This is a genomic window from Pseudomonas sp. FW300-N2A2 (genome assembly GCF_017351735.1).
GTDB classification, from domain to species: Bacteria; Pseudomonadota; Gammaproteobacteria; order Pseudomonadales; family Pseudomonadaceae; genus Aquipseudomonas; species Aquipseudomonas migulae.
This window is the reverse complement of record NZ_JACNDU010000034.1, coordinates 1-49,862: the sequence shown is the minus strand read 5'-3', so window position 1 is coordinate 49,862 and position 49,862 is coordinate 1. Positions and strand designations below refer to the sequence as shown.

Below are 49,862 nucleotides of genomic sequence, written 5' to 3'. Positions count from 1 at the left end.
TGCCGGGTTGCCCACTGCGCAGAACCTGCGCTCGGCCTCTCGAGGGGGCGCTCAGATCAAAAGCGGAAGGCGAGCTAACGCTCGGCCTGATGAGTGGTGAGAAGCGAAAGCGTACGCGATTCCCTGTAGGAGCCGGCTTGCCGGCGAAAAGCGTCTGGGCGACGCGTTCATTCAGACAGCCCGCGTTATCGTTGACGTCCATCGCCAGCAAGCTGGCTCCTACAATTTTGAGTCGTGTGAACCCAATCCCTTGTAGGAGCCGGCTTGCTGGCGATAGCGGTGGGTCAGTCGCGCATTTATCGCCTGAAAGGACGCCATCGCCAGCAAGCCGGCTCCTACAGGGGGAATGTGCAAACATCCAAAATTAGCGGGGCCAGCACAGTGTAGGAGTGCACGCAGGATTGAAGAGCCAGGTCGGCTTTCAGGCCGCCTCGGCGGCTGTGGCGGTAGTCGCCCCCTCGAGAGGCCGAGTGGAGGTTCTGCGTAGTGGGCAACCCGGCAAGGATGCCGGGTTAGCCGCCCCCGGCCATGGATGGCCGATGGCGGCGGGCCCACGGAGCAGGACCGGAGCGAGGGTATGCCGAGCCACAGCGAGGCACCGAACGAAAGGGGCAAAAGCGCTTTGGTTACTTTCGCGCTTTTCGAAAGTGACTCGCTGTAAAAGCGAAACCAATAGCAGCATCACCGCAGCAACGGATATACCCCCCCATCCAATCCAAAAAAAAATCACAATTGAACAGCATGACTACGATCAGATGCCGGGCTTTTTCTGGTCTGTCACCCATGCAAAAAAAAGAGCCTCAAGGCTCTTTGATGGGGAAAAAGTAGAGCCCTTGAGGCTCAAGATGCACGTGAAACAGGCGGTGAGCTTGGTAGGGGTTCAGATCACTCACCACCTACGCAACCGCTCGAGTTGAGCAAACAAACGGCTGCGTAGAATCATCGTAGGAAGATGGAGTTTGGCACTCAAGTACCGCTAGTCGCGTCCCGGCCAGCCCGCACGACGCAAGGCGTTGAGCAGTGTTTCGGCGTCCAGCCCCGGCACCGCATGGCCATTGCCCTCGGCGGTGTCGCAGGCCAGCAGGGCGTTGATGATTGCTTCTTCCACGGCTTCGGTAGCGGCAAGGAACAACTCGCTGATGTGATCGTTGTTGACCATGCTCAGGTTGTCGGTTGTCGGCGCCTTCTTGCTCTCATAAGCAGCCGGTGGCACATCGTTGCCGGTCGCAAAGGCAATGAAGATATCGCCGCTGTGGTCTTCGTTACCGCCACCGGTCCGCGCCAGACCGAGACTGGCGCGCTGGGCGAGGCGGGTGCATTGATGTGGCAGCAACGGTGCATCGGTGGCCAGGCACACCACAATCGAACCCATGCCCGGATGCGGCAACGATGCCTTGAGGAATGGTGAGTCAGCCTTTTCCATATAGCGCCCGACCGGGTAACCGTCGACGCGTAATTCGTTACGGATGCCGTGGTTGGCCTGGACGATGGCCCCCACCGTCCAGCCACCCTGGCCGGCATTCAAACGTCGCGAAGCGGTGCCGATGCCACCTTTGAATTCGTGACAGATCATGCCGCTGCCGCCACCCACCGCACCTTCTTTCACCGGCCCGCTTGTCGCCGTGCGCAGGGCTTGGGCCACGTGCTCGGGTTTGACGTGGAAACCGTTGATGTCGTTGAGCAAGCCGTCGAAGGTTTCCAGCACCACCGGCATGTTCCAGTAAAGTCGCCCGTCGTCCGGTTGCTGTTCGCGGTCCAGCACAATCAACGCATCGCGCACCACGCCCAGGCTGTGGGTGTTGGTGAAGGCGATCGGGCTGGTGAGCAGACCCGCTTCGCGGATCCATTCCAGACCTGTAGCATCGCCGTTGCCGTTGAGCACATGGACGCCGGCAAAACACGGTTGCTGGCTGGTGGAACCGGCACGCGGCTCGATCACGGTGACGCCGGTCAGGATGTCGCGACCGTTGGCGGTGCGGCCTCGCACATCGCTGTGGCCGACCCGCACGCCGGGCACATCGGTGATGGCATTGAGCGGGCCGGGTTGCAGTTGGCCGAACTGGAGGTTCAGGTCGCGGGCACGTGGTTTCATTGTTTCTCTCATCTTCAATTCGTGGCAGAAAAAATCGTTGGGCCAAACGCAATCCCTGTGGGAGTGAGACCGGCTTGCTGGCGATGGCGGTGTGTCAGTCGACATCTTCATTGCCTGACACACCGCCATCGCGAGCAGGCTCGCTCCCACAGGTTTTTTGCGGTGGATTACTGACCGTTTTTGACCTTGCTCCAGATCCGCGTACGCACGCGTTCGGTAGCCGGCGGCAGCGGCTGGAGGGTGAATAACGTGGCCAAGGCTTGCGCGGACGGGTACACCGCCGGGTTATTGCGAGTCGCTTCGGCCACCAGCGGCGTGGCGCTGCGGTTGCCGTTGGGGTAGTTGAGGTGATCACTGACCGGGGCAATCACTTCAGGGCGCATCAGATAGTCGATGAAGGCCAGACCCTGCTGCGGGTGCGGCGCGTCCTTGAGCAACACGAGGGTGTCGAACCACACCGGCGCGCCTTCCTTCGGCAGGCTGTAGGCGATCTTCATGCCGTTGTTGGCCTGCTCGGCGTTGGTCTTGGCTTCCAGCATCGCGCCGGACCAACCCACCGCGACGCAGATGTTGCCGTTGGCCAGGTCGCTGATGAATTTCGACGAGTTGAAATAGGCGATGTGCGGACGCAGTTTGAGCAGCAGCGCTTCGGCCTTCTTGTAGTCCTCGGGATTGGTGCTGTTGGGCGGCAGGCCGAGGTAGTGCAGGGCCACCGGTAGCATCTCCGACGGCGAGTCGAGCATGGCCACGCCGCACTGGCCGAGCTTGGCCAGGTTGGCTTCGTTGAACACCAGCTCCCAGGAATCCACCGGTGCCTTGTCGCCCAGCGCGGCGCGGACTTTATCGACGTTGTAGCCAATGCCGTTGGTGCCCCACAGGTACGGCACGGCGTACTGATTGCCCGGATCGTTGTTGGCCAGTTTCGCCAGCAGGTCAGCATCCATGTTCTTGAAGTCAGGCATCTGTGCGTGGGGCAATGGTGCCAGGGCGCCGGCCTTGATCAGGGTCGGCAGGCTGAAGTTGCTGGCCACCACCACGTCGTAGCCGCTGCGGCTGGTGAGCAGTTTGCCTTCCAGCACTTCGGCGCTGTCGAAGGTGTCGTAAACCGGTTCGATCCCGGTGTCGCGCTTGAAGTCGTGCAGGGTGTTGGGACCGATGTAGTCGTACCAGTTGTAAACGTGAACCGTCGGGCTTTCGGCAGCCAACGCCGACAGCGAAACGCACAAACAGGCGCTCAACCCGAGATTGATCTGTGGAAGGCGACGACTCATGATGCGGCACTCCTGGCCTGCTGCAGGCCGGTGATGAACAGGTGCTTGCAGCGTATCGGCAGGCCGGGGACTCACCCATTCCCATCATGGGTTACTCGAAAGGGGTAGAGCGTGGACGCGTTGCTGAAAGAGTTGCCGGTGCACCAGGGCCTGGCGCGGGTGTTTGGCGCGTTGGGCCGGGACGGTTTCTGGCGCGCACTGGTCGACACGCTGCGGTTGCTGGTGCCGCTGGACAACGCATTGGTTGCGGTGATGAGGCCGGGGCGAGTGCCACGCCTGCTGATCGATTTCGACGCCAAGGGCAGCGCCGACGAGCATGAAGAACTGGCCGGTTACAGCGCCGGCATGTACCTGCTCGATCCGTTTTATCAGGCCGCGTGTGCAGGCATTGCCGATGGCTTGCACAGCCTAGAGTCGCTGGCGCCAGACCAGTTTCAGCAGAGCGAGTACTACCTGAGTTACTTCCGCTCGGTGGTGGGCGACGACGAGTTGCAGTTCATGATCAACGTCGAAGATTCCGTGCTCGGTTTGTCACTCGGCCGTTCGACGCGTTTTACCCTGGAAGAGCAGGGTCGTCTGCTTTGTGTGCGTGACTGGGTGCTGGCGGCGATGCGCCGTCACCTGCAATTGATGCCGCCAGAAGGCCCGGTTGCCGAAGCCGTGGCCGGGGATCTGGCGACGTTGCTGGATCGCTTTGATGCGCGTTTGACAGTGCGCGAAATCGAAACGGCGCGCCTGATTCTTCAGGGCTTTTCAAGCAAGGCGATTGCCCAGCAATTGGGGATCTCGCCGGAAACGGTGAAAGTGCATCGGCGCAACGTCTATCACAAGCTCAACGTGAACGGGCATGGGGAGTTGTTTGCGTTGGTGTTGCAGCCGCGTTGACTGGCCAATCAAAGAGATTTGTTGCCTGTCAGGCCCCCATCGCGAGCAGGCTCACTCCCACATTCGATCGCATTCCAATGTGGGAGTGAGCCTGCTCGCGATGGGCGCGGCGCGGTGTTACTGCCGAAACACCAACGCCTTCAACCCGCACTCGACATCCGCATCCGGAAACTCCGGCGGATTCTCCAGCCGTTGCTCGAACCGCAGGCTCGGCGCCTCGCGCATGACGCCATCAATCAGGAAATCCGCGCCAAACGCCGGGTCGTTCATGCAGGCCAGCACCGTGCCCTGTGGCGTGAGCAATTCCGGCAACCGACGCAGCACGCGCTGGTAATCCTTGGTCAAAAGAAAACTGCCTTTCTGGAAGGACGGCGGATCGATGATCACCAGGTCATAAGGGCCTTTACCGATCACCTTGCCCCAGGACTTGAACAGGTCGTGGCCGAGGAAACTCACCTTGCTCATGTCGTGGCCGTTGAGCCGGTGATTGTCGCGGCCACGGTTCAGGGCCGGGCTGGACATGTCCAGGTTGACCACGTGTTCGGCACCGCCCTCGATGGCCGCCACGGAAAAACCGCAGGTGTAGGCAAACAGGTTCAACACGCGCTTGCCCTCGGCATTGGCGCGCACCCAATCGCGGCCGTAACGCATGTCGAGGAACAGCCCGGTGTTCTGCTTGCGGCCCAGGTCTACGCGATAACGCAGGCCGCCCTCGGTGATGGTCATGTCATCGATGACTTCCCCGACCAGCCATTCGGTGGTGCTTTGCAGCAGGTAGCGATGTTGCAGCGCCAACGTATGCGCGCCGGATGTCGCCCACGCCGGCGATTGAGTGAGCGCCATCAACCCCTGTTTCAGCGCTTCCTGCTGTGCCGCTTCCGGTTCCTTGAACAGCGACACGAGCACCACGCCTTGCAGCCAGTCGACGGTCAATTGCTCCAGCCCCGGCCAGCACCGTCCGCGACCGTGGAACAGTCGGCGGGTTTCTGCGGGTGCCGCGGCCAGGGCGGTCAGCAGATGGTCGTGGAGGGTGGTGAGCGCGTCTGAGTTCATCGGGCGGTGTCGGTCATTTGAGGGGGCGGCATTTTAACCACAAATGCACACCTTAGGCTGACAACACAAAACACTGTGGGAGCGGGGGGTAGTTATCACGGTTAATTTAACTTTACGTGAGGATTTGGCGATCTGTCGGCTCCCATACTCGGCTCCAACGAATAACAACAACCGCCGGGAGCCGATCATGTCGCCGAAACCTGCTTCATCCCATCCGCGCTGGCTGCGCCTGACCCATTGGCTGAACGCCCTGGCGGTGCTGGTCATGGTCACCAGCGGTTGGCGCATCTACAACGCATCGCCGCTCTACGACTTCAGTTTTCCCAAGGGCATCACGCTGGGCGGCTGGCTCGGCGGGGCGTTGCAATGGCATTTCGCGGCGATGTGGTTTCTCGCCATCAACGGCCTTGCCTACCTGATCATCAACCTCGCCAGCGGTCGTCTCTCTCGACGCTTCTTCCCGGTGTCGCCCAAAGGTGTTCTGCAGGACCTGTGGGCCGCATTGCGCGGGCGGCTGGGGCATGCCGACCTGAGTCATTACAACCAGGTGCAACGGCTGGCTTACCTGTTCGTGATGCTCGATATCACGCTGTTGGTGGTCTCCGGGCTGGTGTTGTGGAAGTCCGTCCAGTTTCCGCTGTTGCGTGAATTACTCGGCGGTTACGAAGCAGCGCGGCATGTGCATTTCATCGCGATGGCGCTGTTGGTGGCGTTTGTCGCGGTGCATCTGGTGATGGTCGCACTCGTTCCCAAAACGCTGCTGGCCATGATTAACGGTCGCAAGGAGCCCGTATGAAAAAGCCCATCGCAGGCCTGGATGAGTCATCCATCCTCAAAGACGCCCGGAAAATCATTGCGCCACAGATCGAAGACCGCTCCCGCCGTTCGTTCCTGATGCGTGGGCTGACCCTCGGCGGCGTAGCCATGTTGTCGGGCTGCAACCTGACCGACAACGAAAGCGTCGAGACCGCGTTGTCATCCATGTCGCGGTTCAACGATCGGGTGCAGGGCTGGCTGTTCAATCCCGATGCACTGGCACCGACCTATCCGGCGTCGATGATCACCCGGCCGTTCCCCTTCAACGCGTTTTACGGCATCGACGAGGCACCCATCGTTGAGGAAGAAAGCTATCGACTGGAAGTCACCGGCCTGGTCGCCGACAAGCGCAGCTGGCGCCTCGAAGAGCTGCGCGCGATGGCGCAGAACGAGCAGATCACCCGGCATATCTGCGTCGAAGGTTGGAGTGCGATCGGGCGGTGGGGCGGCGTGCGGTTCAGCGATTTCCTCAAACGGGTCGGAGCCGACACCGATGCCAAATATGTCGGTTTCAAATGCGCCGACGATTACTACACCAGCATCGACATGGCCACCGCGCTGCACTCGCAGACGTTGCTGGCCCTGACCTATGACGGCGCGGTGTTGCCGCGCGAATACGGCTTTCCGATGAAGCTGCGCATGCCCACCAAGCTCGGCTACAAGAACCCCAAACATATTCAGGCGATTTTCGTCAGCAACACCTACAGCGGCGGCTACTGGGAAGACCAGGGCTACAACTGGTTCGGTGGCAGCTGACGGCACCCGCCAACTTCACAGCGCGGCTCACGCTGCGTTCAATCGCAACCTGTGCTTCAAGGAGTTTCATCATGAAAAAGTTGACCACCGTCGTATTGTCCATGTGCCTCGCCGTAGGTGCCGCCAGCGTGTTTGCCGCCGAGACGACAACCAGTGATGGCATGAGCAAGGACAGCATGAGCAAAGATTCGATGTCCAAGGACGCCATGAAAAAAGACTCGATGAAAAAAGATGCCATGAGCAAGGACACGATGAAAAAAGACGCCATGTCCAAGGATTCGATGAGCAAGGACGGAATGAAAAAAGACGCGATGTCCAAGGACGCCATGAAAAAGGACGCCATGTCGCAGTAATTCATTACAACGCGATCCCTGTAGGAGCAGAGCTTGCTCGCGAAGACGGAGTGTCAGCCGACATCATCGTTGCCTGATACACCGCTTTCGCGAGCAAGCTCTGCTCCTACAGTGTTGTGCATTGCAGGGTATGACTTTAAGTCATGCCCCCATGACTTTTAATGGTTACAGCCCCGCCAACCCCCAGTGTTAAAAAATCGCAAACACAGCTCATCAACAACAAAAAAGAGCGTTTGCACCCATGACTGATTCCCTCCGCCACGTCCTGCGCTCTTCAACCCCCGACCAAAACCACGCGACTTCCTCTGTCTGCGTGCACTTCTGATCATCCAGAAAATCACTGAAGAGTAACGACCCATGAAAGAACTCGACCTGTACATCGGTGAAGGTTTCGAAGGCCCAGGCGTGAACGCCGCGCACATCAACATCCTGATCGGCCCGCGCAACGGCCCGGCAGGGCAGGCGTTTGCCAACAGCCTGGCATCGCCAAGCCAGGGCCATTGCCCGTTCATGGTGATCGCTCAGCCGAACATCCCGGTCAAGCCGATGACCCTTTACGTGAACAAAGCCGCGATCAGCAGTGACCTGCACGGCAACGCCACTTGGGGCGCGTCGCAGGCCGGCATCGCCAAGGCGGTGCTCGAAGCGCTGCTCGACGGCACCTTGCCGCCGGAAGCCGAAGACGAGTGGGCCATCGTCACCGCCAACTGGGTCAACCCGGCCTGCGATGACCTCGATGCGGTGTACCTGAACAACTACAACGCCTGCCGCACGGCGATCCGTGCCGCGCTGACCGGCAAACCGGAAACCGCGCAACTGGCCGATGTGGTCAATCACATCAGCAACCCTTTCTACACGCCAAAAGCCTGAGGTCCGAATCATGCAATACATTCGTTTGGGCAACTCCGGCCTTGAAGTCTCCCGCCTGTGCCTGGGCACCATGAACATGGGCACCCCGGACTGGAAACCGTGGATCTTCGATGAGAAGAAAAGCGAGCCGATCGTCGCGCACGCGCTGGACAACGGGGTGAACTTCATCGACCTCGCGGACTTCTATTCCGCCGGTGTCGGCGAGGAAGTGGTGGGGCGCATCGTCAAGCGCCTGGCCCGTCGCGAAGACCTGGTGATCACCACCAAAGTCGGCTACGGCACCCGCTCCGGCATCAACGCCAGCGGCCATTCGCGCAAGCACATCATGGACAGCATCGATGCGTCGCTTAAGCGTCTGAACATGGATTATGTCGACGTGTTCATGCTGCATTACTTCGACGTGAACACCCCGGTGGAAGAAACCATGAGCGCGATGAACGACATCGTGCGTTCCGGCAAGGCGCGTTACATCGGCGTGTCGACCATGCTCACCGGGCAGTTGGCGAAAATCCTCATGGCCTGTGAGCGCAACGGTTGGGTCAAACCGATCAACATGCAGCTGCAACTGAACTGCGCCTACCGCGAAGAAGAACGCGAGATGATTCCGTTCTGCCGCGACCAGGGTTTGGGCGTCTCGGTATTCAGCCCGCTGGCCCGTGGCTTGCTGACCGGCGACGCTCAGTCGACCCGCAACCAGACCGACTTCTTCACTCAGCAGATGTACAGCGACGAAGCCTCGTTCGAAATCGCCCATTCGGTACAACGCGTGGCCCGTGCCCGTGGTGTGTCCAACGCACAGATAGCTCAGGCCTGGGTCGCCAACCATCCCGGTGTGGATTGCATGCTGGTCGGCGCTGACACCACCGAGCAGTTCGACAGCGCCCTGGCCGCGCTGGAAACCAGACTCGATGCCGAAGAGCTGCACGAACTGGAACGCAATTACACCCCGTGCGACGTGATCAACGATTACACCGCCGGTAAACGTATCTTGCGTTCGGCCCGTCCGGGTCTTGAACGCTTCAATCTGACCGAGGCTGTGGCATGAGCTCGTTGATCCGTCACGGCAATTTCATCGACGGCCAATGGTCCAGCGGTGGTGCCACTTACCCGGTGCTGAACCCGGCCAATGGCGAGTTGATCACCGACGTACAAAAGGCCGGCGCTGAAGAAACCAACCGCGCCATCGACGCCGCCAACCGTGCGTTGCCGGCCTGGCGCAAGTTGACCGCCAAGGAACGCAGCCAGAAGCTCAAGCGCTGGAGCGAGCTGATGCTGAGCAACCAGAAGGATTTGGCGACGCTGCTCAGCCGCGAACAGGGCAAGCCCCTGGCCGAAGCCATGGGCGAAGTGGTCTACGCCGCAAGCTTTCTGGAGTGGTTTGCCGAAGAAGCCAAGCGCGCTTACGGCGACGTGATCCCGAGCCACAAGGCTGACGCGCGGATCATCGTGGTCAAGGAAGCCATCGGCGTGGTCGCTGCGATCACCCCGTGGAACTTCCCGCTGGCAATGGTCACTCGCAAGGTCGGCCCGGCGCTGGCGGCCGGTTGCACGATGATTCTCAAACCCTCGGAAGAGACGCCGTTGTCGGCCTTCGCCTTGGCGGTGCTGGCCGAGCAGGCGGGCATTCCGGCCGGTGTGTTCAACATCGTTTCCGGTGATGCCGTGGCGATTGGCGGGGCGCTGCAAGCCTCGGGCATCGTGCGCAAACTGTCATTCACCGGCTCCACCCGTACCGGCAAGTTGCTGATGCGTCAGGCGGCGGACACCCTGAAAAAAGTCTCGCTGGAACTGGGCGGCAATGCGCCGTTCATTGTCTTCGACGACGCCGATCTGGACGCCGCCGTCAAAGGCGCGATGGCCTCGAAATTCCGCAACACCGGGCAAACCTGTGTCTGCGTGAATCGCTTCTTTATTCAGGACGGCGTCTACGAAGCCTTCACCGGCAAACTCGCTGAAGCGGTGGCGGCGATGCGCGTCGGCAGTGCGCTGGACGGCGAAACCGAGCAAGGTCCGCTGATCAACGCAGCGGCGCTGGCCAAGGTTGAACTGCACGTCGGCGATGCGCTGGAGAAGGGCGCCAAACTGTTGTGCGGCGGCCGTCGCCACGCACTCGGCGGGACGTTTTACCAGCCGACCATCCTCGCCGAAGCCAACAGCGAAATGCTGATTGCCCAGGACGAAACCTTTGGCCCGGTGGCCGCGTGCTTCCGCTTCAAGGACGAAGCCGAAGTGCTGCAAAAAGCCAACGACACGCCGTACGGTTTGTCGGCCTACTTCTACAGCCGCGACATTGGCCGCGTGTGGCGCATGGCCGAAGGCCTGGAAGCCGGCATGGTCGGGATCAACGAAGGGATCATTTCCACGGAAGTGGCGCCATTCGGCGGCATCAAGGAATCGGGCCTTGGTCGCGAGGGATCGAAGTACGGTCTGGAAGACTACCTGGAACTCAAATACCTGTTGATGGGCGGGTTGTAACAGCACGACCCACCCTGTGGGAGCGAGCCTGATCGCACCCACAGGATTTTGTGTCGTCTCGGATGTCAGGTTTGCAGCTGAGTTTGTGCAATGCCAGTGGATGGCACTGAACGAAAATTTCCGTTGGCAGAATTCACCTGCATCGTGTCGTGAGAGTGGCGTACTGTGTACGCCGCCACATCTCACTTCGCAGCCACTGTCAATGGAGCCATGTTTTGGACGAGACCATCGCTCGAATCAAAACCTCGCGGGAAGCAAAAATTTTTGCCAGCAATGCCAAGCGTCTTGGTGATCTTGACGCCGAGGCCAAGGCACTTGATCGGGCGCTGGATCTTCAAGCGAAAGAAGAGGGGTACGAGACCCCTGCAGAGATTGCCATTGCCAGGGCACTTTACATTTATGAGGATCTGCAAGGAACAGTTGCCGGCAAAGCGTATCGAGCTAACCGGACCCGAAAGATGATACGAGAACATGGTGCCCTGCTTGCCGCCGAACGAATGGTCATTGCCCAGCGACCCTCTCGTGGATATACCGAACTCGCTCAAGCAGGTCTGGGGGCACACAGTTTCGAGGCGATTATCAATCAATACCCGGAGGAGTTCTCCAATCAGGCGGTCATGGCGGCGCAAGCCCGTCTCACTGGTGTCAAACACGAAAGCGTTGTTTCAAACAAGGATGTCAGTTTTCGCGAGTTCTATTCTCCGATCCCCATTCCTGACGCTGAGGCATTACTGCTTATTGAGCGGTTCAAAAAACCGGAAAACAGATTCCAAAGTATTTGGAAGCCTCACTACACTGAGACGATAAACAAGATCCGTCTGGGACTGGAAAGTGGTCGAGTTGCCGATGTTATGGATCTGGTTTGGAGTGAGCGGGATAACGGTGTGAGCAATGCGGCACAGGGTGTGCTGGGAATGGCGAAGATCGACTCCTTGCGAGCTCAATTCGAGGCACTGACGGCGGAAATTTCCGTGGATGGCAGCCCTGAAACCTTTCAGACCATCGTGCGTCGACTAGCGGAGTGGCGTGATGAGGGTTTAATAACAAAGCTGCCTATGCTGTTGATCGCCCGCGCGTTTGCGGCGATTCATCCAGAGCGATATCACACGTTGGTTGTGGAGGAAAAACACGAGCAGGTACTTCCGTGGTTCTGTGCTCATACCGGGTTTTCCGTGCCGAGTGGAAACTGGGCGCAGAAGGCTCAGGCATTGATGGCGCATATGGATTCCATTGATGCCTTTGAAGGCGAGAATGTTTTTCGCAGTATGTTTCCATGGTTCGTGTTTGAGCATTTACGTACGGCCGATCAGCGTATTCCTTTTATTCCAGGACATACGGAGCGCTCCCCAGATACGGTTGTTGATTTGCCCGCGACATCCCGTCAAGTGTTGCTGCGTCATAACAGGCTTCAAACTCACTTGTATGGTTTGTTGTGCGATCAATATGGTAAACAACACGTTAAAACGGAGCACGCGACTGGTTCGGGAGGGTATGCGGACGCTCTGGTTCGACTAGCGGATAACCGTTGTTTTCTATATGAGATCAAGGTGACATTGACGGCGGCGAGCGCCGTTAGAGAAGCTTTAGGGCAGCTGCTTGAATATGCATATCGTCCTGGCGGATTTGAGCCCGAAAGACTGTTTATCGTTGCTGAGCCCGTCCTTGACGAGATTACTGAGCAATTTTTGGCGAGGCTGAATGAAGAGTTTCGATTCAGGCTTGAGTATTTTCAGATCAAGCTGCCAAATGATGACTAAGTTTGACCGGATCCGCAGATTTTCAGATCGATCTTGTTGTGACGGAGTAGTAGTGACATCAGGGATTGCTGACCACCCCTAACCACTCCGTAAACAACCGCACTTTCGACAAACCCTGCTTGTCATTCGCCACATCCAGCCAATAGCCATACGGCCCGATCACTTCCACCGGGGTGATCGGCAACAAACTGCCATTCGCCAATTCCTTTTCGATCATCTGCCGGTCAATCACGGCTAATCCACCACCCGCCAGAGCAGTGTGGATCACCTGATCCAGCGTGCTGAATTCCAGCCCTTGCCCCGCATCGACATCGTCCCGGCCCATTGCCGCCAGCCAGTTCTCCCAGACCTTCAACCGTTTGCCGTCATGCAGGATGTGCAGCAACGGAAACTGCCGCAAGTCCGGCGGTTGGCCGTTGACGAACAACTCCGGACTGGCCACCGCCATGTGCCGTTCCATCACCAGTAACTGGCTGCTGCAGTGGCTGGCCGCTTCGAGGCCGAAGCGGATGTGGCAGTCGATTTCCGCAAGGTTGTCGTGGCCGCTTTGGTTGGTCACGCTCAGGCTGATGTCCGGGTAGCGTTGGCAAAAGGCGCGCAGGTGCGCCGACAACCAGCGCGTGGCCCAGGTCGGCGGTGCGACGATGCGCAGGCGTTGGCGCAGGTTGGGCACGCGCACGGCTTGCAGGGCACGTTCGACGTGGTCGAAGGCGTCGCTCAGTTGCGGGGAGAGGGCGAGGCCGGTTTCGGTCAGGGACAGGCCTTGTGGGGTGCGGATGAACAGCGCCACGCCGAGGTAGTCTTCGAGCTGCTTGATCTGACGACTCACCGCGCCCTGGGTGACGTTCAACCCCAAGGCTGCCTGGCTGAAACTACGATGCCGCGCGACCTCTTCGAAGACGCGCAGCATGTTGAGCGAGGGGAGTTGACGCATGGAAGGAGGGCTCCGCACTGGCCTCGGGTGATGCGTCGGGCCGGTTTGTTGTTTTTGGATGGTTTTGTGGTGCCTATCTGACTATTAGCAAGGGGCTGATGCAAGTGGTGTTTGGGCTGACGCTTTCGCGGGCAAGCCTCGCTCCTACAGGTTTTGTGCGTTCGCAAATCGACACAAATCCTGTAGGAGCGAGGCTTGCCCGCGAAGGCGTCCTCATGGACGCCGAAAATCCCGGATCAGAAGTAATACCCGATGTTCATGTACAGCTGATTCTCCCAATGATCCGTCCCGCCAGCACCCAGGCTCTGGGTGTAGCTGCTGCCACCGATGTACGGGTCATTCTTGCCATACAGCCACTCGGTCGCGATCCACAGTTTGCTGAAGGAAAACGAGGTGCCGAGAATCATCCGCTGCGAGGTCTTGAACTCATCGGCGGATTTATCGAAGGCACTGTAGTTGGCGTACAGCTTCACGCCGCTGACCAGGTCGAACAGGTATTTGCCGCTGACGTCGTAGCTCAGGTCCGCCACGTACAAATTGCCGCGACTGGCGACGTTGTAAGTGCCGTCGTAACCGCCCAGCGTCACCAGTTCATCGGTACCGGCGTTGCGCGGCGACATCTGTTGCCGCGCCGCTTGCAGTTGCACGCCCCACGGACCGTTCTTGCCCAGGTAGTGCACGGCCACGGCGTTGCGTCGGCCGTCGTTGTCGGTGTCCTTGTTTTTCAGGGTCGAGGTCAGGCCAGAGATCCCGACTTCGGATTTCCACGGCCCCAGGTCCAGCGCCTTGGCCACCCGAAGTACGATGGTGTTGCGTTCCTGGTTGTCGCTGCCATCGCTGACGTAGCTGTCCGCCCCGGACACCACGCTGGAATACGTCACGCCTTTGCTGGTGCCTTTGCCTTGCCACGCCGGGCGCAGGTAGTAGCCGGCCTGGACGTTCCAGTCGCCGCTTTGCTGGATGTACTTGGCGCCGATCTGTTGCACGTCTTCCAGGCCGATGACGTTGCCGAGGGTTTCGTAGAAGGTGCTGCCGAAGTACGGCTGCAAACCGAACGGCACGGTGTTCAAACCTACCTGCACTTGCTGGTCCGGGTTGAACTTGTAGCCGGCCCACGCGTACTTGGCGAACTGGATGTCGCCGTAGTCCTTGGTGTACTGGTAAGGGTAGGAGCGTCCGTAGAAACGGTACTGCGCCTCACCAATCCAGGTGTCGGAGTTGTACTTGGCGCTGAGGAACACGGTGTCCAGGCCGAATTTCTGAATGTCGCGGTCCGGGTCATAGTCCCAACGGGCGCGCACGGCGCCGCCGAGGTCGAGGTTGTCGGTCACTTGAACCGCCATGGCCGGGGCTGCGAGGGCGCCGAGCACTGGAATCAAAGCAATGGAACGGATAGCACGAGGGGTGATTGCGCGCACTGTGATACTCCCGATTTTCTGATTATTGTTGGCAACAGCAACCCATGCCGCAGCGAACGCTGCGACCTGGGGAAAGGGTTATGGGCTTAGTTGGCTTGAGGCCGGATCAGCCTCAACGCGGGCTCCGCGACAGGCACCACCGGTATCGCCGAAGCGCCGGGGGCCGCCGCCAGCAAGGTCTGGGTGTAGGTGTTTTGCGGGCGCAGCAACACCTGTTCCGCCGTGCCGTATTCCACCACTTCGCCCTGGCGCATCACCGCGATGTAGTCACTGATCTGCGCCGCCACGCGCAGGTCGTGGGTGATGAACAAAATGCTCAGGTTCAGTCGCTGTTGCAGCTCGGCGAGCAACTCCAGCACCTGTTTCTGTACCGAGACATCGAGCGCCGAGACGCTTTCATCGGCGATCAACACTTCCGGGCGCATCGCCAGTGCCCTGGCAATGCCGATGCGTTGACGCTGACCTCCGGAAAACTGCCGGGGCTTGCGCTTGAGCGCATCACGTTTGAGCCCGACCTGCTCCAGCAAGTCGCCAGCCTCGGTCCAAGCATCCTTGGCCGACAACCCGCGCAGTTGCGCGGCGCGGGCAATGATGTCGCCGACCCGATGGCGCGGATTGAGTGAGCCGTACGGGTCCTGGAAAATCATCTGGATGCGCCGCCGGTTGGCCGCCAGTGCCGAGCCGCGCAAGGCGAGGAAATCCGTGTCGCCGACCCACACGTGGCCGCTGTCGCTGTCCACCAGGCGAATCGCCGCTTTGACCAACGTGCTCTTGCCCGAACCGGACTCGCCGACGATGGCCAGGGTCTTGCCCCGTGGCAGTTGCAGGGAGACATCCCTGAGCGCCGCCACCGAGCGGCCGCCGACGTTGTAGGTTTTGTTCAGGTGCTCGATGCGCAGCGCCAGTTCACCGTCGGCGCTGGGCACGTGCAGTTCCGGGTGAAGGGCCGGCACGGCGGCGATCAGTTTGCGGGTGTAAGGATGCGCCGGAGCGTTGAGCACCTGATCGCGCTCACCGATTTCCACCAGGCGGCCACCTTCCATCACTGCGATGCGGTCGGCGATTTCCGCGACCACGCCGAAATCGTGGGTGATGAACAGGATGCCGTGCTGGCCCCGCCCGCGCAGTTCACGCACCAGTTTCAGGACTTGCGCCTGGGTGGTGACATCGAGGGCTGTGGTCGGTTCGTCGGCGATCAACAGGTCGGGGTTCATGGCCAGGGCCATGGCAATCACCACCCGCTGGCATTGGCCACCGGAGAGTTGATGGGGAAAGCTGTTGGCGATCCGTGGCGGGTCCGGCAGATGGGTGGAGTCGAGCAGCGCGAGCATACGTTCGCGGCGCTCGGCGGCGGGCATCTGCGGGGCGTGGATGTCGAAGATTTCCTCGACTTGCTGGCCGATACGGATCGCCGGATTCAACGCGGCCATGGGCTCCTGGAAGATCATCGCGATGCGATTACCACGCAACTGACGCAGGGCGTTTTCTTCCATGCGGCAGATGTCATCGCCGAGAAAATCGATCACGCCTTCGCTGTGGCGCAGGCCTTTGGCGTAGTCGCCCATGATCGCCGCAGAAAGCACCGATTTACCGGAGCCGGACTCGCCGATCACACAGAGGATTTCGCCCTTGCGCACATCCAGGCTGATGCCTTGCACGGCGTGGCTGCGGTCGGCGCCGGCCGGCAATTCAATGGAGAGATTCTCCACCTTCAAGACTTGTTGTTGATTCATGCTCAGCTCCTTGCGCCTTTCTGGGCGTGTTCGTCCAGACCGTCCGCCAACAGGCTCAGGCCCAGCATCAGGGTGGAGATGGCAATGCACGGGAAAATCACCAGGTGCGGGAACGCGATGGCCATGCTGCGGCCTTCGTTGATCATGCCGCCCCAGTCCGGGGTCGGTGGTGGCAGGCCGAGGCCGAGGAAACCGAGGGCGCCGATCATGATCGCGGTGTAGCCGATACGCAGGCAGAAATCGACGATCAGCGGGCCGCCGCAGTTGGGCAGGATTTCCACCAGCATGATGCGCAACGAACCTTCACCCTGGGTGATCGCGCTGAGCACGTAATCCCGGGAGCGGATGTCGATGGTCAGGGCGCGCATGATGCGGAAGATCGCCGGGGCGCTGGTGAAGGTCACCGCAATCAGAATGTTCAGCGCCGAAGCGCCGAGGGCGATGATGATCACGATGTACAGCACCAGCACCGGGAACGACAACACGGTGTCGGCGACGTACGACAGAAAGGCATCGACCTTGCCGTTGAAGTAACCGGCGCACAGGCCCATGGCAATGCCCACGGCAAACGCGGTCAGCGTCGCCAGGATCGACCAGAACAACACGGTGCGCGTGCCCCAGACCAGCCGCGAAAGAATGTCCCGGCCAATCATGTCGGTGCCCAGCAGAAAGCTCTGGCCATTGCCGTCGGCGCTCATCGGCGTGAGCAACGGGCTGAAACTTTCCAGCGGATCATGGGGCGCCAGCCAGGGTGCAAACGTGGCGGTCAGCACCCAGCCGCCCACCAGCAGCAAACCGAGCAAGGCCAAGGGATGTTTGAACGATTGCAGGAAGCTCATTGGCCACCTCCGCCAAGACTGCGCAAGGTGATGCGCGGGTTGAGCCAGGTGTAGGCCAGGTCGGAAAAAATTTTCGTCGCGCCGACTACTGCGCCGCTGATCATCGCGCAGGCTTCGATCAGGTAAACGTCGTGGTTCAGCGAAGCGGTGTACAGCAACGAGCCGAAGCCTTTGTAGGCGAAGAACACTTCGACCACGATCACGTTCGACAGCAACCACGGGATGTACAGCATGATCACCGTGATCGGGGCGATGAGGACGTTGCGCAAGGCATGGCGCAGCACAATGCGCGAGGTCGATGCGCCTTTGAGGCGAGCGGTGCGGATGTACGGCGCCTGCATGACTTCAACCATCGATGCGCGGGTGATGCGGGCCAGGTAGCCGATGCCGAACAGGCACAGCACCATCAGCGGCAAGGCCAGCTCGGCGGCGTTGAAGCCATCACTCATGCTGCTCACGCCTGGCAGCCAGTTGAGCCAGAACACAAAGATTGCCGAGACGAACACGGCACTGGCGAAGTCCGGAATCGAGGTGGTGACGATCGACAGGAACGACACCAGGCGGTCTATCGCCGAACCCTGGCGAATGCCAGCCAGAATGCCCAGGGTCAGGGCCACCGGCACCATCACCAACAGGGCCAGCCCGGCGAGGATCAATGTTTGCCCGAGGTTGGGCAGCAGCAGGTTGATCACCGGTTCGCGAAAGTGCACCGAGGTGCCCCAGTCGCCACTGACGAAATCTTTCAGCCACACCAGGTAACGCCACAGGAACGGTTGGTTGTAGCCATGTTCCACCAGCCACGCGGCGCGCTGGTCGGCGGCGGAGTAGGGGCCGAGGACGTTGATGGCGACGTCTTCGATGTTCAGTTCAAGGGCGACAAACACGATCAGCGACACCGACAACAGGGTCGCGACCAGCGCCATCAATTTGCGTAACAGAAATTCAGCCATGCTTGCAGGCTCCGGCTAATCAAGGGATGCCGGCCCGCCGCACCGGTCGGTGGGCGGGCACGTTTGGGGCTGCGCGTCAGGCGCTCAGCCAGACTTCATCCATTGGGTAGAAGTCCGAAGGGTGAACCTGGAAACCCTGGACCTTCTTGCTGGTGGCGGTGAACTTGTCACCCCAGAACGGCTGCACCATCACCGCGGCGTCCTGCAGGATGCGCTCGACATCCTGCATCGCCAGGGCCCGTTGTTTCGGATCGATGATGCCCATGGCCTTGTCCAGTGCGGCGTCGAAGGCCGGGTCGCTGTAGTGGCTTTCGTTCCAGGCCGCACCGCTGCGGTAGGCCAGTTCCAGCGACATCACGCCCAGCGGGCGATGCGCCCAATAGGTCAGGCTGAACGCCGCCTTGTCCCAGATCGGCCAGTATTGGGTGGCCGGAATGACTTTCAGGTTGATGCGGATGCCGGCCTCCAGGCAGTTCTGCTGCAGGATCTGCGCGCAGTCCTGTTCGTAGCGGCCCTGGGTGTTGCCGACAATCAGGTCGATGTCGATGCCATTCGGGTAGCCGGCGTCGGCCAGCAGTTTTTTCGCCCCGGCGATATCCCGCTCACGCTTGGGCAGCGGCGCATATTCCGGATGGGAAGGCGCGACGTGGTGGTCTTCGCCCAGCGTGCCCATGCCGCGATAGGCGATTTTCAGCATCTGCGCATTGTCGGCGCAGAGCACCACGGCTTTGCGGATACGCACATCGGTGAACGGCTTCTGGTCGCAGGCCATGCGCATGACCACGGTCTGCGCGGACTTGCAACTGAGCAACTGCGCGCCCGGCAAGCGCTTGGCCAGGTCCAGTTCGGCCACGGTCACGCGGTAAAGCACGTCCACTTGCCCGGCTTGCAGCGCCGCGAGATGGGTGGAAATGTCGGTGCCCATGTCGACGTAGCGCAATTCGTCGAGATTGGCCGGTTTGCGCCAGTAATCTGCGCGTTTGGCGAAGGTGGCTTGCTTGTTCACCGCAAACGACACCAGCTTGAACGGCCCGGTGCCAATCGGGTTTTTCGCCCAGTCATCACCGTTTTTGAAGCTGCGGTGAACCAGGGTGCAGGTGAAGGCGCTGAGCATTTCCGGGATGGCCAGAATCGGCCGCTTGAGCAACAGACGGAACTGGTACGGGCTGACTTTTTCGAAAGCAGCGATGTCCTGGAACGCGGTGCGGTTGACCGACTTGGAGTCGGCGGCGATCCAGCGATGGATGTTGTGTTCGACATCGTCGCTGGTGAACTCGTCGCCGTTGCTCCACTTGACGCCCTGGCGCAGGTTGAAGGTCCAGGTCTTGAGGTCTTCGGACGGGCTCCAGCTCTCGGCCAGGTAGGGGTGGGTGATGTTGTCGGCGTCCACCCAGGTCAAGAATTCCAGGGAGTTGCGCAGCAGGTTCGAGGCTTCGATCCAGGTGATCAGCATCGGGTCCTGGATTTCCTGGATGGCGCAGGCAAAACGCAACGTACCGCCCTGGCGTGGCGGGATGGCCTCGGCGGCGTGGGCGGAATTACCGAGCAGGGCGGAACCGAGGAAGGTGCTGGCGCTGGCGACGGTGATGCCGAGGAGGGCGGCGGTGCGCAAGAATTGCCGGCGGTTGATCTCGCCACTTTTGACTTGGGTGCACAGGTCGTTGACTGCTGGATGCGGCAGGGCGCCGTCCAGAGTTGTTAGCTCGTCGAGATGGGGCATGGGGCAGCTCTCATGTTGTTTTTATTTGAGATGGCCGCAGTTTTGTCATCGGCGCAAAGATCGACAAACGATAAATTCAACGCGCAAACGTTCGATAAATGCATGTTACTGGCGCAGGGCTATGTCAGAGCTTGAAATAGACAGGCTGGACTCAACCCCTGTAGGAGTGAGCCTGCTCGCGATTGCGGTGTGCCAGTCGACATTTATGTGTCAGATAGTCCGCTATCGCGAGCAGGCTCACTCCTACAGAAAAGCGGTTCGCGGAGCTGCTGGATTGTCCTACACAACACAAAAATGCATGTTACTGGGGAAATTTCCTACGAGGCGTGGGATGCTTGGTACCTCGTCAGCCTTCCACGAGTGCCTTTCATGAAACGCAAAATGCCTGGTCTGAATGCCCTCAAAGCCTTCGAAGTGGCCGGCAGCACCGGCAGCTTCACCCGGGCCGCCGAGTTGCTCAATGTCACCCAGAGCGCCGTCAGCCGGCAGGTGCGCCAACTCGAAGAGCAATTGGGCGAAAACCTGCTGGAGCGGCGCCATCATCACCTCGACCTGACCAGCGCCGGGCGAGTGCTGTTACGGGCGCTGCATCAATCCTTCGACAAGATCGAGCTGACGGTGCGCAGCATTCAGCAGAAAACCCATTCCAATCGCCTGCACATCAACGCGCCGCCGACCTTCACCAACCGCTGGCTGATGCCGCGTCTGGGGCGGCTGCGCGAGAAGCATCCGGAACTGGAGTTGAGCATCACCACACGCTTGCAGGACAGCCTCGCGGAAACCAGTACGCTGGATTGCGCGATTCGTTTCGGCGACGGTGAATGGGATGGGCTGGACAGTTCGCTGCTGATCCAGGAGCGGCATATCGCGGTGTGCGCGCCGACCTTGTATGCGCGGGAGTGGAGCGAGCAGGGCATTGACCTTAATCGCCTGACCTTGCTGCACGTGCTGGCCCGGGAAGACCAGCGTTACCTGACCTGGAAACACTGGCTGGACGCCGCGCGCATCACCGGCGTCGATACCCAGGGCGGCTACGAATTCGACCTGCTGGACCTGGCCATCCGCGCGGCCGTCGACGGTTTGGGTATCACCATCGCCGACTGGCACATGGTCGCTTCGGAACTGGCCAGTGGGCAGTTGACCCAAGTGCTGAACGTGCACGTGGAAGGGCATCAATCCTACTGGCTGGTGACCCGGCCGGAACAGACGCAGATGCCGCAATTGCAGCTGTTCAGCGAGTGGTTGCAGGAAGAAATCTGGCTGGCGCAACGCAAGCTCGAGCCCTCTACCGCTGCCACCTGAACACCACAACCCCCTGTAGGAGCGAGGCTTGCCCGCGAAGGCGGAGTGTCAGGCAACATCAATGTTGACTGACACTCCGCCTTCGCGGGCAAGCCTCGCTCCTACAGGGGCGCGTACCGTTCACAGGGGTAACCTGCATTTTTCGAATGTTGCACCGCTCAATAAATCGTTTGTTCAACCCGCTCCGGATGCCAAGACTGCAAGCACTGGATAAAAACAACGATGGGCGATGCACATGCGACTCGAGCGAAATTTTGTAAACGGTCACTTCATTGAACCTGCCAGCGAAGCGCTGATCGCGGTGTACAACCCCGCGACTGAAGTGCTTTTAGGTCATGTTTCAGCGGCCACCGCCGATGAAGCGACCCACGCGGTCGACGCTGCCGCCACGGCCCAGAAAGTCTGGGGCAAGCTCACCAGCATCGAACGCGCCGAACACCTGCGCTCGTTTGCCGATGCACTCGATGCCTGCGCCGAGAGCATTGGTAAGGCGCTGGCCGCCGAATCCGGCAAAAGTGTCGCCGACGCCAGCAACGAAGCTCGCTACGCAGCGCAAATCACCCGTTATCACGCCGAATGGGCGCGCCGCATCGAAGGCGAGATCATTCCCAGCGACACCCCGAACGAAAACCTGTTCCTGCACCGCGAGCCGATTGGCGTGGTCGCGTGCCTGATCCCGTTCAACTACCCGGTCTACACCTTGCTGCGCAAAATCGCACCGGCGCTGATTGCCGGCAACACCGTGGTAGTGCGCCCGAGCAATAACACGCCGATCTCGGCGTTCGAAATCGCCAAGGCTGTGCAGCAATCCGCAATGCCGGCGGGGGTTATCAACATCCTGACCATGGATCACGCCACCGCTGCTGCCGTTTGCACGCACAAGGCCGTGGGGTTGATCACCCTGACCGGCAGCGTCAACGCCGGGCGTATCGTGCTCGACTACTGCAAGGCCAACATCGCCAAACCGTCGCTGGAGCTGGGCGGCAAGACCCCGGCGATCATCGAGGCCGACGCCGATCTGGAAAAAGCGGCCAGCGACATCGTCGCGTCGAAGACCACGCACTGCGGCCAGTTGTGCACGGCGGTCGAGCGGGTCTATGTGCAGGAAAGCGTCTACGAGAAATTCCTTGGCCTGCTGAAAGAAAAAATCAGCGCCGTGGAGTTCGGCGATCGTGCCCTGGATCCCGCCTTTATGGGGCCACTGGTCAACGCCAGTTCGCAGCAGAACATCCATGCCATGGTCGAGCGCGCTGTCGCTGACGGTGCTGTACTGGAAACAGGCGGTTTTATCCCGCAAGGCAAAGGTCATTTCTACCCGCCGACCCTGCTCAGCGGTTGCCGTCAGGACATGGAAATCATCCAGGAAGAAATCTTCGGCCCGGTGCTGCCGGTGCTCAAGTACCGCGACATCGACGAAGCGCTGGCCATGGCCAACGATCATCAGTTCGGGCTGTCGTCGGTGCTGTACACCGAGAACTACCGCACCACGATGAAAGTCGCCAACGCCATCGAGGCCGGCGAGTTGTACGTCAATCGCACCCCGGCGGACCCGTACCAGGGCTTCCACGCCGGCTGGAAACGCTCGGGCCTGGGCGGCGATGACGGCAAGCACGGCATGCTCGAATTTACCCAGACCCGTCTGGTGGTCATGAAGTATTGATCCACCCGCAACACGCCTCACGCGACACCCATAAAAACAATTATTTGGGGCGCCCGGACCACCGGGCTGCCCGAGGTCTCACAGATGTCCAAGCCTGCAACCACTGTTGCCGCTGTTCAGGGTTCGAACGCGGGTTCAAAAAGCCACAGTGACAAGGGAAGTCGTTACATCCAGCTGATGTTGTTGGTGCTGGCCGCCGGGGCGATCTACCCGATCCTCTATCTGCGCCAGGTCTACCAGACCACCATGCTCGAAGTGTTCCAGATCAACCACAGCGAACTGGGTTATCTGTACTCGATGCTCGGCACGATTTTCCTCCTGAGTTACTTGCCCAGCGGCTGGCTGGCCGACCGCATTGCCCCGCGTTTCCTGATCTTCTTCTCGCTGGTCGCCACCGGTGCCCTGGGCCTGTGGTATTCCACCGCGCCATCGTTGACCGGCTTGATGATCATCTTCGGTTGCTGGGGGCTGACCACCGGCTTGACGTTCTGGGCCTCGGTGCTCAAGCGCGTGAAGATGATTGCCCATCACACTGAGCAAGGCCGGTTCTTTGGCATCCTCGATGGCGGTCGCGGCCTGGTTGAAGCGTTGCTGGCGACCGTTGCGCTGGGGCTGTTTGCCTTCGCCACCGAAACCCGTGGCGAGTCCGCCGCTGAAGGCTTCAAACACGTGGTCTACCTCTACGCCTTCACCTGTATCGCCATCGGCTGTGTGCTGGTGTTGATCAAGGACCCGAAGTCGATGGAAGACACTGCGGCGGTGGAGAAGGGCAAGTACAACCTGCTCAGCGACCTGGCCACGCTGGTGAAAATCCCCGAGTTGTGGCTGGTGACGGCCATCGTGTTCTGCGGTTATCACATCTTCTGGGCCACCTACAGCTTCTCGGATTACCTGCAGGGCGGCGGCATGACGGCGGTCATGGCCGGCACCATCACCACCATCAAGCTGTGGATGCGCCCGATTGGTGGCATCGGCGGTGGCTGGCTGGGTGACAAGTTCTCGAACATTTCGGTGCTGATCGTGGCGTTGTTCTTCGCGACGTTGGCGATGGTCGGCCTGATCGTGTTCCCGGCGCTCAACAGCATGGGCCTGCTGATCGGTACGGTGATCTTCATCGGCCTGATGACCTACGCCATTCGCGGTTTGTACTGGGCGATCCTCGACACCTGCAACATTCCGCTGCGCATCACCGGCCTGGCGATTGGGATTGTCTCGGTGGTCGGTTACTTGCCCGACGCCTTCATTCCCTTGATCAACGGCTACCTCACCGAACATTTCCCCGGTGCCTTTGGTTACAAGCTGTATTTCGGCTACATCGCGTTCGTCGGCCTGCTCGGGACCCTGGCGGCCCTGACCCTGCGTGCCCGAATCAATCGTCAATCTTTGAACAAGACTTCTTTGAACAAGACAGGTGCCTGAGATGAAAATCGTCGCCCTTGAAACCCACATTGTTGCCGTACCGCCACCGCACATCGGCGGCATGTACTGGCTGTTCGTCAAGCTCAAGACCGATTGCGGCATCGAAGGCGTGGGCGAGATCTACGCCGCAACCTTCGGCCCGAAAGCCATGCTGCCGATCATCGAAGACGTGTTCGAACGCTACCTGCTCAACCACGACCCGCACCACATCGAACGCTTCTTCCGCCAGGCCTATTCGAGCGGTTTCACCCAGCGTCCGGACCTGACCATGATGGGTGTGGTCAGCGGCCTGGAGATGGCCTGCTGGGACATCATCGGCAAAGCGGCGAACAAGCCGGTCTACGAATTGCTCGGCGGCAAGGTCCACGAACGCCTGCGCTCGTACACCTATTTGTACCCGGTCAACAGCAAGGGCGAGTACGACTACGACGACCCGGATCTGGCGGCCGAATGCGCCATCGAGAACATGAACAAAGGCTTCACCGCCGTTAAGTTCGACCCGGCCGGGCCGTACACCGCGTACTCCGGGCACCAGATTTCCCTGGAAGTGCTGGAACGCTGCGAAACCTTCTGCCGCAAGATCCGCGAAGCGGTGGGCGACAAGTGCGATTTGCTGTTTGGCACTCACGGGCAGATGGTGCCGTCCTCGGCGATTCGCCTGGCTAAACGCCTGGAGAAATACGACCCGCTGTGGTTCGAAGAGCCAGTACCGCCGGGCCAGGAAGAGGCCATGGCACAAGTTGCGGCCAAGACCAGCATCCCGATTGCCACCGGTGAACGGTTGACCACCAAGTACGAGTTTTTCAAGTTGCTGCAGGCTGGCGGTGCATCGATTCTGCAGATGAACGTCGCCCGTTGCGGCGGTCTGCTGGAGGCGAAAAAGATCGCCAGCATGGCCGAGGCCTACTACGCGCAGATCGCACCGCACCTCTACAACGGGCCGATTGGCGCGGCGGCGAGTTTCCAGCTGGCCACCTGTACGCCGAACTTCCTGATCCAGGAAAGCATCATGACCTGGGGCGGTTTCCATGCCGAAGTCCTGACCAAACCGCTGCAATGGGAGGACGGCTACATCATTCCATCCACCGAGCCGGGCCTGGGTGTCGAGCTGAACATGGACGTGGTGCGTAAACATTCGCCGTACACCGGTGAGCGTCTGCACCTGCAAATGGCGCCGACCCCGGCGGACGTCAAAGACACATCGCCAGCCAGGGGCTGACAGGAGAGGGCGCAGTTCTCCTGTAGGAGCGAAGCTTGCTCGCGAAAGCGGCGGGCCAGCCAATATCAATGTTGACTGACTCGACGCCTTCGCGAGCAAGCTTCGCTCCTACAAGGGGTGCGCGCGGTTTTTTTGTACAACGACTTACGCGGTAACCGTGCATGACTTATGACTACATCATCGCTGGCGCTGGCGCCGCGGGCTGCATCCTCGCCAATCGGCTCTCGGCCTCGGGGAAATACTCGGTGCTGCTGCTGGAAGCGGGCGGCAAGGACAGTTCCCTGTGGTTCAAGATTCCGGTCGGCTTCGCGAAAATGTATTACAACCCGACCTTCAACTGGATGTACTACAGCCAGCCGCAAAAGCAGCTGAACAACCGCGAAATCTATGCCCCGCGCGGCAAGGTCCAGGGCGGTTCGGGTTCGATCAACGCGATGATCTACGTTCGCGGCCAGGCCCATGACTTTGACGATTGGGCGGCCAACGGTAACGAAGGCTGGGGCTTCAAGGACGTGCTGCCGTACTTCCGCAAACTGGAAAACCATCCGCTGGGCGACAGCGAATACCACGGCGGCAGCGGCCCGATCAGTATCACGCCGATGAAGGGCCAGACCCATCCGATCTGCGATGTGTTCCTCAAGGGCTGCGACGAACTCGGTTACCCACACAGCGACGACTTCAACGGGCCGAAGTTCGAAGGCTCGGGCATCTACGACGTCAACACTCGCAACGGCCAGCGTTGTTCCAGCAGCTTCGCGCATTTGCACCCGGCATTGACCCGGCCGAACCTGACGGTCGAGCATTTCGCCCTGGTGGATCGTGTGGTGTTCGATAACGGCCGGGCGACTGGCATTTCCGTGACCCAGCACGGCGTTGTGCGCACTTTCACTGCCAACAAGGAAGTGATCCTGTGCGCCGGTGCCGTGGACACGCCGAAGATCCTGCAACTGTCCGGTGTCGCCGATCAGGCGCTGCTGGCCAGGCACAATATCCCGTTGGTCAAACACCTGCCGGCGGTGGGGCAGAACCTGCAAGACCACTTGTGCGCCAGTTACTACTACAAGGCCAACATCGAGACGCTCAACGATCAACTGAGCTCGCTGTTCGGTCAGTTCAAACTGGGACTCAAGTACCTGTTCACCCGCAAGGGCGCACTGGCCATGAGCGTCAATCAGGCCGGCGGATTTTTCCGGGGCAACGAGCAGCAGGCCAACCCGAACCTGCAGTTGTACTTCAACCCGCTGTCGTACCAGATCCCGAAAAACAACAAGGCCAGCCTCAAGCCTGAACCGTATTCGGGTTTCCTGCTGTGCTTCAATCCATGCCGGCCGACCAGTCGCGGGCACATTGAAATCGCTTCGAAAAATCCCCGTGACGCGGCGTTGATCGACCCGAATTACCTGAGCACGCAAAAGGACATCGACGAGGTTATTCAGGGCAGCCGCCTGATGCGCAAGATCATGCAGGCGCCGGCACTCAAAAACATCACCGTGGAAGAAGTGCTGCCGGGGCCGGTCGTCGAAACCGACGAACAGATGCTGCAGTACTTCCGCGAAAACAGCGGTTCGATTTATCACCTGTGCGGTTCCTGCGCGATGGGCGCAGACGACCAGCGGTCGGTGGTGGACAAGCGGTTGAAGGTGCATGGTCTTGAGGGATTGCGCATTGTCGATGCGTCGATTTTCCCTAACGTGACGTCGGGCAATACCCATGCCGCCGTGTTGATGGTGGCGGAGAAGGGCGCCGATCTGATTTTGCAGGACGCCTGATTTCGTCGACTCCCTGTATCAAAAATGAATTTCCGCCGAGTCCGCTGCTCATACCTGTAGGCAGCGGATTTGAGCCCGCGAATTCATTCGGCAATCAGGGAGTGGCAAAGTCATGTGTCCAGTATCGACGGCGGGCGAGAACCTTCCAGGCGGGTTGATTCTTGTGGTTGAAGATGACCCGCTGATCCTGGAGTTTCTCTGCGAAGTTCTTCAGGAGGAGGGTTTCACCGTCGAACCGAAGATCAGCGCGGATGCTGCGGCGGGTTACCTGGAGCAGCACGCAGACAAGGTGGTGTTGCTGCTGACGGACATCACCATGCCAGGCAAACTCAACGGTGCCGATCTGGCCAATCAGTTCGGCGACCGCTGGCCGGGCAAGCCGATCATGATCATGTCCGGCTTCGAAACGCCGCAGACTTCCGGCGTGCGGCATGAGGTGTCGTTCATCAAGAAACCCTGGGCGCTTGGGCAATTGCTCGATTGCGTGGAAGGTGCGTTGAAGTCGAAGACGGTTGGCTGAAACAACACGCGGCGGACAAGCCAATGCTACATTGCTCGGCAAAACTCGCCCGGCTCTTGCAAAAGGACGCTCATCCTTGTCAGCTCAACCATCGGTTTTAAACAAGCCTTATCGCGCTTTTCTGTTCGATATGGACGGCACCGTCCTCAATTCCATCGCCGCCGCCGAGCGCATCTGGACCGTCTGGGCCTTGCGCCATGGCGTGGATGTGGAGTCTTTTCTGCCGACCATTCACGGCGTCCGGGCCATTGACACCATCAACCGTCAGGCATTGCCGGGTGTCGATGCCGAGGCTGAAGCAGCGTGGATTACCCAAGCGGAAATCGATGATGTCGAGGGAATTGTCGAGGTGCGCAGGGCGGCGGATTTCCTGACGTCGCTGCCGGCCAGCCAGTGGGCCATCGTGACATCTGCGCCCAAAGCGCTCGCGCTTCGCCGGATGGCGGCGGCGGGGATTCCCGAACCTGCAGTGATGGTCACGGCGGAAGACGTCAGCGCCGGCAAACCCGATCCGGCGGGTTATCGATTGGCGGCCAGGCGGTTAGGTGTCGAAGTGACCGATTGCCTGATCTTCGAAGATGCCACCGTCGGCATTCTCGCCGCGCAAGCCGCTGGGGCAGATTTGCTGATTATTACCTCGACTCACGATCATCCGATCGAAACGCCGCATGCGACGATGGTCGATTATGACTCGGTCACCGTCCAGGTTGACCCCGACGGCCATCTCCGCCTGCTCACCCCCTGACAACACCGCCCCCCTGTAGGAGCCAGCTTGCTGGCGATGGTGTATCAGTCGACATCAATGTGGCTGACACACCATCGCCAGCAAGCTGGCTCCTACAAGGACCGTGGTGTTAATAGAGACCAGGAATCAACCGCCAGCTACGGCTGCAATACGCCTCATATTCACTGCCAAACTGCGCCCGCAGCAGCGCCTCTTCCGCGTGGATGCGGGCAATCAGCGGGATCACCGTCAACGCTGCCAGCAACAGGCCAACGCCCGAACGAAACGCCAGCGCCCAACCCACCGCAATCACCAACATCCCCAAATAGCTGGGGTTACGCAAACGGCGATAAATCCCCTCTGTCACAAGGCTATGCCCCGGCTGAATCGCCACCAGTCCGCTGAAGCGCTTGCCCAACACAAACACCGGCCACATGCGCAACGCACCGCCGATGATGAACACCAACGCCCCGAGCCAACGCACGCCTTCGCCGCCGAAGGTCCAGAAGTCGATCCGGTCGGTGTAGGCGGGTAGAAAACCGCTCGCTATCCCGATCACCCCGAAGGCCGGCAGCACCCAGCGATTGGCCCGGTCTTCACGTTCGCCGGAGCTGAGGTTGACCTCGGTGAACAGCGCTGCGACCGTCATCAGCAGCGTCGCCAACACAACCACCACCAGCGCCCCGTGAGAGAAAAAAGCGGCCCACCCGCCGAGCCCCCAGACAGCGAGCCCGAGGTAGGCGAGGGTGCTGACAATGGCGAAAAACGCCAATCTGGCCGAGATTTTCATAGTCACCCCGCACATTCAACGAATACACCATTCATTGTAGGAGCCGGCTTGCTGGCGATGGCGTTCCCAAAATCACCGCCGGCCTCAAGGGCCAATCGCCAGCAAGCTGGCTCCTACAAAATTTGTGTGTGACCGAGGATCGTGAGAGTTGCCCCGAATCCTGTAGGACCCGGCTTGCCGGCGATGGCGTTCTCAAAATCACCGCCTGCCTCAGGGGCCAATCGCCAGCAAGCCGGCTCCTACAAATGGTGCATATGACGGAGGACACGGGGATTGTCCCGAACCCTGTAGGAGCCGGCTTGCTGGCGATGGCATTTTCAAAATCACCACCTGCCTCAAGAGCCAATCGCCAGCAAGCTGGCTCCTACAGAACCTCGGCTCGGGCGTTGCGGCGAATTACTTGCGGCGGTTGGCCGAAGGCTCTGAGGAAGGCTTCACGCATGCGCCGGCGGTCGCTAAAACCGGTTTCGGTGGCGATCTGATCGAGGGTCAACCGCCCGCGTTCCAGCATCTGCCGAGCCGCTTCCAGGCGCAGGTTTTCGATGGCTTTGGCCGGCGACTGCCCGGTTTCGGCGCGAAACGCCCGGCTGAACTGGCGCGGGCTGAGGCTCGCCACGTCCGCCAGGTGTTCCACCGACAACGTTTCGGCGAGGTGTTCGCGGGCATAACCGAGCACGGTCTGGATGCGGTCGGATTTCGGCTCCAGTTCCAGCAGCGCCGAGTGCTGGGACTGGCCGCCCGCGCGTCGGTGGTACATCACCAGTTTCTGCGCCACGGCGCGGGCGAGTTCGGCACCGTGATCCTTTTCAACCATGGCCAGCGCCAGGTCGATACCGGCGGTCATCCCGGCGGACGTCCAGATCGAACCGTCGACCACGTAGATGCGATCCTCTTCCACTTTGATCGACGGAAACCGCGCCTGCAGTTCCCGTGCGTACGCCCAATGCGTGGTCGCCCGCCGTCCTTCAAGCAAACCCGCCTGGGCCAACACAAAGGCGCCGGAACAGATCGACGCCGTACGCCGTGCGGTCTTGATGCTGCCGCGCAGGTAATTCAATACCCCCTCGGGCGCCTGCTCGAGAATGGCATCGCCGCCGACCACAATCACCGTGTCGAACACCCGTCCACCAAACGCCTCGGTGCCAACGCTCAAACCACCGGAGGCGCGCAGGGTGCGGCCGTCTTCGGACACCACACTCACCGTATAAAGCGTCTCGCCAGCGCTGAAGTTGGCGTATTCGAACACCGGCATCGCCGCCAGCGCCATGGACTGGAAGCCTTCAAACACCACAAACGCTACGGAAGTCATTGCCGGCCCCTCAAAGAGAAATGTCCTGAAAACGTACTTTAAACGTCATTTGAGACAAGCGTCAGTCAATTTATAACTGTTCACACCCGGCGAACACTTCGCCTCACTGTGAAGGAAACTGAACATGGCTCTCTCGTCCAAAGGCACCGCCCTGATCACAGGCGCTTCTTCCGGAATCGGCGCGGTCTACGCCGACCGTCTCGCCCGTCAGGGGTATGACTTGATTCTGGTCGCCCGCAGCCAGGCCAAACTGAACGCCCTGGCCAATCACCTGAGCAACGAAACCGGGCGCGCCGTGGAAGTGGTCGCCGCCGACCTGAAAAACCGGGCCGATCTGCGCCGGGTTGAAGGCATTCTGCGTAACGACGCCAGCATTACATTGCTGGTCAACAACGCCGGGGTCGGCGCCGTGATGCCGCTGCTGGGCAGCCCGGTGGATGACATGGAAGACATGATCACCCTCAACGTCACCGCGCTGATGCGCCTGGCCTACGCGGTTGTGCCAGGCTTCGTCGCCCGTGGCACCGGAACCGTGATCAACATCTCCTCGATCGTCGCAATTGCGCCGGAAATTCTCAACGGCGTGTACGGCGGGACCAAGGCATTTGTGTTGGGCCTGAGCCAATCGCTGCACCACGAATTGGCGGATAAAGGCATCCGTATCCAGGCCGTGCTGCCCGGCGCCACTGCGACTGACTTCTGGAGCGAGGCCGGTAACCCGGTGGAAAACCTGCCACAGGAGATCGTGATGTCCGCTGAGGACATGGTCGACGCCGCGCTGGTGGGGCTTGCGAGCGGGGAAGTGGTGACCATTCCGGGCCTGCACGATGGCGAGCAGTGGGATCGTTACGAAGCCCAGCGCAAAACCTTGTCGGGCTTGTTCGGCAACTCCACGGCGGCACCGCGTTATCGTTGAAACAGCAAGCTCGGGCCAGGGTGATCTAAGCTTGGATAAGGACCGTGCAACACCGGCTGGTTGAAGAACTCGATCCGTCGGTGCGCGCCCGAGGAACCCAACATGCTTCACATCAGAACCCCCCTGATCCTGCACCCGGGTTTGTCGACCCCCACTCGGCGGATCTGGCTCAAGCTGGAAAACCTGCAACCCAGCGGCTCGTTCAAACTGCGCGGCATGGGGCTGTTGTGCAGCCAGGCAAAGGCCGAGGGCAAGCGCAAGGTGGTCTGTCCTTCCGGTGGCAACGCCGGTTTCGCCACCGCTGTCGCGGCGGCCAGCCTGGGGTTGCAAGCCTGCATCGTGGTGCCACACACCACCCCGGAAAGCACGCGCGCGAGGATTCGTAAAACCGGTGCCGAAGTGATCGTTCACGGCAAGGTCTGGGACGACGCCAATCAGCGGGCGAAGGAGCTTTCAAAAGGGGCAGACACCGAATATGTGCCGGCCTTCGATCATCCGGTATTGTGGGAAGGGCACAGCACGATGATCGATGAGGTTCTCGAGGACTGCCCTCAAGTCGACACGCTGGTGACGTCGGTGGGGGGCGGTGGTTTGCTGGCAGGCATTCTCACTGGATTGATTCGGCATGGCCGTATGGATTGCCGCATCATCGCCTGCGAAACCATGGGTGCGGCGTCTTTTTCGGCCGCGATCAAGGCCGGGCATCCGGTCAGGCTTTCGCGCATCGACACCGTTGCCACCTCGCTCGGCGCGGCTCAAGTGGCCGCCTGGCCGGTGCAACACATCCTCGATTTTCCTCACCAATGCGTGGTGCTCGGCGATGACGAAGCGATCATGGGCGTGGTGCGGTATGCCAACGATTTGCGCCAGCTGGTTGAACCGGCGTGCGGTGTTTCGTTGGCAATCGGCTATCTGGACCACCCGGCAATTGCCGATGCCCATGACGTAGTGATCGTGGTGTGCGGTGGCGTCAGCATCAACGCACAACTCGTTGCCGGATGGGCGCGTTCATCCGCTGAAAGCGCAAAGTAGCCGGCAAGCGAAGCAGGGCCGTAAACGCCTGGTCAGGTGTCACAAGCCCCACCGCGAATGTTTAGCCTTCATTGCCCGGCAGCGGCACCGTCCTGGATCAGAATCGCTCTGGCGAGGTCTTCATCGCTGGCGTTCAGTCCGGGATTGTCCTGGCGGATCTGCTGCATGACCGACTCCAGATACACCCCACGAATCGCACCGCCACTGGCCACGAAGCTGGAGGCATCATCCCGGGCGGGGATCATGAGTTTGTCGTCCTTGAACGTCGAGTACAGCGAAGCGGAAACCCCGGCCGAGGTGGCCACATCGCCCGCATCCACATCCGCGAAAGCCGAGCCGAAGGGTACGCACAACACAAGGGAAGAAATGATGATCAGACGGCGCATGACGGTGTCCTCTGAAAGCGTAATGGAAGTACCACATAATTTAGGATGCGCGGCGGCCGTCAGGAGTTCCTTGCCGCACACACAATCACTTCAATGCGCAGGTTTGGATCCGCTCGGCTGTTGGCATCGGCATGGATTGACCTGTTATTTCTGTCAGTAGTCGCCGTTCGCGTCGCATGGTATTCAACCTTTATGAATAACCTTGGCGTGGACACCCACACTCCCGATCTCGCGGTCATTGACCCGCGACGTCTGGCGGTGCGCGCGGTGGCTTATTGCCGTTCTGCGGTAGGGCAACCGGCGCAGCCGCAGATCACCCGGCAGGTGTTTGATCCGTTGGGGCGGGAAGTGGCGCGTGTGGATCCGCGATTGGGGACTGCGGGGCGTGGACCGAATCGAAGTTCCCTCCGTGGCTTGTCCGGCAGCGAGTTACTGAACGTCAGCGTCGATTCAGGTTGGACTCTGTCGTTGTTGGGCCCGGCGGGTCAGATCCTGCAACGCTGGGACAGCCGTTGCACAGAGCAACGCGCCTATGACCAACAGTTACGTCCCATCGCGGTGACCGAACAACTTGAGGACGAAACACCACGGGTGGTCGAGCGCTTTCAATACGGTGACCCCGGCGGCAACGCTCGTAATCAATGCGGACAGTTGATCCGCCACGACGACCCGAGCACCACCCGGCACATGCCCGACTTCGATCTGCGCGGCCTGCCGCTGCTGGAAACCAGTCATTTTCTGTCATCACTGGATCCAGTGCATTGGCCGCTGGAAATCGACGCCCGCAATGCCTTGCTCGAACCCACACCCGGCTTCGACAGTCGCTGGACCTATGACGCCTTGGGCGAGGTCGCGACGCAAACCGATGCCAAGCTTAACTGCCGACGGTTCAGCCGAACCTGCGCCGGGCAATTACGCGCGGTTTCCTTGCGGCGCCAGGGCGAGGCCGAGGTGACGCTGGTCAGCGAGATCCGCTACAACGCTGGTGGGCTGGTCGAGCAGGAAACGGCGGGCAACGGCGTGATCACCCGTGCCGAGTTCAGCCCGGAAGACGCGCGCCTGCTGCACTTAAGTACCGGTCTGCCCAGTCAACCGCTGCTGCAAAACCTGCATTACACCTACGACCCGGTCGGCAATCCGGTGCGGATCGATGACCAGGCCAAAGCCACCACCCATTTCAAGAACCAGCGAGTCGACCCTGTCAGCACCTGCACCTACGACAGCCTGTACCGGTTGATTTTCGCGACCGGCCGAGAGGTCTACCGCGCCGCCAACGACCCGAACGCGCTGGTCAACTATCGCGAAGAATACGACTACGACGCCGGCGGTAACCCGCTGGAATTGCGGCATCTTGGCGCGCAGCCGTTCACTCGGCGTTGGGCCGTGGATGTGAGTAGCAACCGTCGCGTGAACCAGCACGACGGCGATCCACCGCCGGATTTCACCCGAGAGTTCGACGGCAACGGCAATCAGCTTCACCTGCTGCGCGGGCAAACGCTGCGCTGGGATGCGCGCAACCAGTTAAGTCAGGTGTCCCCGGTCACCCGCGAAGATGGTCCGGACGACCGTGAACTCTATCGCTACGGCGGCGGTGGCAAACGCCTGCGCAAAGTACGCTGCGAACTGACCTCACGCCGCACCTTGATCGCCGAGGTACGCTACCTGCCGGGTGTGGAAATTCACCGCACCGCCGACGGAGCCGAGCGGCATGTGCTGGAGATCGAAGCCGGACGCAACACGGTGCGGCTGCGGCATTGGGTCGGCTCACCGCCCACCGGGGTGGACAACGATTATTTGAGTTACAGCGTCAGCGATCACCTGGGCTCCAGCCAACTGGAGCTGGACGAAAAGGGCGCGGTGATCAGTGACGAAGGCTATCTGCCGTTTGGTGGCCGGGCGTGGTGGGTGGCACATCACGCCGCCAAGGCGTCGTATAAAACCAAGGGTTACTCGGGCAAGGAGCGTGACGCCACCGGGTTGTATTACTACGGTTATCGGTACTACGCGCCTTGGCAACACGGCTGGCTCAACCCGGACCCGGCGGGGGAGGTGGACGGGTTGAATCGGTATGGGTTTGTCGGGAATTCGCCGATGCGCTATTTCGACAGAGATGGGCGAGTAAAAGACGATGACCAATCGTTTGGTCAGACCGCGCAGCTTGAGTTTATTAAGGCCTTGGAAGGCTACCCCGATACCCTTGAAGTCTTTGCTGCGCTGGTTGGCGAGGATATGGCGTCAGATCCGGATGATTTGCCAGCCGACGAAATTCATGAACCTCCCCCATCACCACAGCCCGTCATGCCTATGCCACCTGCATCTACGCCTGTGACGGATTTGGCTCCGGTGTCGCCGATACGCGGTACCAGTCAACCAGCGCCAGTCCTGAGTCAGGCAGAACCCCAGCCCTCGACCTCTGCTGCGGGTGATGGGAGGGAGCAGGCGCACGGCAGGAATATGCGGTTTAGCTGTCCGCGTTGCGCCAAAAGATTTGCGGGTAAAAGTAATTTAGATAACCACCTGCGAACCCACACCGGTGAAAAACCGTACAGCTGCGAGTTATGCAACAAATGCTTTGCGCAAAAGGGTAGTTTGAAGGAGCACATGCGCAGACATACCGGAGTAAAGCCTTATAAGTGCCTAATTTGTGAAACAGGTTTTGCGCAATCGTCTCATTTGAAGGCGCACATGCGCACTCATACCGAAGAAAAGCCTTATAAGTGCTCGACTTGTGACGCAAGTTTTGCCCGGAAAAGTGTTTTGGATATTCACATGCGCACCCATACCGGAGAAAAGCCCTACGTTTGCCCGACTTGCGGCACACGTTTTTCACATCGCAACTGTATGCTTCGCCATCAGCGGAGCATACATAGTGCTGTGATCTAGCCATATCCGAACGAAGGAAGTTTGCTCCAGACTTCCCTCATCACCGCGAAAACCGCCTCCGATACTCCCTCGGCGAACCCCCAAATTGCGCTGAAACGTAAACCGCATCCGCTCCTCATCCCCAACCCGCCCCCCTGGGCAATCTGCTCAATATTGCACTCGGACTCTTCCAGCAACCGCCGGGCCGCTTCCAGCCTCAGCACTTCAATCGTAAGGTTTTCGTGGCTGAGATTCTGGGCGATCCACTCGTGATAATCCGGAACAATTGAATTGCCGAACAAACCTGATTCCCTGGAGTATCCCGACGGCGCACGGTGGTAACGTTAGGTTTTCGAACCGTCGGGAGCATCGTCATGGAATTGGGCATATCGGGTCGCTGGGCGATTGTCTGCGCCGCCAGCAAAGGCTTGGGGCTGGCCTGTGCGCGAGCCTTGGCGAAGGAGGGCGTGAACCTGGTGATCAACGCCCGTGGCGACGAAACGTTGCAAGCCGCCGCCACAGAATTACGTGGCCTGGCGCCGAGCATCGAAGTGCGCACGGTGGCCGGCGACATCAGCGAGCCGGCCGTCCGCGAGCAAGTATTGGCGGCCTGCCCGCAGGTGGACATCCTGATCAATAACGCCGGAGGCCCGCCGCCGGGTGACTTCCGCGACTGGCAACGCGAAGACTGGTTGAAGGCGCTGGATGCCAACATGCTGACGCCCATCGAGCTGATCAAGGCCTGTGTCGATGGCATGGCCGAGCGCGGTTTTGGGCGCGTCGTCAATATCACCTCCGGTGCAGTGAAGGCGCCGATCGATGTGCTGGGCCTGTCCAACGGCGCCCGCAGCGGCTTGACCGGTTTTATCGCCGGGCTCGCGCGGCAGTCGCGGCTGGCCGGGCACAACGTCACGATCAATAATCTGTTGCCCGGCCCGTTCGAGACCGAGCGCCTGCACAAAACCCTGAGCGCCGCCGCCGAGGCCAATGGTGCCAGCGTCGAGAGCATCAGCGCACAGCGGCGCAAAAACGTTCCGGCCCAGCGCTTTGGCCAGCCCGATGAGTTCGGCGCCTATTGCGCATTCATCTGTAGCGCCCACGCTGGTTTCCTGACAGGGCAAAATCTGTTGCTGGACGGCGGCAGTTATCCCGGCACGTTTTGATCGTTTAAAAGGAGCGCAGGGCAGGTGAGTGTCGATATCGAATGCGTGGTGGTCGGGGCCGGCGTGGTCGGGCTGGCGGTGGCCAGAGCGTTGGCCCGCAGCGGGCGCGAAGTGATTCTGGTCGAAGCCGGCGAGGGCATTGGCGTGGGCATCAGTTCGCGCAATTCGGAAGTGATCCACGCCGGCATCTATTACCCGAGCGGCAGCCTCAAGGCGCAATTATGCGTGGAGGGCAAACAGCGCCTTTACGCCTTTTGTGATGAGCGTGGCGTCGGTTATCAGCGACTGGGCAAGCTCATCGTCGCCACTGATGATGACCAGCGCGGGGCGTTGCAGAAGTTGTTGGAGCAGGGCGCCCGCAATGGTGTCGATGACTTGCAATGGCTGGACGCCAACCAGGCCCGTGACCTTGAGCCGGCGCTGTCTTGCGTCGCTGCGCTCTGGTCTCCATCCACCGGGATTGTCGATTCCCATGCCCTGATGCTGGCGCTTCAGGCGGACGCCGAGGCCGCCGGAGCGTCGATGGCGTTTCATACGCCACTGATATCGGCCCGATGCAGTGAACACGGTTTCGAACTGCAGATGGGCGGCGTCCAGCCGATGACCTTGAGCTGCCGCGAATTGATCAATTGCGCCGGGTTGTCCGCCCCGCAGGTGGCGAGCCGCATTGAGGGTCTGTCGTCGCAGCACGTGCCAACGGCTCGTTTGTGCAAGGGCAGCTATTTCAGTTTCAGCGGCCGCGCGCCGTTCCGGCACCTGGTTTATCCAGCACCGGAGAGTGCCGGGCTGGGGGTGCACATGACCCTTGACCTGGGTGGTCAGGCGCGTTTTGGACCGGATGTCGAGTGGGTTGATGACGTCGATTACCGCGTCGATCCGCGCCGTGCCGATGGTTTCTACGAGGCCATCCGGCGTTACTGGCCCGCCTTGCCCGATGACAGCCTGCAACCGGCCTACAGCGGCATCCGCCCGAAAATCACCGGCCCGACAGAACCCGCCGCCGACTTCATCATCAGCGGCCCCGCCACGCATGGCGTGCCCGGACTGGTCAATCTGTTTGGCATCGAATCGCCGGGGCTGACCAGTTGCCTGGCGCTGGCCGAGCGGGTAACGCAGGCACTGGGCGACCGATGATCAGCGTTTGAGCTGCCACGCCTCACGAGGACTATGCTTTGCAGTGCGCCCATCACAATGGGAGACCTCTGATGATTAACGTACGCACAGCCCGCATGCTGGCCGATTACAAACGCTGGGCCGATCAACGTCTCTTTGACAGCCTGGCCGATTTGCCACCGGGCGAGGTCAACAAAGAACGGGTCTCGGTGTTCAAGAACATGATTGGCACGCTGAACCACATCTACGTCGTGGACTGCATCTGGCAGGCTCACCTCGAAGGCCGGGGGCACGGCTTCAAGACTTCGCACGATCTGCTGCATCCCGATCTCGCCGATCTGCGCATGGCACAAAAAGACATCGATCACTGGTACTGCGACTGGAGCGAACGCCAGACCGACGCCTCGCTGGATAAACCCCTGGAGTTCACGTTCGTCTCGGGCGAAAGCGGCACCATGAGCGCCGGCGCGATGCTGCTGCACGTGGTCAACCACGCCAGTTATCACCGTGGCTGGGTGATCCAGATGTACTTCGACATTCCGGCCATGCCGCCGATGACGGACCTGCCGATCTTCCTGCGCGAAACCGATCCGGATTTCAATTCGCTCAACCCCCCGGCAGTGGCGCCGACATGTGTTGGGCAATTCGCGCGCGCAACCAACGTTCTGCCGGATCGTTATCGTTGACCCCGTTCCAGACCATCGACAGTTCGGACAGGTTGATGTCAAACGGCGGGTCGTCGGCGCGCAACTGGCTGCTGCCTTCGATCAGCGCACACGCGGCGTAATCCGGCACCGTGGCGAGCATGTCGGTGCCGGCCAGCAAGGCGCGCAGCCCGGCAAACTGCGGCACCGCCAACACCACGCGGCGTGAACGACCGATGCGCGCCAGGTCATTGTCGATAGCCCCGGTCAGATCCCCAGAAAACGACACCAGCGCGTGAGGGCGCTCGCAGTAATCATCCAGCGTCAGGACACCGGGCCGACTGTCGCCACGCAAGATCTTCACGCTCAGGTCGCGCAGTTTTTTGCGCTTGGCGTTGGCCGGCAATTCGGTGGTGTAGCTGATCCCGACGGAAATTTCGCCGCTGGCGAGCATCGACGACATCAGCAGGAAATTCACCCGCCGCACCACTACCACAACGTTCTGCGCCTCTTCGCGGATCTGCTTGAGCAGCGGCGGAAACAGACCGAACTCGGCGTCGTCGGACAGGCCGATGCGGAACACGTCGCGACTGGTGGCCGGGTCGAAATCCTTGGCCCGGCTGACCGCGCCGGAAATGGTGTCCATCGCCGGCTGCAACTCCTTGAGAATCTGTAGAGCGCGCTGGGTCGGCTCCAGCACACGACCGTTGCGCACCAGCAGCGGGTCATCGAACAGATCACGCAACTTGGCCAGTGAAGCGCTGACGGCAGGCTGGCCGAGGAACAGCTTTTCCCCGGCCCGGGTCAGGTTCTTTTCGAACATCAGGGTTTCGAAAATCACCAGCAGGTTCATGTCCACGCGGCGCAGGTCGTTGCGGTTCATGGCGGGGCTACTCGCAGGGGGCGGGGTCTTTCCAGTAAAGCACCAAACCTTTGCCTGCGAAGGCGTCCATGAGATCGCCATCGCCGGCAAGCCGGCTCCTACAGGTTTGGTGTGAACCCCCATACCTGAACATCCCACGATTCTGTAGGAGCCAGGCTTGCCGGCGAAGGGGTCTGTGAAATCGCTATCGCCAGCAAGGCGGCTCCTACAGGTTTGGTGTGAGCCCCCATACCTGAACATCCCGCGATTCTGTAGGAGCCAGGCTTGCCGGCGAAGGCGTTCATGAGATCGCCTTCGCCGGCAAGCCTGGCTCCTACATGGGTCGCGTTTGGCAGACGGGTATCCTGATCATCCCGCCTTGCTTATGGCTCGGTCAGCACCTTCCTGAACGTCTCCACCAACGGCCGCAAATTCACCCGATGCCACGCTGCCCACAGCGGCGTGGTAAATGAAATCCACGGCACCTCCCGCAGCACCACACCGGGCGGCGCATTGCGGCTCAAACCTTTCTGAATCATCGCAATCCCCAACCCCGACGCCACCAGCCCCAGTGCGGTGAACGGCTCTGTCGCCTCCATGCGGATGTCCGGGGTGAAACCGGCGCGGATGCAGGCGCTGATGAAGTCGTCGCGGCTCGCGCAGTTCTGGCGGTGTTGCACGCCGATCCATTCCTGATCGGCCAGATCTGCCGAGGTCAGTTCCGCTTGCAAGGCCAGCGGATGATGCTCGGGCAGCGCCAGCAGCATTGGGTCGTCCAGCACCTGAAAACCCAGCAGGTCCGGATCGTCGGCGACGGGCGGTTCGCTGACCAGTGCGATATCGAGACTACGCTGACGCAGGCCTTCGAGTTGTTCGGCGGAGCTGAGGTTGTACAGCGCGACGTGCACGTTCGGCCGGTCGACCCGCAGCACGCGCAGGGCATTGGGCAAGACGCCGGCGTGCATGGCGTTCTCGATGTAGCCGATGCACAGGCCGCCTTCTTCACCGCGACCCAGGCGTTTGCCGAGGGATTCCAGGCGATTGGCGTGGGTCAGCAGGGCGCGGGTTTCGGCGAGGAAGGTCTGGCCGTCGCGGGTCAGGCGGATGCGTTGCTGGCTGCGCTCGAACAGGGTCAGGCCCAGGCGTTCCTCAAGCTGGGCGATTTGCCGGCTCAGGGGCGATTGGGAAATGTGCAGGCGTTCGGCGGCGCGACCGACGTGTTCTTCTTCGGCGACGGCGACGAAGTAGCGCAATTGACGGATGTCGATCATGTCAGACCTATAGGGACTCAAGTGCTGCGCATTATGTCTTGGACGGTCCGATCCTCGCAATCTAGGATTGGCTCAACGGTAAAGCAAACACCGCTCTTTGTAGGAGCCGGCTTGCCGGCGAAAAGCGTCTAGGCGACGCGTTCATTCAGACCGCCCGCGTTATCGTTGACATCCATCGCCAGCAAGCCGGCTCCTACAGGTTTACGAGACATTCGAGAGGATTTTTTCATGAGCTTGAAAGACAAACTGCCCGGTGCGCTGGGTTTCGGTACCGCCCCATTGGGCAACATGTTCCGCGCCATCCCTGAAGAAGAAGCGCTGGCCACCGTGCACGCGGCCTGGGATGCCGGCGTGCGCTACTTCGATACCGCACCGTTTTATGGTTCGGGCCTGTCGGAAATTCGCTTGGGCGCCGCGCTGTCCCAATACAACCGCGACGATTATGTGCTGAGCAGCAAGGTCGGGCGGGTGATTCTGGATGAAGTCGAAGACGCCGCCGCCCGTGATCTGGGTGAGAAGAGCGGCGTGTTCGAACACGGTCGCGCGAACAAGATCGTCAACGATTACAGCGCCGACGCGACGATGCGTTCCATCGAAGACAGCCTCAAGCGTCTGCAAACCGATCGTCTGGACATCGTTTGGGTCCACGACATCGCGCAGGACTTCTACGGTGATCAATGGCTGGAATACTTCAACCAGGCCCGCACCGGCGCGTTCAAAGTGTTGACCCGTTTGCGCGAAGAAGGCGTGATCAAAGGATGGGGGTTGGGCGTGAACAAGGTCGAGCCGTGTGAGCTGACCCTCGACCTGACCGAAGCCCAGCCGGACGGTTTTCTGCTGGCGGGCCGCTACACACTGCTTGATCACGACCGTGCCCTGCAACGCCTGATGGATGCCGCGCTGGCGCAGAATGTCGAGATCGTGGTCGGTGGTCCCTACAGCTCGGGGATTCTGGCCGGTGGTGCGCATTTCGAATACCAGAAGGCCAGCCCGGCGATCATCCATAAAGTCGAGCAGATCAAACGTATCGCAGCGGCTCATGGCGTCGACATCAAGGCCGCTGCATTGCAGTTCTCCCTCGCTAACCCGGCCGTTGCTGCCGTGATTCCTGGTTCCAGCCGTCCGGACCGGATTGCTGAAGATGTGGCTGCGTTGTCAGCCGCCATTCCCGCTGCATTCTGGCAAGCCATGCGCGACGCGAAACTGGTGTCCGAACGCGCTCCATTACCCCTCGCAGGAGTTTGAGCATGAAGATCGATCTGACTGGAAAACTCGCCATCGTCAGCGGCAGCACCGCCGGCATTGGCCTGGGCATCAGCAAGGCACTGGCCGAGTCCGGTGCGACGGTGGTGGTGATCGGCCGCGAGACGGCCAAGGTCGAGCAGGCGCTGGCGAGCATCCGCCAGAGCGTGCCGGGCGCGCAACTGCGTGGCCTGACCGCCGACCTCGGCACCGCCGAAGGTGCTGAGCAGTTGTTCGTCGCCGAGCCGCGAGCGGACATTCTGGTGAACAACCTCGGGATCTTCAACGAGGTGGATTTCTTCGACACGCCGGACAGCGAGTGGACGCGGTTTTATGAGGTCAACGTGATCTCCGGTGTGCGCCTGTCGCGGCATTACGTGCCGGACATGGTCAAGCAGGGCTGGGGGCGGGTGATTTTCCTGTCCTCGGAATCCGGGATTGCGATCCCGGCGGACATGCTCAACTACGGCGTGACCAAAAGCGCCAACCTCGCGGTGTCTCATGGCCTGGCCAAACGGCTGGCGGGCACGGGCGTGACGGTGAATGCGATCCTGCCAGGCCCGACGTTGACCGATGGTCTGGAGCAGATGCTCAAGGACGCCACGGCCGAATCGGGGCGCAGTGTGCGCGAAGAAGCCGATGCGTTCGTGCGCCAGGCCCGGCCGACGTCGATCATCCAGCGCGTGGCGGACGTCGAGGAAGTCGCCAACCTGGTGGCTTACATCGCTTCACCGCTGTCATCGGCCACGACCGGCGCCGCCCTTCGAGTCGACGGCGGTGTCGTCGACAGCCTGGCGATCTGAATTTTTTGATTGAGGAGAGAGGACTACATGGCAACTGCATCAGCGTTTATCGACATCCCGGCTTCGGCCGACAAGGTTTGGCAATTGATCGGCGGCTTCAACTCGCTGCCGGACTGGCTGCCGTTCATTCCCAAAAGCGAACTGAGCGAAGGCGGGCGGGTGCGCAGTCTGCAAACCGCCGATGGCGCGATAGTGGTGGAACGGCTTGAGTCGTTTGATAACGCCGGGAAGACATATAGCTACTCGATTTTGCAGGCACCGTTTCCGGCGACGGATTACCTGGCGACGATCCGCGTTGAAGCGCAGGGCGAGGGCGCCCGAGTGACCTGGTCGGGGCGGTTTGCACCGGTCGGTGTGACCGAGGAAGAAGTGGCGGCGTTGTTTGCCGGAATTTACCAGGGTGGCCTCCAAGCCCTGCGGGCCAACTACCCCGTGTAAACCCGATCCCCTGTAGGAGCCGGCTTGCCGGCGAAGGCGTCCGCAAAATCGCCATCGCCGGCAAGCCGGCTCCTACAGGTTTCGCGTTAATCCAAAATCCCGAACATCCCCCGATCCTGTAGGAGCCAGCTTGCTGGCGATAGCGCCCGCAAAATCGCCATCGCCAGCAAGCCGGCTCCTACAGGTTTTGTGTTAACCCAACATCTCGAACATCCCCCCAATTCTGTAGGAGCCAGGCTTGCCGGCGATGGCGTCCGTGAAATCGCCATCGCCAGCAAGCCGGCTCCTACAGGTTTCGCGTTAATCCCAACTCTCGAACATCCCCCAATTCTGTAGGAGCCAGGCTTGCCGGCGAAGGCGTCCGCAAGACCGCCATCGCCGGCAAGCCGGCTCCTACAGGTTTTGTGTTAACCCAACATCCTGAACATCCCCCGATCCTGTAGGAGCCAGGCTTGCTGGCGATGGCGTCCGTGAAATCGCCATCGCCAGCAAGCCGGCTCCTACAGGGGTGGCTGTGTCAAGTCTGGGCAATCAGGCTCTGTCGGCAATCGAGCACCAACCGTGCGCCGCCCGATTCGCTGTCAGCCACTTCAAGCGTAAACCCATGCAGGCTGACAATCGCCGCGACGATCGACAAGCCTAGCCCGAAGCCGCTTTGCTGATTGCCGCCCTCGGCGCGATAGAAGCGCTGAAACACCGCCTCGCGCTCGGCCAGCGCAATGCCAGGGCCGGAGTCGAGCACTTCGATCCGCGTATGCCCACCTTCGTTGATCCCGCGCAAAATCACCTCGCCCCCCGGCGGCGTGAATTTGATCGAGTTGCTCAACAGGTTGGCCACCGCCTCGAACAGCAACGCCCGGTCGCCATTCAATGGCGGCAGAGTGTCAGGCAATTGCAGCTTGAACGTCAGTTCGCCTTCTTCCGCCAACGGCAGATAAAAGTCGTGCAGCTCCTGCAACAACGGCACCGGATCCAGCTGTACAAAACCGGAACGCCGCTGGCGATCCTCCAGCTCGGAGATCCGCAGCAACCCGCGAAAACGCGCCATCAGCGTATCCGCTTCGGCGAGCACCGAATCGAGTTGCGTCGCTTCTGCCGACCCTTCGCCAGCCTGTTGCTGCATGCGGTACAACTGCGCCCGCAAGCGGGTCAGCGGCGTGCGCAAGTCGTGGGCGATGTTGTCGCACACCCCCTTGACCTCGTTCATCAAACGCTCGATGCGTTCGAGCATGGCGTTGACGATGGCGGCGAGCATGTCCAGTTCGTCGCGGCGATTGGACAGCGGCAAGCGTCGGGTCAGGTCACCGGCAACAATCGCTTCGGCGCTGGCCTGAATCCCACGAATGCGTCGCAACGGTCGACGGCGCAACAGGTGCCATCCGACGATGCCCGGCAAAATAGTCAGGGTCACACCCCAGAAAAGCGCGTGCAGAATGATGCGGGTCACGGCGAACAGCGAACCGTTGTCGCGCACCAGAATCAGCCAGCGACCGTCCCGTGTCTGGGTTGCCACGGCGTCGCAGCTGTCGGCGGGCAGCGTCGGGTCATCGGAGTCGGCGCAGTCGCTGAGCATGTGGATCTTGCCGTCCAGCGGCAAACCTTTAGGAATGTGGCGCAGGGCACCGTTGAGGTAGCGATGCTCGGCATCGAACAGGCCGTAGGCGTCGATGCCGCGAATATCGAAAGTCATGCTGACGGCGAGGGCGTCCAGCAGTTGCTCGCCGGAAAAACGCGAAAACAAATGCTGACGTTGCATCAGCGAATGCTTGGCCAGGTTGTCCAGGTAGGCGGACACCTCGTAGTACATGACCCCCATGAGAATCCCGCTCCAGAGCACGAACAGCGAACTGTAGAGCGCCAGCAACCGGCTGCTGGAAGAGCGCCAGCCTTTAGAGGGGTTCGGCAATGACATAACCCGAGCCTCGCACGGTCCGAATCAGTGGGACATTGCCGGGCGGGTCGATCTTCTTGCGCAGGCGGCCGATGTGCACGTCGATCAGGTTGGTGCCGGGGTCGAAGTGATAACCCCAGACCTCTTCGAAAATCATCATCCGCGACAGAATCTGCCCGGTATTGCGCATCAGGAATTCCAGCAACTTGTACTCGGTGGGTAACAGCGTCAGCAACTGGCCGTCGCGGCTGGCTTCGTGGCTGATCAGGTTCAGTTCCAGGTCCGCGACCCGCAGCGTGGTGGCCTGGGCGGTCACGGTGTTTTGCCGGCGCAGCAGCACTTCGACGCGGGCGGCCATTTCATCGGTGGCAAACGGTTTGGTCAGGTAATCGTCACCGCCGGCACGCAAACCGCGCACGCGTTCATCGACATCGGAGAGGGCGCTGATCATCAGGATCGGCGTCGCCACGCCCATGGTCCGCAGCGTCGTGGCAATCGCCAGGCCATCGAGCTCGGGCAACATGCGGTCGAGGGTAATCAAGTCATAGTTGCCGTTGACCGCACGCTCCAGACCTTCACGGCCATTGTCGACCCAATCCACGTCGAGGCCGTGGCTGCTCAATTCGGCGACGATCTCCCGGGCGGTCACGGCGTCGTCTTCGATGGTCAAGATGCGGGTCATAGGGCGGACCTGATAGTCAGTTCAAGGCAAGTGTGTGGGCATTCTGCCAAGAAATGCCGGCGACTTTTTAAATTAACTTTCATGTGGCTCATGGAGCGGTCCGGAACATTGATATCATCTGGCCATAACCTTGAAAGGGAGTTCGACTGTGCGCACTTTGATTCGCCGTGGCGGGATGTCGATTGTTGTGTTGTTGCTGTGTGTCATCAGCGGGAGTGCCTGGGCGGGAAACACTCCGTGTTCGGGGAAGAAGGGCGGTATCGATCGTTGTGATGGCGACCTGTTCCTGTGTAATGACGGCTCTATCAGCGCCTCGAAGAAAAGCTGCTCGGCACTTTATGGCGATTCAAGCCAGGCTCGCCCACAAACCTTATTGCAGAGCTCCGATGGCTGCACCTGCGGCTCAGGTTCGTTTTGCACCGGCCCACGAGGCGGGGTGTATTGCCTGACACCCAGCGGTAATAAGAGCTACAAACGCAAGTAGCTCATCTGCAATGCATAAAAAATCGCGAGCAGGCTCGCTCCTACAGTAAACCGCGTTCTCCTGCTGTCAGGTGCAACACTATTCAATCGGTGTACTCACAAACGCCTCAAGCCCCTCGGCATAGTCGGTAAACGCACTGATCAGCGGAAACTGCCAGGCATCCACCTGATCCGGCACCACCAGACGGGTAAAGCTCCAGGCCACCGCCAATGTAATCCCGTCCTGATCAATCGAACCGTCAGTCTTCAACGGTCGCAGTTCCAGCTCCCGTTCCAGTGCCGAATACGCGGCCGCCAATTGCCCCTCGACCCGTTCCACCCACGGTTCGAACTGAATTTCCGCGGGCCGCAGGTTGCGTTCGTAATAAAGCTGCACCGACTTCTCGCAGGCTGCCAACGCCAGGCCGATCAAGCGCAACGAACGCAGGCGTTGGTTCAGGTCCTCTGGCATCAGGCTGTTACCCGGTCCGGCGAGTGCCTCCAGGTAATCGATGATCAACGTCGAGTCGATCAACACCTCGCCGTCATCCAGCACCAGCGTCGGCGCCTTGACCACCGGGTTGATCTGCTGGAACTGCTCGAAGTGCCGAAACACCGAAACCGACTGATGATCGAGGTCGATGCCCAGGCGTTTGGCGGAAATGGCAACGCGTCGCACGTAGGGCGAATCCAGCATGCCGATCAGCTTCATTGAACCTCTCCTCAAGATTTGCCATTTCGGGAGGACAACCTTAGCTGAGGTTCATTGCCCTGCAAATGTGCTCGGTAAACACCACCGTTGAGGCCATTTGTCTTCTATATACAGCCGCTCGGTTGAATTTCTTGCTATAAACGCACTCCGATAACCACCGTAAAGGCTGACATAGAGCACTTTCGGGGCTTTGTCGGACAAATTCGCTGTCTTTTCAGTTGCTGAGGCCTCAAGTCGGCCTTAGACTGCCGCCCCTCGTAAATTGAGTGCCGGGTGGCGCTTGGAATAAACGGCGCCTTTCCGATGGCCAGACCAGGTCCGCCGGAACGCTCCCTAATTCGCCTTAATGCACGTTTTTTTATAGAGATATCAATGACAAAGGACAAGTTGCTGGCCATGCCGGCGGATGACTACATGAATGCCGAGCAACATGCTTTTTTCTCTGAGCTGTTGCAGAACATGAAAGTCGAAACCCATGAGCGCATCGAACAGAATCGCATCGCCATCGAGAGCCTGGACACCCCGGCCGATCCGGCTGACGCAGCTTCTGTCGAAGAAGAGCGCACCTGGCTGGTGAACGCGATCGATCGCGACCAGCGCATGCTGCCTCAGTTGGAACAGGCGCTGGAGCGCATCAAGGAAGACAGCTTCGGCTGGTGCGACGACAGCGGCGAGGCCATTGGCCTGAAGCGTCTGCTGATCAGTCCGACCACCAAGTACTGCATCGAAGCGCAAGAGCGTCACGAACAGATCGACAAGCACCAGCGTCAGGCCTGATTTCGTAGCGCCCCGCATCGCGGGCAAGCCTCACTCCTGAAGGAGCAAGGCTTGCCCGCGATGCTTTTTTTCGTCTGCGAAAAACCTCGCGCACTTCTATTGATCTGCTGCAACGACCACTACTAATGGACCATGGATAATGGCCCTCTAGTGGCGTTTAATGCAGTCACAACAATTAGAAGACGCATGGGGTGACGAAGATGACGAGAGACGGATCTCTGGTTGGGGCATTGCCTGCACCAGTGTTTGCACCGAAGACCCGCTGGCTGACGCCGACGCTGCAAAGCATCGCCCTGATGCTCTTGCTGTGCGGCATGACGCTGGGTGGCTGGCCGCTTTACGTTGGCTTGCCGTTGGCCGTCCTGATTATCTGGCTTCCTCGGCTCCGTTCTCGTGCCATTCCCTTAGAACCATCTGCCGACAACTCCAGCGCCATCGCCGAACTGACTCGCGATCTTTCCTACACCACCAGTCATAACGCCTTGTCGGCCGCCGGCGTGGCCTTTTCGGTCAAGCAACTGGCCGACAAACTGCAATCGCAACTCGGTGCCGCGGCACAGATTGTCAGCAATGCCGAAGTGATGATCGCCACCGAACAAGCCACCTCGACACTCAGTCGAACGGCCCTCAGTGCCGCCAGCGAAGCGCATCAGAGCAGCGCGGCAGGGCGCACGGAGCTGGTCGAATCCATCACCCGCATGCATCAACTCAGTCAGCGCGCGAGCAACAGTCGTGAGCTGATCGAAGCCCTGAGCCTGCGCAGCGACGATATCCAGCGGGTCACGCTGGTGATCCAGTCCATTGCCAGCCAGACCAATCTGCTGGCATTGAACGCGGCCATTGAAGCGGCACGGGCCGGGGAGCACGGTCGCGGGTTCGCAGTCGTCGCCGACGAGGTTCGCGGCCTGGCCGCGCGCACAGCGACGGCGACCGGCGAAGTCGGCGAGATGGTTGCCGATATCCAGCAACGCACCGCGCAAGTGGTGGAGCAGATCCGGCAGCTGTCCAGCGACCTCGACATCGGTGTCCAGCAGGTCGAGCACACCGGCCAGCACCTGGAAAACATTGCCCGCCTGGCGGCTGGCGTCGAAAGTCAGGTCGGCGATATTGCCAAGGGCGCCGACACCAACCGCGAACAACTCGACAGCCTGTTTCACGCCATCGAGCAGATGCGCAGCGATCTGGCGATCAGCGATCAACAGACTCAGCGTCTGGCGCAAGCCGCGGTGCAAATGGAAGGTCAGGCCGAAACCATCAGCGAGCGTCTGGCCGAGGTCGGACTGGATGACTATCACCAGCGGATTTATGACCTGGCCCGCGAAGGCGCGCGTCAGATTACGGCACGCTTTGAGGCGGATATCGACCAGGGGCTTGTCAGTCTCGATGACTTGTTCGATCGCAGTTATCAGGCCATTCCTGACACCAGTCCGGCCAAGTACCAGACCCGTTTCGACCGCTACACCGATAAGGTTTTGCCGGCGATTCAGGAACCGTTGCTGCCGCGCCATGAAGGCCTGGTGTTTGCCATCGCCTGCACGCAGCAAGGTTATGTGCCGACCCATAACAAGGTTTTCAGTCAGCCACTGACTGGTGATGCGCAGGTCGATACGCTGCAAAACCGCACCAAACGCAAATTTGCCGACCGTACCGGGATTCGTTGTGGCAGTCATCAACAGGCTGTTTTGTTGCAAACCTATACGCGGGACACGGGGGAGTTGATGCACGATCTTTCGGTGCCGATCATGCTCAAGGGGCGGCATTGGGGTGGTTTGCGGTTGGGGTATAAGCCGCAGGGTGCTCGCTGATAGGCATTGTTTTAGGGGCGTGTGTATATCCGTTGCTGCGGTGATGGCTTCTATTGGTTCCGCTCTTACAGCGGGTCACTTGGAAAAGCGCCAAGTAACCAAGCGCTCTTGCCCCTTTCGTTCGGTGCCTCGCTGTGGCTCGGCATGCCCTCGCTCCGGTCCTGCTC

The 49,862-nt window shown here is 60.4% G+C and carries 44 protein-coding genes and 1 pseudogene; 27 read left to right on the top strand and 18 right to left on the bottom strand.

Translation table 11 applies throughout. The features are described from left to right. Nucleotides 1-976: 976 nt before the first annotated feature. Both J4E42_RS26080 and J4E42_RS26075 read right to left on the bottom strand, forming a co-directional pair. Nucleotides 977-2,092, bottom strand: coding sequence for a P1 family peptidase (locus J4E42_RS26080; RefSeq protein ID WP_207286514.1), 1,116 nt, complete (start codon nt 2,090-2,092; stop codon nt 977-979). Between the two features lie 167 nt (nt 2,093-2,259). Further along, on the bottom strand, nt 2,260-3,363 hold the full coding sequence (locus J4E42_RS26075) for a polyamine ABC transporter substrate-binding protein (protein ID WP_207286513.1): 1,104 nt from the start codon (nt 3,361-3,363) through the stop codon (nt 2,260-2,262). Between the two features lie 111 nt (nt 3,364-3,474). Between J4E42_RS26075 and J4E42_RS26070 the strand changes: the two genes are divergently transcribed. Further along, a complete protein-coding gene (locus J4E42_RS26070) occupies nt 3,475-4,248 on the top strand; it encodes a helix-turn-helix transcriptional regulator (protein ID WP_207286512.1) in 774 nt (257 codons plus the stop codon). Between the two features lie 117 nt (nt 4,249-4,365). Here the strand turns inward: J4E42_RS26070 and J4E42_RS26065 are convergent, their stop codons facing one another. Beyond that, nucleotides 4,366-5,301 carry a class I SAM-dependent methyltransferase gene (locus J4E42_RS26065; RefSeq protein WP_207286511.1) on the bottom strand — a complete coding sequence of 312 codons (936 nt, stop codon included), beginning with the start codon at nt 5,299-5,301 and terminating at the stop codon, nt 4,366-4,368. Nucleotides 5,302-5,488: 187 nt separating this feature from the next. Between J4E42_RS26065 and J4E42_RS26060 the strand changes: the two genes are divergently transcribed. The 7 genes from J4E42_RS26060 (at nt 5,489) to J4E42_RS26030 (ending at nt 12,328) form a co-directional block, all read left to right on the top strand. Next, on the top strand, nt 5,489-6,097 hold the full coding sequence (locus J4E42_RS26060) for a cytochrome b/b6 domain-containing protein (protein ID WP_207286510.1): 609 nt from the start codon (nt 5,489-5,491) through the stop codon (nt 6,095-6,097). After that, nucleotides 6,094-6,873 carry a molybdopterin-dependent oxidoreductase gene (locus J4E42_RS26055; protein WP_192496269.1) on the top strand — a complete coding sequence of 260 codons (780 nt, stop codon included), beginning with the start codon at nt 6,094-6,096 and terminating at the stop codon, nt 6,871-6,873. The genes J4E42_RS26060 and J4E42_RS26055 overlap by 4 nt, the downstream gene beginning before the upstream one ends. A 71-nt stretch (nt 6,874-6,944) precedes the next feature. After that, nucleotides 6,945-7,226: a pentapeptide MXKDX repeat protein gene (locus J4E42_RS26050; RefSeq protein ID WP_008043404.1), complete on the top strand. Its 282-nt coding sequence runs from the start codon at nt 6,945-6,947 to the stop codon at nt 7,224-7,226. 357 nt (nt 7,227-7,583) lie between these two features. After that, the gene (gene fae / locus J4E42_RS26045; RefSeq protein WP_008043405.1) at nt 7,584-8,096 is read left to right on the top strand and encodes a formaldehyde-activating enzyme; all 513 of its coding nucleotides are present in this window, start codon (nt 7,584-7,586) and stop codon (nt 8,094-8,096) included. A gap of 10 nt (nt 8,097-8,106) precedes the next feature. Beyond that, nucleotides 8,107-9,141, top strand: coding sequence for an aldo/keto reductase (locus J4E42_RS26040; protein ID WP_008043408.1), 1,035 nt, complete (start codon nt 8,107-8,109; stop codon nt 9,139-9,141). Further along, complete coding sequence (locus J4E42_RS26035) at nt 9,138-10,571, top strand: NAD-dependent succinate-semialdehyde dehydrogenase (protein WP_207286509.1); 1,434 nt, start codon at nt 9,138-9,140, stop codon at nt 10,569-10,571. The genes J4E42_RS26040 and J4E42_RS26035 overlap by 4 nt, the downstream gene beginning before the upstream one ends. A gap of 215 nt (nt 10,572-10,786) precedes the next feature. Then, a complete protein-coding gene (locus J4E42_RS26030) occupies nt 10,787-12,328 on the top strand; it encodes a hypothetical protein (RefSeq protein WP_207286508.1) in 1,542 nt (513 codons plus the stop codon). A gap of 58 nt (nt 12,329-12,386) precedes the next feature. Here the strand turns inward: J4E42_RS26030 and J4E42_RS26025 are convergent, their stop codons facing one another. The 6 genes from J4E42_RS26025 to J4E42_RS26000 form a co-directional block, all read right to left on the bottom strand. After that, a complete protein-coding gene (locus J4E42_RS26025; RefSeq protein ID WP_008043412.1) occupies nt 12,387-13,262 on the bottom strand; it encodes a LysR substrate-binding domain-containing protein in 876 nt (291 codons plus the stop codon). 236 nt (nt 13,263-13,498) lie between these two features. Next, nucleotides 13,499-14,680 (bottom strand): hypothetical protein, encoded by a 1,182-nt coding sequence (locus J4E42_RS26020; RefSeq protein ID WP_207286507.1) that lies wholly within the window; start codon nt 14,678-14,680, stop codon nt 13,499-13,501. Nucleotides 14,681-14,766: 86 nt separating this feature from the next. Beyond that, nucleotides 14,767-16,413, bottom strand: coding sequence for an ABC transporter ATP-binding protein (locus J4E42_RS26015; RefSeq protein ID WP_207286506.1), 1,647 nt, complete (start codon nt 16,411-16,413; stop codon nt 14,767-14,769). Between the two features lie 2 nt (nt 16,414-16,415). Next, the gene (locus J4E42_RS26010; protein ID WP_008043419.1) at nt 16,416-17,252 is read right to left on the bottom strand and encodes an ABC transporter permease; all 837 of its coding nucleotides are present in this window, start codon (nt 17,250-17,252) and stop codon (nt 16,416-16,418) included. Continuing rightward, complete coding sequence (locus tag J4E42_RS26005) at nt 17,249-18,202, bottom strand: ABC transporter permease (protein ID WP_008043421.1); 954 nt, start codon at nt 18,200-18,202, stop codon at nt 17,249-17,251. Before J4E42_RS26005 ends, J4E42_RS26010 begins: the two co-directional genes overlap by 4 nt. 76 nt (nt 18,203-18,278) lie before the next feature. After that, entirely contained in the window at nt 18,279-19,922 is a 1,644-nt protein-coding gene (locus tag J4E42_RS26000) for an ABC transporter substrate-binding protein (RefSeq protein ID WP_207286505.1), read from the bottom strand. Nucleotides 19,923-20,291: 369 nt separating this feature from the next. Between J4E42_RS26000 and J4E42_RS25995 the strand changes: the two genes are divergently transcribed. From J4E42_RS25995 to J4E42_RS25965, 7 genes are all read left to right on the top strand, one after another. Beyond that, nucleotides 20,292-21,224: a LysR substrate-binding domain-containing protein gene (locus J4E42_RS25995; RefSeq protein ID WP_008043425.1), complete on the top strand. Its 933-nt coding sequence runs from the start codon at nt 20,292-20,294 to the stop codon at nt 21,222-21,224. Nucleotides 21,225-21,459: 235 nt separating this feature from the next. After that, a complete protein-coding gene (gene aldA / locus J4E42_RS25990; protein ID WP_207286517.1) occupies nt 21,460-22,884 on the top strand; it encodes an aldehyde dehydrogenase in 1,425 nt (474 codons plus the stop codon). 84 nt (nt 22,885-22,968) lie between these two features. Further along, a complete protein-coding gene (locus J4E42_RS25985) occupies nt 22,969-24,303 on the top strand; it encodes a nitrate/nitrite transporter (protein ID WP_207286504.1) in 1,335 nt (444 codons plus the stop codon). A 1-nt stretch (nt 24,304) separates the two neighbouring features. Continuing rightward, entirely contained in the window at nt 24,305-25,522 is a 1,218-nt protein-coding gene (locus J4E42_RS25980; protein WP_207286503.1) for a mandelate racemase/muconate lactonizing enzyme family protein, read from the top strand. A 161-nt stretch (nt 25,523-25,683) separates the two neighbouring features. Beyond that, nucleotides 25,684-27,291 carry a GMC family oxidoreductase gene (locus J4E42_RS25975; RefSeq protein WP_207286502.1) on the top strand — a complete coding sequence of 536 codons (1,608 nt, stop codon included), beginning with the start codon at nt 25,684-25,686 and terminating at the stop codon, nt 27,289-27,291. Nucleotides 27,292-27,403: 112 nt separating this feature from the next. After that, nucleotides 27,404-27,811, top strand: a complete 408-nt coding sequence (locus tag J4E42_RS25970) for a response regulator (RefSeq protein ID WP_207286501.1) — start codon at nt 27,404-27,406, stop codon at nt 27,809-27,811. A gap of 76 nt (nt 27,812-27,887) precedes the next feature. Beyond that, a complete protein-coding gene (locus tag J4E42_RS25965; protein ID WP_207286516.1) occupies nt 27,888-28,556 on the top strand; it encodes an HAD-IA family hydrolase in 669 nt (222 codons plus the stop codon). 109 nt (nt 28,557-28,665) lie between these two features. Here J4E42_RS25965 and J4E42_RS25960 read toward each other — a convergent pair whose 3' ends face one another. Together J4E42_RS25960 and J4E42_RS25955 are read right to left on the bottom strand one after the other, a co-directional pair. Continuing rightward, a complete protein-coding gene (locus tag J4E42_RS25960) occupies nt 28,666-29,325 on the bottom strand; it encodes an isoprenylcysteine carboxylmethyltransferase family protein (RefSeq protein WP_207286500.1) in 660 nt (219 codons plus the stop codon). A 364-nt stretch (nt 29,326-29,689) separates the two neighbouring features. Beyond that, complete coding sequence (locus J4E42_RS25955) at nt 29,690-30,634, bottom strand: GlxA family transcriptional regulator (RefSeq protein ID WP_207286499.1); 945 nt, start codon at nt 30,632-30,634, stop codon at nt 29,690-29,692. Nucleotides 30,635-30,758: 124 nt separating this feature from the next. Between J4E42_RS25955 and J4E42_RS25950 the strand changes: the two genes are divergently transcribed. Together J4E42_RS25950 and J4E42_RS25945 are read left to right on the top strand one after the other, a co-directional pair. After that, nucleotides 30,759-31,550, top strand: coding sequence for an SDR family oxidoreductase (locus J4E42_RS25950; RefSeq protein ID WP_192496274.1), 792 nt, complete (start codon nt 30,759-30,761; stop codon nt 31,548-31,550). Between the two features lie 102 nt (nt 31,551-31,652). Next, nucleotides 31,653-32,582 carry a pyridoxal-phosphate dependent enzyme gene (locus J4E42_RS25945; protein ID WP_207286498.1) on the top strand — a complete coding sequence of 310 codons (930 nt, stop codon included), beginning with the start codon at nt 31,653-31,655 and terminating at the stop codon, nt 32,580-32,582. Between the two features lie 68 nt (nt 32,583-32,650). On the opposite strand, the gene J4E42_RS25940 is transcribed toward J4E42_RS25945, so the two are convergent. Further along, nucleotides 32,651-32,968 carry a DUF2388 domain-containing protein gene (locus J4E42_RS25940; protein WP_008043507.1) on the bottom strand — a complete coding sequence of 106 codons (318 nt, stop codon included), beginning with the start codon at nt 32,966-32,968 and terminating at the stop codon, nt 32,651-32,653. Nucleotides 32,969-33,013: 45 nt separating this feature from the next. On the opposite strand from J4E42_RS25940, the gene J4E42_RS25935 reads away from it, so the two are divergent. Next, on the top strand, nt 33,014-35,851 hold the full coding sequence (locus J4E42_RS25935; protein WP_259331724.1) for a C2H2-type zinc finger protein: 2,838 nt from the start codon (nt 33,014-33,016) through the stop codon (nt 35,849-35,851). Between the two features lie 40 nt (nt 35,852-35,891). On the opposite strand, the pseudogene J4E42_RS25930 reads toward J4E42_RS25935, so the two are convergent. Next, nucleotides 35,892-36,102 (bottom strand): annotated as a pseudogene (locus J4E42_RS25930) (helix-turn-helix domain-containing protein); the annotation flags it as partial. Between the two features lie 102 nt (nt 36,103-36,204). On the opposite strand from J4E42_RS25930, the gene J4E42_RS25925 reads away from it, so the two are divergent. From J4E42_RS25925 to J4E42_RS25915, 3 genes are all read left to right on the top strand, one after another. After that, nucleotides 36,205-36,993, top strand: a complete 789-nt coding sequence (locus J4E42_RS25925; RefSeq protein WP_008043517.1) for an SDR family oxidoreductase — start codon at nt 36,205-36,207, stop codon at nt 36,991-36,993. A gap of 24 nt (nt 36,994-37,017) precedes the next feature. Continuing rightward, a complete protein-coding gene (locus J4E42_RS25920; protein WP_207286497.1) occupies nt 37,018-38,127 on the top strand; it encodes an NAD(P)/FAD-dependent oxidoreductase in 1,110 nt (369 codons plus the stop codon). A 71-nt stretch (nt 38,128-38,198) separates the two neighbouring features. After that, nucleotides 38,199-38,792, top strand: a complete 594-nt coding sequence (locus J4E42_RS25915; RefSeq protein ID WP_008043531.1) for a DinB family protein — start codon at nt 38,199-38,201, stop codon at nt 38,790-38,792. Here J4E42_RS25915 and J4E42_RS25910 read toward each other — a convergent pair. Both J4E42_RS25910 and J4E42_RS25905 read right to left on the bottom strand, forming a co-directional pair. Further along, nucleotides 38,713-39,633 carry a LysR substrate-binding domain-containing protein gene (locus tag J4E42_RS25910; protein WP_008043533.1) on the bottom strand — a complete coding sequence of 307 codons (921 nt, stop codon included), beginning with the start codon at nt 39,631-39,633 and terminating at the stop codon, nt 38,713-38,715. The two genes, J4E42_RS25915 and J4E42_RS25910, sit on opposite strands and share 80 nt — an antisense overlap. 362 nt (nt 39,634-39,995) lie before the next feature. Continuing rightward, nucleotides 39,996-40,883: a LysR substrate-binding domain-containing protein gene (locus J4E42_RS25905; RefSeq protein ID WP_207286496.1), complete on the bottom strand. Its 888-nt coding sequence runs from the start codon at nt 40,881-40,883 to the stop codon at nt 39,996-39,998. A gap of 228 nt (nt 40,884-41,111) precedes the next feature. Here J4E42_RS25905 and J4E42_RS25900 point away from each other — a divergent pair, with 228 nt between their 5' ends. Genes J4E42_RS25900 through J4E42_RS25890 form a run of 3 tightly spaced genes read left to right on the top strand, consistent with a single transcriptional unit; the run spans nt 41,112 to nt 43,366 of the window. Further along, nucleotides 41,112-42,128 carry an aldo/keto reductase gene (locus J4E42_RS25900; RefSeq protein WP_207286495.1) on the top strand — a complete coding sequence of 339 codons (1,017 nt, stop codon included), beginning with the start codon at nt 41,112-41,114 and terminating at the stop codon, nt 42,126-42,128. A gap of 2 nt (nt 42,129-42,130) precedes the next feature. Beyond that, complete coding sequence (locus tag J4E42_RS25895) at nt 42,131-42,928, top strand: SDR family NAD(P)-dependent oxidoreductase (protein WP_207286494.1); 798 nt, start codon at nt 42,131-42,133, stop codon at nt 42,926-42,928. A 27-nt stretch (nt 42,929-42,955) separates the two neighbouring features. Then, nucleotides 42,956-43,366 (top strand): SRPBCC family protein, encoded by a 411-nt coding sequence (locus J4E42_RS25890; protein ID WP_207286493.1) that lies wholly within the window; start codon nt 42,956-42,958, stop codon nt 43,364-43,366. 517 nt (nt 43,367-43,883) lie between these two features. On the opposite strand, the gene J4E42_RS25885 is transcribed toward J4E42_RS25890, so the two are convergent. Next, nucleotides 43,884-45,278, bottom strand: coding sequence for a HAMP domain-containing sensor histidine kinase (locus J4E42_RS25885; RefSeq protein ID WP_207286492.1), 1,395 nt, complete (start codon nt 45,276-45,278; stop codon nt 43,884-43,886). Further along, nucleotides 45,256-45,939 (bottom strand): response regulator transcription factor, encoded by a 684-nt coding sequence (locus J4E42_RS25880; RefSeq protein ID WP_207286491.1) that lies wholly within the window; start codon nt 45,937-45,939, stop codon nt 45,256-45,258. Before J4E42_RS25880 ends, J4E42_RS25885 begins: the two co-directional genes overlap by 23 nt. A 175-nt stretch (nt 45,940-46,114) precedes the next feature. Here J4E42_RS25880 and J4E42_RS29570 point away from each other — a divergent pair, with 175 nt between their 5' ends. Then, nucleotides 46,115-46,423, top strand: a complete 309-nt coding sequence (locus J4E42_RS29570; RefSeq protein WP_259331725.1) for a hypothetical protein — start codon at nt 46,115-46,117, stop codon at nt 46,421-46,423. 78 nt (nt 46,424-46,501) lie between these two features. Here the strand turns inward: J4E42_RS29570 and J4E42_RS25875 are convergent, their stop codons facing one another. Further along, nucleotides 46,502-47,113, bottom strand: a complete 612-nt coding sequence (locus J4E42_RS25875) for a glutathione S-transferase (RefSeq protein ID WP_008043540.1) — start codon at nt 47,111-47,113, stop codon at nt 46,502-46,504. A 372-nt stretch (nt 47,114-47,485) separates the two neighbouring features. Here J4E42_RS25875 and J4E42_RS25870 point away from each other — a divergent pair, with 372 nt between their 5' ends. Further along, on the top strand, nt 47,486-47,890 hold the full coding sequence (locus J4E42_RS25870; RefSeq protein WP_007907888.1) for a TraR/DksA family transcriptional regulator: 405 nt from the start codon (nt 47,486-47,488) through the stop codon (nt 47,888-47,890). 200 nt (nt 47,891-48,090) lie between these two features. Beyond that, the gene (locus J4E42_RS25865) at nt 48,091-49,695 is read left to right on the top strand and encodes a methyl-accepting chemotaxis protein (protein ID WP_207286490.1); all 1,605 of its coding nucleotides are present in this window, start codon (nt 48,091-48,093) and stop codon (nt 49,693-49,695) included. Nucleotides 49,696-49,862: the final 167 nt, after the last annotated feature.

Coding starts and splice junctions, on each gene's coding strand:
- J4E42_RS26080 (WP_207286514.1), bottom strand. CDS start 2,092: ATGAAACCACGTGCCCGCGACCTGAACCTCCAGTTCGGCCAACTGCAA.
- J4E42_RS26075 (WP_207286513.1), bottom strand. CDS start 3,363: ATGAGTCGTCGCCTTCCACAGATCAATCTCGGGTTGAGCGCCTGTTTG.
- J4E42_RS26065 (WP_207286511.1), bottom strand. CDS start 5,301: ATGAACTCAGACGCGCTCACCACCCTCCACGACCATCTGCTGACCGCC.
- J4E42_RS26060 (WP_207286510.1), top strand. CDS start 5,489: ATGTCGCCGAAACCTGCTTCATCCCATCCGCGCTGGCTGCGCCTGACC.
- J4E42_RS26055 (WP_192496269.1), top strand. CDS start 6,094: ATGAAAAAGCCCATCGCAGGCCTGGATGAGTCATCCATCCTCAAAGAC.
- J4E42_RS26050 (WP_008043404.1), top strand. CDS start 6,945: ATGAAAAAGTTGACCACCGTCGTATTGTCCATGTGCCTCGCCGTAGGT.
- fae (WP_008043405.1), top strand. CDS start 7,584: ATGAAAGAACTCGACCTGTACATCGGTGAAGGTTTCGAAGGCCCAGGC.
- J4E42_RS26040 (WP_008043408.1), top strand. CDS start 8,107: ATGCAATACATTCGTTTGGGCAACTCCGGCCTTGAAGTCTCCCGCCTG.
- J4E42_RS26035 (WP_207286509.1), top strand. CDS start 9,138: ATGAGCTCGTTGATCCGTCACGGCAATTTCATCGACGGCCAATGGTCC.
- J4E42_RS26025 (WP_008043412.1), bottom strand. CDS start 13,262: ATGCGTCAACTCCCCTCGCTCAACATGCTGCGCGTCTTCGAAGAGGTC.
- J4E42_RS26015 (WP_207286506.1), bottom strand. CDS start 16,413: ATGAATCAACAACAAGTCTTGAAGGTGGAGAATCTCTCCATTGAATTG.
- J4E42_RS26010 (WP_008043419.1), bottom strand. CDS start 17,252: ATGAGCTTCCTGCAATCGTTCAAACATCCCTTGGCCTTGCTCGGTTTG.
- J4E42_RS26005 (WP_008043421.1), bottom strand. CDS start 18,202: ATGGCTGAATTTCTGTTACGCAAATTGATGGCGCTGGTCGCGACCCTG.
- J4E42_RS26000 (WP_207286505.1), bottom strand. CDS start 19,922: ATGCCCCATCTCGACGAGCTAACAACTCTGGACGGCGCCCTGCCGCAT.
- J4E42_RS25995 (WP_008043425.1), top strand. CDS start 20,292: ATGAAACGCAAAATGCCTGGTCTGAATGCCCTCAAAGCCTTCGAAGTG.
- aldA (WP_207286517.1), top strand. CDS start 21,460: ATGCGACTCGAGCGAAATTTTGTAAACGGTCACTTCATTGAACCTGCC.
- J4E42_RS25985 (WP_207286504.1), top strand. CDS start 22,969: ATGTCCAAGCCTGCAACCACTGTTGCCGCTGTTCAGGGTTCGAACGCG.
- J4E42_RS25980 (WP_207286503.1), top strand. CDS start 24,305: ATGAAAATCGTCGCCCTTGAAACCCACATTGTTGCCGTACCGCCACCG.
- J4E42_RS25975 (WP_207286502.1), top strand. CDS start 25,684: ATGACTTATGACTACATCATCGCTGGCGCTGGCGCCGCGGGCTGCATC.
- J4E42_RS25970 (WP_207286501.1), top strand. CDS start 27,404: ATGTGTCCAGTATCGACGGCGGGCGAGAACCTTCCAGGCGGGTTGATT.
- J4E42_RS25960 (WP_207286500.1), bottom strand. CDS start 29,325: ATGAAAATCTCGGCCAGATTGGCGTTTTTCGCCATTGTCAGCACCCTC.
- J4E42_RS25955 (WP_207286499.1), bottom strand. CDS start 30,634: ATGACTTCCGTAGCGTTTGTGGTGTTTGAAGGCTTCCAGTCCATGGCG.
- J4E42_RS25950 (WP_192496274.1), top strand. CDS start 30,759: ATGGCTCTCTCGTCCAAAGGCACCGCCCTGATCACAGGCGCTTCTTCC.
- J4E42_RS25945 (WP_207286498.1), top strand. CDS start 31,653: ATGCTTCACATCAGAACCCCCCTGATCCTGCACCCGGGTTTGTCGACC.
- J4E42_RS25940 (WP_008043507.1), bottom strand. CDS start 32,968: ATGCGCCGTCTGATCATCATTTCTTCCCTTGTGTTGTGCGTACCCTTC.
- J4E42_RS25935 (WP_259331724.1), top strand. CDS start 33,014: ATGCGCGGCGGCCGTCAGGAGTTCCTTGCCGCACACACAATCACTTCA.
- J4E42_RS25925 (WP_008043517.1), top strand. CDS start 36,205: ATGGAATTGGGCATATCGGGTCGCTGGGCGATTGTCTGCGCCGCCAGC.
- J4E42_RS25915 (WP_008043531.1), top strand. CDS start 38,199: ATGATTAACGTACGCACAGCCCGCATGCTGGCCGATTACAAACGCTGG.
- J4E42_RS25910 (WP_008043533.1), bottom strand. CDS start 39,633: ATGAACCGCAACGACCTGCGCCGCGTGGACATGAACCTGCTGGTGATT.
- J4E42_RS25905 (WP_207286496.1), bottom strand. CDS start 40,883: ATGATCGACATCCGTCAATTGCGCTACTTCGTCGCCGTCGCCGAAGAA.
- J4E42_RS25900 (WP_207286495.1), top strand. CDS start 41,112: ATGAGCTTGAAAGACAAACTGCCCGGTGCGCTGGGTTTCGGTACCGCC.
- J4E42_RS25895 (WP_207286494.1), top strand. CDS start 42,131: ATGAAGATCGATCTGACTGGAAAACTCGCCATCGTCAGCGGCAGCACC.
- J4E42_RS25890 (WP_207286493.1), top strand. CDS start 42,956: ATGGCAACTGCATCAGCGTTTATCGACATCCCGGCTTCGGCCGACAAG.
- J4E42_RS25885 (WP_207286492.1), bottom strand. CDS start 45,278: ATGTCATTGCCGAACCCCTCTAAAGGCTGGCGCTCTTCCAGCAGCCGG.
- J4E42_RS25880 (WP_207286491.1), bottom strand. CDS start 45,939: ATGACCCGCATCTTGACCATCGAAGACGACGCCGTGACCGCCCGGGAG.
- J4E42_RS29570 (WP_259331725.1), top strand. CDS start 46,115: ATGTCGATTGTTGTGTTGTTGCTGTGTGTCATCAGCGGGAGTGCCTGG.
- J4E42_RS25875 (WP_008043540.1), bottom strand. CDS start 47,113: ATGAAGCTGATCGGCATGCTGGATTCGCCCTACGTGCGACGCGTTGCC.
- J4E42_RS25870 (WP_007907888.1), top strand. CDS start 47,486: ATGACAAAGGACAAGTTGCTGGCCATGCCGGCGGATGACTACATGAAT.
- J4E42_RS25865 (WP_207286490.1), top strand. CDS start 48,091: ATGACGAGAGACGGATCTCTGGTTGGGGCATTGCCTGCACCAGTGTTT.